The sequence below is a fragment of the Ciceribacter sichuanensis genome (assembly GCF_024055605.1).
In the GTDB taxonomy this organism is placed as follows: domain Bacteria; phylum Pseudomonadota; class Alphaproteobacteria; order Rhizobiales; family Rhizobiaceae; genus Allorhizobium; species Allorhizobium sichuanense.
This window is the reverse complement of sequence record NZ_JAMXLX010000004.1, coordinates 392,912-449,788: the sequence shown is the minus strand read 5'-3', so window position 1 is coordinate 449,788 and position 56,877 is coordinate 392,912. Positions and strand designations below refer to the sequence as shown.

51 protein-coding genes, 2 tRNA genes and 1 riboswitch (2 of these 54 only partly in view) are annotated in these 56,877 nt (G+C 61.3%); of the genes, 26 read left to right on the top strand and 27 right to left on the bottom strand.

Annotated elements, in window-relative coordinates:
• Positions 1-290 carry the 3' end of a bifunctional serine/threonine-protein kinase/universal stress protein gene (locus NBH21_RS15335; protein WP_250913854.1) on the top strand. The gene continues 1,123 nt to the left of window position 1, outside the view, so the window shows 290 of its 1,413 coding nt (coding positions 1,124-1,413); its start codon lies beyond the left edge, outside the window; the stop codon is at positions 288-290.
• A gap of 4 nt (positions 291-294) precedes the next feature.
• Here the strand turns inward: NBH21_RS15335 and NBH21_RS15330 are convergent, their stop codons facing one another.
• On the bottom strand, positions 295-2,019 hold the full coding sequence (locus NBH21_RS15330) for a GH32 C-terminal domain-containing protein (RefSeq protein ID WP_250913855.1): 1,725 nt from the start codon (positions 2,017-2,019) through the stop codon (positions 295-297).
• A gap of 144 nt (positions 2,020-2,163) precedes the next feature.
• Between NBH21_RS15330 and NBH21_RS15325 the strand changes: the two genes are divergently transcribed.
• Positions 2,164-3,195: a glycerophosphodiester phosphodiesterase family protein gene (locus NBH21_RS15325; protein WP_250913856.1), complete on the top strand. Its 1,032-nt coding sequence runs from the start codon at positions 2,164-2,166 to the stop codon at positions 3,193-3,195.
• 120 nt (positions 3,196-3,315) lie between these two features.
• On the top strand, positions 3,316-3,825 hold the full coding sequence (locus NBH21_RS15320) for a GNAT family N-acetyltransferase (protein WP_250913857.1): 510 nt from the start codon (positions 3,316-3,318) through the stop codon (positions 3,823-3,825).
• A 61-nt stretch (positions 3,826-3,886) separates the two neighbouring features.
• Here the strand turns inward: NBH21_RS15320 and NBH21_RS15315 are convergent, their stop codons facing one another.
• The 3 genes from NBH21_RS15315 to NBH21_RS15305 form a co-directional block, all read right to left on the bottom strand.
• Positions 3,887-6,100, bottom strand: a complete 2,214-nt coding sequence (locus NBH21_RS15315; protein WP_250913858.1) for a 3-hydroxyacyl-CoA dehydrogenase NAD-binding domain-containing protein — start codon at positions 6,098-6,100, stop codon at positions 3,887-3,889.
• Between the two features lie 16 nt (positions 6,101-6,116).
• Complete coding sequence (locus tag NBH21_RS15310) at positions 6,117-7,325, bottom strand: acetyl-CoA C-acetyltransferase (RefSeq protein ID WP_250913859.1); 1,209 nt, start codon at positions 7,323-7,325, stop codon at positions 6,117-6,119.
• A 185-nt stretch (positions 7,326-7,510) separates the two neighbouring features.
• Positions 7,511-9,304, bottom strand: a complete 1,794-nt coding sequence (locus NBH21_RS15305) for an acyl-CoA dehydrogenase C-terminal domain-containing protein (protein WP_250913860.1) — start codon at positions 9,302-9,304, stop codon at positions 7,511-7,513.
• Between the two features lie 387 nt (positions 9,305-9,691).
• Between NBH21_RS15305 and NBH21_RS15300 the strand changes: the two genes are divergently transcribed.
• From NBH21_RS15300 to NBH21_RS15290, 3 genes are all read left to right on the top strand, one after another.
• Positions 9,692-13,435 (top strand): peptidoglycan-binding protein, encoded by a 3,744-nt coding sequence (locus NBH21_RS15300; RefSeq protein WP_250913861.1) that lies wholly within the window; start codon positions 9,692-9,694, stop codon positions 13,433-13,435.
• A gap of 206 nt (positions 13,436-13,641) precedes the next feature.
• Entirely contained in the window at positions 13,642-14,559 is a 918-nt protein-coding gene (locus NBH21_RS15295) for a sulfite exporter TauE/SafE family protein (RefSeq protein WP_250913862.1), read from the top strand.
• 1 nt (position 14,560) lies between these two features.
• Positions 14,561-15,364: a TIGR02186 family protein gene (locus NBH21_RS15290; protein ID WP_250913863.1), complete on the top strand. Its 804-nt coding sequence runs from the start codon at positions 14,561-14,563 to the stop codon at positions 15,362-15,364.
• A gap of 19 nt (positions 15,365-15,383) precedes the next feature.
• Here NBH21_RS15290 and pdeM read toward each other — a convergent pair whose 3' ends face one another.
• Positions 15,384-16,076, bottom strand: coding sequence for a ligase-associated DNA damage response endonuclease PdeM (pdeM, locus tag NBH21_RS15285; RefSeq protein WP_425340433.1), 693 nt, complete (start codon positions 16,074-16,076; stop codon positions 15,384-15,386).
• 49 nt (positions 16,077-16,125) lie between these two features.
• The gene (locus NBH21_RS15280; RefSeq protein ID WP_280924935.1) at positions 16,126-18,609 is read right to left on the bottom strand and encodes a ligase-associated DNA damage response DEXH box helicase; all 2,484 of its coding nucleotides are present in this window, start codon (positions 18,607-18,609) and stop codon (positions 16,126-16,128) included.
• 118 nt (positions 18,610-18,727) lie between these two features.
• Between NBH21_RS15280 and NBH21_RS15275 the strand changes: the two genes are divergently transcribed.
• On the top strand, positions 18,728-19,240 hold the full coding sequence (locus NBH21_RS15275) for an RrF2 family transcriptional regulator (protein ID WP_250913865.1): 513 nt from the start codon (positions 18,728-18,730) through the stop codon (positions 19,238-19,240).
• Between the two features lie 13 nt (positions 19,241-19,253).
• Positions 19,254-19,715 carry a carboxymuconolactone decarboxylase family protein gene (locus NBH21_RS15270; RefSeq protein WP_250913866.1) on the top strand — a complete coding sequence of 154 codons (462 nt, stop codon included), beginning with the start codon at positions 19,254-19,256 and terminating at the stop codon, positions 19,713-19,715.
• Between the two features lie 32 nt (positions 19,716-19,747).
• Here NBH21_RS15270 and NBH21_RS15265 read toward each other — a convergent pair whose 3' ends face one another.
• From NBH21_RS15265 to NBH21_RS15255, 3 genes are all read right to left on the bottom strand, one after another.
• Positions 19,748-20,392: a YitT family protein gene (locus NBH21_RS15265; RefSeq protein WP_250913867.1), complete on the bottom strand. Its 645-nt coding sequence runs from the start codon at positions 20,390-20,392 to the stop codon at positions 19,748-19,750.
• Between the two features lie 81 nt (positions 20,393-20,473).
• The gene (locus tag NBH21_RS15260) at positions 20,474-21,112 is read right to left on the bottom strand and encodes a YitT family protein (RefSeq protein WP_099056563.1); all 639 of its coding nucleotides are present in this window, start codon (positions 21,110-21,112) and stop codon (positions 20,474-20,476) included.
• A 118-nt stretch (positions 21,113-21,230) separates the two neighbouring features.
• Positions 21,231-22,175: a class I SAM-dependent DNA methyltransferase gene (locus NBH21_RS15255; RefSeq protein WP_250913868.1), complete on the bottom strand. Its 945-nt coding sequence runs from the start codon at positions 22,173-22,175 to the stop codon at positions 21,231-21,233.
• A 144-nt stretch (positions 22,176-22,319) separates the two neighbouring features.
• On the opposite strand from NBH21_RS15255, the gene NBH21_RS15250 reads away from it, so the two are divergent.
• Genes NBH21_RS15250 through NBH21_RS15240 form a run of 3 tightly spaced genes read left to right on the top strand, consistent with a single transcriptional unit; the run spans position 22,320 to position 24,474 of the window.
• Complete coding sequence (locus tag NBH21_RS15250; protein ID WP_099056561.1) at positions 22,320-22,586, top strand: DUF6460 domain-containing protein; 267 nt, start codon at positions 22,320-22,322, stop codon at positions 22,584-22,586.
• A 1-nt stretch (position 22,587) separates the two neighbouring features.
• Complete coding sequence (locus NBH21_RS15245; protein WP_280924929.1) at positions 22,588-23,097, top strand: CAP domain-containing protein; 510 nt, start codon at positions 22,588-22,590, stop codon at positions 23,095-23,097.
• 33 nt (positions 23,098-23,130) lie between these two features.
• On the top strand, positions 23,131-24,474 hold the full coding sequence (locus tag NBH21_RS15240; RefSeq protein ID WP_250913869.1) for an MATE family efflux transporter: 1,344 nt from the start codon (positions 23,131-23,133) through the stop codon (positions 24,472-24,474).
• Here the strand turns inward: NBH21_RS15240 and NBH21_RS15235 are convergent.
• On the bottom strand, positions 24,450-25,538 hold the full coding sequence (locus NBH21_RS15235) for a quinone-dependent dihydroorotate dehydrogenase (RefSeq protein WP_250914246.1): 1,089 nt from the start codon (positions 25,536-25,538) through the stop codon (positions 24,450-24,452). The two genes, NBH21_RS15240 and NBH21_RS15235, sit on opposite strands and share 25 nt — an antisense overlap.
• The gene (locus NBH21_RS15230) at positions 25,538-25,918 is read right to left on the bottom strand and encodes a DUF952 domain-containing protein (protein WP_250913870.1); all 381 of its coding nucleotides are present in this window, start codon (positions 25,916-25,918) and stop codon (positions 25,538-25,540) included. The genes NBH21_RS15235 and NBH21_RS15230 overlap by 1 nt, the downstream gene beginning before the upstream one ends.
• Before the next feature lie 83 nt (positions 25,919-26,001).
• Between NBH21_RS15230 and NBH21_RS15225 the strand changes: the two genes are divergently transcribed.
• The 5 genes from NBH21_RS15225 (at position 26,002) to NBH21_RS15205 (ending at position 29,288) form a co-directional block, all read left to right on the top strand.
• Positions 26,002-26,433, top strand: coding sequence for a hypothetical protein (locus tag NBH21_RS15225; RefSeq protein ID WP_425340425.1), 432 nt, complete (start codon positions 26,002-26,004; stop codon positions 26,431-26,433).
• An 86-nt stretch (positions 26,434-26,519) separates the two neighbouring features.
• Complete coding sequence (locus NBH21_RS15220) at positions 26,520-27,167, top strand: response regulator (RefSeq protein ID WP_099056556.1); 648 nt, start codon at positions 26,520-26,522, stop codon at positions 27,165-27,167.
• Positions 27,168-27,306: 139 nt separating this feature from the next.
• Positions 27,307-27,963, top strand: a complete 657-nt coding sequence (locus NBH21_RS15215; protein WP_250913871.1) for a helix-turn-helix transcriptional regulator — start codon at positions 27,307-27,309, stop codon at positions 27,961-27,963.
• A 12-nt stretch (positions 27,964-27,975) separates the two neighbouring features.
• Positions 27,976-28,701: a thermonuclease family protein gene (locus NBH21_RS15210; RefSeq protein ID WP_250913872.1), complete on the top strand. Its 726-nt coding sequence runs from the start codon at positions 27,976-27,978 to the stop codon at positions 28,699-28,701.
• A gap of 173 nt (positions 28,702-28,874) precedes the next feature.
• On the top strand, positions 28,875-29,288 hold the full coding sequence (locus NBH21_RS15205) for a tellurite resistance TerB family protein (protein WP_250913873.1): 414 nt from the start codon (positions 28,875-28,877) through the stop codon (positions 29,286-29,288).
• Between the two features lie 28 nt (positions 29,289-29,316).
• Here the strand turns inward: NBH21_RS15205 and NBH21_RS15200 are convergent, their stop codons facing one another.
• The gene (locus NBH21_RS15200; protein WP_425340424.1) at positions 29,317-30,192 is read right to left on the bottom strand and encodes a transporter substrate-binding domain-containing protein; all 876 of its coding nucleotides are present in this window, start codon (positions 30,190-30,192) and stop codon (positions 29,317-29,319) included.
• Between the two features lie 58 nt (positions 30,193-30,250).
• Here NBH21_RS15200 and NBH21_RS15195 point away from each other — a divergent pair, with 58 nt between their 5' ends.
• Together NBH21_RS15195 and NBH21_RS15190 are read left to right on the top strand one after the other, a co-directional pair.
• On the top strand, positions 30,251-32,224 hold the full coding sequence (locus NBH21_RS15195; RefSeq protein ID WP_250913875.1) for a glycosyltransferase family 2 protein: 1,974 nt from the start codon (positions 30,251-30,253) through the stop codon (positions 32,222-32,224).
• Positions 32,225-32,311: 87 nt separating this feature from the next.
• Positions 32,312-33,532, top strand: a complete 1,221-nt coding sequence (locus tag NBH21_RS15190; RefSeq protein WP_250913876.1) for an MFS transporter — start codon at positions 32,312-32,314, stop codon at positions 33,530-33,532.
• Positions 33,533-33,536: 4 nt separating this feature from the next.
• Here the strand turns inward: NBH21_RS15190 and NBH21_RS15185 are convergent.
• Positions 33,537-33,610 (bottom strand) — tRNA-Gly (locus NBH21_RS15185).
• A gap of 167 nt (positions 33,611-33,777) precedes the next feature.
• On the bottom strand, positions 33,778-34,875 hold the full coding sequence (locus tag NBH21_RS15180; protein WP_250913877.1) for a 2'-deoxycytidine 5'-triphosphate deaminase: 1,098 nt from the start codon (positions 34,873-34,875) through the stop codon (positions 33,778-33,780).
• 73 nt (positions 34,876-34,948) lie between these two features.
• A riboswitch (SAM riboswitch) is annotated at positions 34,949-35,027 on the top strand.
• 45 nt (positions 35,028-35,072) lie between these two features.
• Here NBH21_RS15180 and NBH21_RS15175 point away from each other — a divergent pair.
• Positions 35,073-36,257, top strand: a complete 1,185-nt coding sequence (locus tag NBH21_RS15175; protein ID WP_250913878.1) for an O-succinylhomoserine sulfhydrylase — start codon at positions 35,073-35,075, stop codon at positions 36,255-36,257.
• A gap of 204 nt (positions 36,258-36,461) precedes the next feature.
• Complete coding sequence (apaG, locus tag NBH21_RS15170) at positions 36,462-36,854, top strand: Co2+/Mg2+ efflux protein ApaG (protein ID WP_250913879.1); 393 nt, start codon at positions 36,462-36,464, stop codon at positions 36,852-36,854.
• Positions 36,855-36,899: 45 nt separating this feature from the next.
• Here apaG and NBH21_RS15165 read toward each other — a convergent pair whose 3' ends face one another.
• The 3 genes from NBH21_RS15165 to NBH21_RS15155 all read right to left on the bottom strand — a co-directional run bounded on the left by NBH21_RS15165 (position 36,900) and on the right by NBH21_RS15155 (position 40,161).
• The gene (locus NBH21_RS15165) at positions 36,900-37,889 is read right to left on the bottom strand and encodes an Hsp33 family molecular chaperone (protein WP_250913880.1); all 990 of its coding nucleotides are present in this window, start codon (positions 37,887-37,889) and stop codon (positions 36,900-36,902) included.
• Between the two features lie 138 nt (positions 37,890-38,027).
• Entirely contained in the window at positions 38,028-38,945 is a 918-nt protein-coding gene (argF, locus tag NBH21_RS15160) for an ornithine carbamoyltransferase (RefSeq protein ID WP_250913881.1), read from the bottom strand.
• 4 nt (positions 38,946-38,949) lie between these two features.
• Positions 38,950-40,161 carry an aspartate aminotransferase family protein gene (locus NBH21_RS15155; protein WP_250913882.1) on the bottom strand — a complete coding sequence of 404 codons (1,212 nt, stop codon included), beginning with the start codon at positions 40,159-40,161 and terminating at the stop codon, positions 38,950-38,952.
• Here NBH21_RS15155 and NBH21_RS15150 point away from each other — a divergent pair.
• Together NBH21_RS15150 and NBH21_RS15145 are read left to right on the top strand one after the other, a co-directional pair.
• Positions 40,160-40,465, top strand: a complete 306-nt coding sequence (locus NBH21_RS15150) for a hypothetical protein (RefSeq protein WP_250913883.1) — start codon at positions 40,160-40,162, stop codon at positions 40,463-40,465. The two genes, NBH21_RS15155 and NBH21_RS15150, sit on opposite strands and share 2 nt — an antisense overlap.
• A 135-nt stretch (positions 40,466-40,600) precedes the next feature.
• A complete protein-coding gene (locus NBH21_RS15145) occupies positions 40,601-41,131 on the top strand; it encodes a GcrA family cell cycle regulator (protein WP_250913884.1) in 531 nt (176 codons plus the stop codon).
• 92 nt (positions 41,132-41,223) lie between these two features.
• Here NBH21_RS15145 and phoB read toward each other — a convergent pair whose 3' ends face one another.
• The 7 genes from phoB to phoR all read right to left on the bottom strand — a co-directional run bounded on the left by phoB (position 41,224) and on the right by phoR (position 49,016).
• A complete protein-coding gene (phoB, locus tag NBH21_RS15140; RefSeq protein WP_112827844.1) occupies positions 41,224-41,907 on the bottom strand; it encodes a phosphate regulon transcriptional regulator PhoB in 684 nt (227 codons plus the stop codon).
• Between the two features lie 33 nt (positions 41,908-41,940).
• On the bottom strand, positions 41,941-42,654 hold the full coding sequence (gene phoU, locus NBH21_RS15135; protein WP_250913885.1) for a phosphate signaling complex protein PhoU: 714 nt from the start codon (positions 42,652-42,654) through the stop codon (positions 41,941-41,943).
• Between the two features lie 47 nt (positions 42,655-42,701).
• Positions 42,702-43,517: a phosphate ABC transporter ATP-binding protein PstB gene (gene pstB, locus NBH21_RS15130; protein WP_250913886.1), complete on the bottom strand. Its 816-nt coding sequence runs from the start codon at positions 43,515-43,517 to the stop codon at positions 42,702-42,704.
• A gap of 13 nt (positions 43,518-43,530) precedes the next feature.
• Complete coding sequence (gene pstA, locus NBH21_RS15125; protein WP_250913887.1) at positions 43,531-44,859, bottom strand: phosphate ABC transporter permease PstA; 1,329 nt, start codon at positions 44,857-44,859, stop codon at positions 43,531-43,533.
• A complete protein-coding gene (gene pstC / locus NBH21_RS15120; protein ID WP_250913888.1) occupies positions 44,856-46,343 on the bottom strand; it encodes a phosphate ABC transporter permease subunit PstC in 1,488 nt (495 codons plus the stop codon). Before pstC ends, pstA begins: the two co-directional genes overlap by 4 nt.
• 172 nt (positions 46,344-46,515) lie before the next feature.
• A complete protein-coding gene (locus NBH21_RS15115) occupies positions 46,516-47,541 on the bottom strand; it encodes a substrate-binding domain-containing protein (RefSeq protein ID WP_250913889.1) in 1,026 nt (341 codons plus the stop codon).
• 248 nt (positions 47,542-47,789) lie between these two features.
• Entirely contained in the window at positions 47,790-49,016 is a 1,227-nt protein-coding gene (phoR, locus tag NBH21_RS15110) for a phosphate regulon sensor histidine kinase PhoR (protein ID WP_250914248.1), read from the bottom strand.
• A gap of 263 nt (positions 49,017-49,279) precedes the next feature.
• Here phoR and ppk2 point away from each other — a divergent pair, with 263 nt between their 5' ends.
• On the top strand, positions 49,280-50,167 hold the full coding sequence (gene ppk2, locus NBH21_RS15105; RefSeq protein ID WP_250913890.1) for a polyphosphate kinase 2: 888 nt from the start codon (positions 49,280-49,282) through the stop codon (positions 50,165-50,167).
• Positions 50,168-50,183: 16 nt separating this feature from the next.
• Here ppk2 and NBH21_RS15100 read toward each other — a convergent pair whose 3' ends face one another.
• Positions 50,184-51,398 carry a hypothetical protein gene (locus NBH21_RS15100; protein ID WP_250913891.1) on the bottom strand — a complete coding sequence of 405 codons (1,215 nt, stop codon included), beginning with the start codon at positions 51,396-51,398 and terminating at the stop codon, positions 50,184-50,186.
• A gap of 304 nt (positions 51,399-51,702) precedes the next feature.
• Between NBH21_RS15100 and NBH21_RS15095 the strand changes: the two genes are divergently transcribed.
• Positions 51,703-52,662, top strand: a complete 960-nt coding sequence (locus NBH21_RS15095; protein ID WP_250913892.1) for an NAD(P)H-dependent flavin oxidoreductase — start codon at positions 51,703-51,705, stop codon at positions 52,660-52,662.
• Between the two features lie 140 nt (positions 52,663-52,802).
• Positions 52,803-52,878, top strand: a tRNA-Thr gene (locus NBH21_RS15090).
• Positions 52,879-53,108: 230 nt separating this feature from the next.
• On the opposite strand, the gene NBH21_RS15085 is transcribed toward NBH21_RS15090, so the two are convergent.
• Positions 53,109-54,419 (bottom strand): UDP-glucose dehydrogenase family protein, encoded by a 1,311-nt coding sequence (locus tag NBH21_RS15085; protein WP_250913893.1) that lies wholly within the window; start codon positions 54,417-54,419, stop codon positions 53,109-53,111.
• A gap of 285 nt (positions 54,420-54,704) precedes the next feature.
• Positions 54,705-55,097 (bottom strand): PRC-barrel domain-containing protein, encoded by a 393-nt coding sequence (locus NBH21_RS15080; RefSeq protein ID WP_250913894.1) that lies wholly within the window; start codon positions 55,095-55,097, stop codon positions 54,705-54,707.
• 321 nt (positions 55,098-55,418) lie between these two features.
• Between NBH21_RS15080 and NBH21_RS15075 the strand changes: the two genes are divergently transcribed.
• Positions 55,419-56,877 carry the 5' portion of a long-chain fatty acid--CoA ligase gene (locus tag NBH21_RS15075; protein WP_250913895.1) on the top strand. 257 nt of this gene lie beyond the right edge of the window, so 1,459 of the gene's 1,716 nt are visible here — the first part of the coding sequence; its start codon is at positions 55,419-55,421; its stop codon lies off the right edge, out of view.

The window sequence follows — 56,877 nt, the reverse complement described above, 5'->3', positions numbered from 1 at the left end:
CACAGGGCAACAACAAGCACGTGGCCCGGCTGGTGCAGCTCAAACACTGGGCCGAACCATTGAAAGCGCCCGAGGGGACGGTCACCTACCATGTGATCGAGTCGGTCTCCCCGGCACAGGCCATTCTCGATTACGCGCGGGACAACATGGTCGATCATATCGTGATGGGAGCCCGGGCAAATTCGGCCATGCGCTCACTGCTCGGCAGCGTTTCGGGCGAAGTGGCCGCGACCGCCCCCTGCACGGTGACGGTGGTCAGGGTACGAGGGGCGTCCGAAGCGGCGGAATAGCCGCTTAAAGCCTGAGCGCCCATATCGTGGCGGAGATGATAGCACCGTCACCGGCAATGAGACGGGCAGAGCGAACCGGCTCGAAACCTTCGATGCGCTTGGTGCCGGCATAGCGCCCGCCGTCGGCGAAGACTTCGATGGAGCCATAGTCGAGAAAGATGCGAAGACGGCTGACACGCGCGCCCTCCGCCAGATAGCGCGGTGTTGCGGCCTCATCCCCGCCATAGCGGATGAAGAGCCCCGCCTCGCCCTGAGCGACGGCGAGGGGCACATCGGGATGATCGAGCGTGAGTTCGAAGGGTAGGCCGGCCTCCGCCAGATCGAACAGGATCTCGACCGCGCCGTTGAGAAAGGTGACGACGTTTCCGGCTGCCAGCCGGGTGCGGTCAAGGATATGGCTTCTCAGGCTTTCCGCCGTTCCGATGGGCGGGGTAAGCAACTGGCCGTTCTCCAGCCTCAACGTGCGTGGCAAGGTCATGGCGCTCGGGAAATCGACTGTCGGGCCTGTATCGACCCAATTGCCGAGCCAGCCGATACCCACCGGCACCTGGCCATCGGTGAAGGCCTGGAAGGCATAGTTGTCGGCGGCGAAATCGAGTTCCCGGCTGAATTCCCGGGAGAAGGTTTTCCCGTCGAACCAGCCGACATCGACCATGGTCAGGTTACGCCGGCCAGTTTTCTCATCCAGCGAATGCATCAGGCCATAGATCAGCGCCCAGCGCGTCTTCGGGTCCGTTGCCTCGCCATCGATCGGCAGCAAACAGGGGCATTCCAGCGCTGTCGTGCGATACCGGCTGTCGACCAGCAGCTTGCCACGATAAGTCCAGCCACTCGCGGCCTGCGGGTCATCGGTATCGTAGAGCAGGATGACGCCACCCTCCTCGCTCTGGCTGCCGAGCAGCATCTTCCAGAGACCATCGGGTCCTTTGAAGACGTATGGATCGCGGAAGTCAGGGCTTAGCCCCTCTCCTGCCGGCCTCTGTGCCAGAAGCACCGAGGCTTCGCCCGCGGTGAAGAGATCGGCTGATGTCGCCGTCATCTGTATCTCCTGCTCGGGGATGCGCCCGTTCACCTTCTCGGTGAAAAAGACGCGAATGCCCGGTCCGTTCGACAGCGGGATCGCCGAGCCCGAAAAGGCGCCACCACGCTTGTCCGGACGGGCTGTCAGATCCTCCGATGGAAATAGGAAGACCGGCATGTGACGCCAGCGCAGGTAATCCGACGATACCGCGTGACCCCAATGCATGTTGTTCCACATGCGGCCATGCGAATAGTGCTGGTAGAAAAGATGCGGCCGGCCGCCGAAGCGTCCGAAACCGTTGGGATCGTTCATCCAGCCGAAGGGCGGGCGGAAATGATAGCTGGCGGCGAGATCCGGCGGCTGGTTGGCAGGACTTGTGTGCAGGATCGTAATGCCGGTCTCCAGCACATCCGAGGCTGTAAACCAGTAGGCTACGGAAACGGTGGTGTCGCGGCTGTCGTAGCGCAATTCGATCGGACCGCCGCCAAACACCTGATAGATGCGGAAGGAATGTTCTTCGGCATTGATCGCCTGCACCTCGCCGAACTTGCCGTTGACGCTGTAGAGCGACAGCGAACCGGGTGTTTCGAGACTGACCGCCTTCAGCCACAGATGCAGCGTCGCGTTGACGGGCAGGTCCGCATGAATGACCCGTATCGTTTCCTCGGCCGCATTGTTCATCTGGTCCATGGCGATCACCCTTTCCATCGTTATCCTGTTTTGGGGAGGCAACGACCGCGACGGCCTACTGTTCCATGGCCTGCGTCATGCAAGCGTCACCAATCCTTCATCGCCCTGTGATCCGGCGGTTTTATCGCGACATCATGATCCATCCGGCCCCGGAGCTGTCCCATGCGTCTGATCGTCCCGTTTGTCGCCACGATCCTGTCCTTCGTTCCCGCCCTTCCTTCCGGTGCCTATATTCCCGAAGCCAGCCATGCCGGAATGATCCGCGAGCGATTGTCGGACGCCAACCGGTGGCGCGACCATGTGATGGTGGTTGCCCATCGCGCGGGCTGGAAGGAAAACGGCAAGGTCGTACGCGCTGAAAACTCCAGGGATGCGATCGATCATTCGGCATCGATCGGTGTCGAAATGGTCGAGCTTGACGTGCGACGGTCTCAGGACGGCGCGCTTGTGGTGATGCACGACGCGACGCTGGAGCGCACCACGACATGCAAGGGAGCCGTCGCGGAACAAAGCCTTGCCACATTGAAGACCTGCCGGCTCATGGTGGAAGGCAAAGGCATCGTGACCGACGAACCGGTTCCGACACTGGCGGAAATGCTGCTACATGCCAAGAGCCGCATCCTCGTCAACATCGATAACAAGCTGGAGCCGGAAGACCTGGTGGAGATCGTCGCGACCGCGCGCAGGCTCGGCATGGCCGACGGCATCCTGATCAAGACGGCGATCTGGAACGACGAGCGCCTGGAACGCGCCCGCTCCGTCATGACCGCAATTGGTCCGGACGTTGCCTTCATGCCGATCCTCGCCGATGATGCCGTGAAGGATACCGCGTTCGTGGCAAGGGTCGCGAGAGCGTTCAATGCCCCGGCCGCCGAAATGATCAACTGGCGCAGGGATGCGGCCGAACCTCTGACGGCATCGGGCGGACCGCTCTTCTCCCCGCGCGCCCGGGCAGCGGCAATCCGTGGCAATTTCCACATGTGGATCAATACCTACCCGATCACCGACCGGCCGGAAGGCATGGTGGCCGGTGGTCGCGGTGACGGACTGGCATGGTCACAGGGACAGACGGGCGCGGTCTACGGCTTCTGGATCGACAGGGGCGCCACAATCATCCAGACCGACGAGCCGAAAGCCGTGATCGGCTGGCTGGAAGGTCAGGGCTTGCGGCAATCCTATGCGATGCTGAACTGATTGGATCTCTGGCGATAGCCGAAGAGCGTAAAGCACCCGATGGCATGCACCGCCGCTTTGCTCAAGGTCGCAACGCCGCTATAGCACGGTCTCTTATTTGCAAAGCGAGGCCGAACTACCATGATCACAACCGAACGACTTGTTCTTCGACGTCCCGAACTTCGAGACTTCGAAGCCTATGCGACGATGTGGTCTCATCCAGAGGTTCTGCGCCACATCTCGACTGAACCGTTTTCCGAAGAAATGATCTGGGGCCGGTTTCTACGACAGGCCGGAGGCTGGCTGTATATGGGCTTCGGCTATTTCGTCATGGAAGAGAAGGAAAGCGGACAGTTCGTCGGCCAGATCGGCTTTCAGGACCTGCATCGCGACCTGACGCCATCGCTTATCGGCACGATGGAGGCCGGCTGGACGCTGCATCCGACGGCGCATGGAAAGGGTTATGCCAGCGAGGCCGCTGCGGCCGTGTTCCAGTGGGCGGAAGAGAATTTTTCCGGCCAGCGGATAACCTGCATCATCGCTCCGGAAAACATCCCCTCACTGAAGATCGCGGCGAAGATGCGGATGCACGAGTTTGCCCGCAGCACCTACCACGGAAAACCCGTCATCATGATGGAACGCCATCTTTGAAAAGTCCGGGCGAACCGGAAATCCTTCTCCCCGCGAACGGGGAGAAGGGCTAGCGGCATGATCAGGCCGCCTTCTTTTCTTCACCGTAAGGATTGAACCGTCGGTAGAAGGTCTCGCCCTTGGCCGCCATGTCGATGAGCAGCGGCGTCGGCTTGAAGTGGGCACCGTAGTCCTTCGCCAGACGCTCCAGAAGCTCGACGAAGGTCTTCACGCCCATGCCATCGATGTAGCTCAGCGCACCGCCGGTGTAGGGCGCAAAGCCGAAACCGAGGATCGAGCCGACATCGGCTTCGCGCGGGTCGATAACGATGCCTTCCTCGACGGTGCGGGCGGCTTCCAGCGCAATCGTTGCGAGGAAGCGTTCCTGCAGCGTCTTCATATCGACGTCTTCGGCCTTCTTCTGCGGGTAGAAGTCCTTCAGGCCCGGCCACAGGAACTTCTTGGCGGGCTTTGCCGGATATTCATAGAAGCCCTTGCCGTTCTTGCGGCCGAAGCGGCCTTCCTTCTCGACCATGCGGGAAACAAGTTCCATATGGCGCGGATCGATGGCCTTTTCGCCGAGATCGGCGACAGTCGCCTTGAGAATCTTGAGCGAGAGATCGATCGCCACCTCGTCGTTGAGCGACAGTGGGCCGACCGGCATGCCGGCGAACTTCGCGGCATTCTCGATCATGACCGGGGGCACGCCCTCGATCAGCATGTTGTAGCTTTCCGACATGTAGCGGAGCACGCAGCGATTGACGAAGAAGCCACGCGTATCGTTGACGACGATCGGAGTCTTCTTGATCGCGGCGACGTAATCGAGCGCGACGGCCAGCGCCTTGTCCCCCGTTTCCTTGCCGAGAATGACTTCGGTCAGCATCATCTTCTCGACCGGCGAGAAGAAGTGAATGCCGATGAAATCGACCGGACGCTTCGAGTTCTTCGCAAGGCCGGTGATCGGCAAGGTGGAAGTATTGGAGGCGAAGATCGCGCCTTCCGGCAGAACGGCCTCGACCTTCTCGATGACGGCCTTCTTGACGTCGCGGTCTTCGAAAACGGCCTCGATAACAAGGTCGGCATCCTTCAGCGAACCGTAGTCATCCGTCGGCGTGATCAGCGAAAGCAGCGCCTCGCCTTCGTCCTTGCTCATCCGGCCCTTGCCGACTGTACCGGCCACCAGGCCTTCGCAAACCGCCTTGCCCTTGGCGGCAGCCTCCATGTCGCGGTCGATCAGCACAACCGGAATGCCGGCAGCAGCTGTCACATAGGCGATGGAAGCACCCATGAAGCCTGCGCCGACGACGCCGATCTTCTTCAGCTCGGTCTTGCCGACACCTGCCGGGCGACGGGCGCCCTTGCCCAGTTCCTGCATGGAAACGAACAGCGAGCGGATCATCGAGAAGGCTTCGGTCGTCTGGACGATCTGGGTGAAATACCGCTGCTCGATCTTCAGGCCGGTATCGAAGGGAACCTGCAGGCCTTCATAGACGCATTTCAGGATGGCCAGAGCGGCGGGATAATTGCCGGAGGTTTCGCGGCGCAGGATTGCGGGAGCAGCCGGCCAGAGCTGGGCTGCAGCAGGCGTCCAGATACCGCCGCCCGGAGCCTTAAAGCCCTTTTCGTCCCATGGGGCGACCGGCTTCAGACCATCCTTGATCATCTGCTTCGCGGCCGGGATCAGCTGATCCGGCTCGACCACCTGATGCACGAGATTCATGGCCTTGGCGCGCGATGCAGTCAGGCTCGACCCCGTGGTCATCATCTGCAGGGCATCCTGCGTGTTGGCAAGACGCGACACGCGCTGGGTGCCACCGGCACCCGGAAAAATGCCGACCTTGACCTCGGGCAGAGCGAGCTTCACCGACTTGGAATTCGAGGCGACGCGGCCATGGCAGGCAAGCGAAAGCTCGAAAGCGCCGCCCATGCAGGTGCCGTTGATCGCGGCGACCCACGGCTTGCCGCAGGTCTCGATCTTGCGCCACAGCCAAGTCATGCGACCGGCAGCGTCGAACAGCTTCTTCACAGCCCCGGCCGGATCCTTCGCCTTTTCCTCCTCGAGCATGGAGAACATGCCCTTGATCATGGTGAGGTCGGCGCCGCCGGAGAAAGTCTTCTTGCCGGAGGTGAAGACCACGCCCTTGACGGTGGCATCGGCCACCGTCTGGTCGACGATCTTCTCGATCTCGTCCATGACTTCGACGGTAAAGACGTTCATCGACTTGTCGGGCATGTCCCAGATTACAAGGGCGATGCCGTCTGCGTCGGTCTCGATGGTGAAGTTCTTGTAGGTCATTGCTTCCTCCCAGAAATCAGACGCGTTCGATGACGGTTGCCGTGCCCATGCCAGCGCCGATGCAGAGCGTGACGAGCGCCGTGTTCAGGTCGCGGCGCTCCAGTTCGTCGAGCACAGTGCCGAGGATCATCGCGCCGGTTGCGCCGAGCGGATGGCCCATGGCGATCGCACCGCCATTGACGTTCATCTTCGAGTGGTCGACCTCGAAAGCCTGCATGAAGCGAAGGACGACGGCGGCGAAGGCTTCGTTGAGTTCGAACAGGTCGATATCCGAAATCTTCATGCCGGTCTTGGCGAGGAGCTTCTCGGTGACGTCGACCGGGCCGGTCAGCATCAGCGCGGGGTCCGAGCCGATATTGGCGAAAGCCCTGATGCGGGCGCGGGGCTTGATGCCCATGGTCTCGCCGCCGGCCCTGGAGCCGATCAGCACGGCGGCCGAGCCATCGACAATGCCCGACGAGTTGCCGGCGTGATGGACATAGTTGATGCGTTCGATTTCGGGATGGGCCTGGATGCCGACGGCTTCGAAGCCGCCCATTTCACCCGGCATCTGGAACGAAGGCTGCAACTGTGCCAGAGCCTGCATGTCAGTGCCCGGCCGCATGTGCTCGTCCTTGTCGAGGATGGTCAGGCCGTTGATGTCCTTCACCGGAATGACGGACTTCGAGAAATAACCGCTTTCCCAGGCGTGGGCAGCGCGCCTCTGGCTTTCGACCGCATAGGCGTCGACATCATCGCGGCTGAAGCCGTATTTGGTGGCAATCAGGTCGGCGGAGACGCCCTGCGGCATGAAATAGGCCGGGAAGTTGACCGACGGGTCCATGTACCAGGAGCCGCCCGACATGCCCATGCCGACGCGGGACATGCTCTCGACGCCGCCTGCGATGACGATATCGTCCGAGCCCGCCTTGACCTTGCCGGCCGCGAGGTTCACGGCGTCGAGAGCGGAGGCGCAGAAGCGCGAGATCTGCATGCCCGGAGCCTTGCTCGAATAGCCTGCTTCGAAGGCGGCCGCCTTCGGGATCACGGCGCCGGCGTCCATGACCGGATCGACGCAGCCCATGATGATGTCGTCGACGGTCGCGGTATCAAGACCGTTGCGGTCACGGATCGCTTCCAGCGACTTGGCTGCCAGACGGACGGACGGCACTTCGTGCAGCGAACCGTCCTTCTTGCCGCGCCCGCGCGGCGTGCGCACGTGGTCGTAAATGAAGACTTCTGTCATCGTTCTCTCTCCCTTTGGCGCTTGAGCGCCTTGAAACCCTGCTTATTCAGCACCCTGCAACACTTCACCCCTCATCCGCCTGCCGGCACCTTCTCCCCGTGAACGGGGAGAAGGGACGTTTGGGGCGCCCTGTCGCTCCCTCGCGCCCCGCTTGCGGGGAGAGGCATAGCGTAAGGGGCAAATCCTCAGAATGCTTCCGCTGCCATCTCCATCAGGCTGTCGCTGCCAGCCTCAATGCGGGTCTTGCGAAGTGCCGTTTCCGGCATGATCTTCTCCATGTAGAAGCGGCCGGTCAGAAGCTTGTTCTTGTAATAGTCGGCATCGCCATTGCCGGCGGCAAGAGCCTCGTTGGCGGATTTCGCCATCTTCGCCCACATGTAACCGAGGACGACGAGACCGAAGAGATGCATGTAGTCGGTGGAACCGGCACCGGCATTGTCCGGCTTGGCCATGGCGTTCTGCATGAACCACATGGTCGCGGCCTGCAGGTCGTTCAGGCCCTTCTTCAAGCCCTTGGTGTAGAGGACAAGATTTTCATCGGCGCGGTTTTCCTCGCAGAAAGCACCGATCTCGTTGAACAACGCCATCACGGCGCGGCCACCGTTCATGCCGAGCTTGCGACCGACCAGATCGAGCGCCTGGATGCCGTTTGCGCCCTCATAGATCATGGCGATACGGGCATCGCGAACATACTGGCTCATGCCGTGTTCTTCGATATAGCCGTGACCGCCGAAGACCTGCTGCGCCATGACGGCGTGATCGAAGCCCTTGTCCGTCAGCACACCTTTCAGGATAGGCGTCATCAGGCCGAGCAGATCGTCGGCCGCCTGCTTTTCCTTCTCGTCGCCGGAGCGGTGAGCGATATCGGACTGCAATGCGGTCCAGAGCGTGAAGGCGCGGCCGGCCTCGGTGAAGGCCTTGATGGTCAGGAGCGAACGGCGGATATCCGGATGCACGATGATCGGATCGGCCTTCTTGTCCGGTGCCTTGACGCCGGAAAGCGAACGACCCTGAATGCGCTCGCGGGCATAATTGGCAGCGTTCTGATAGGCGACTTCAGCGATGGAAAGGCCCTGCAGGCCAACGCCGAGGCGGGCCTCGTTCATCATGACGAACATGGCGGAAAGGCCCTTGTTTTCCTGACCGATCAGGAAGCCGGTGGCCTCGTCATAATTCATGACGCAGGTGGCGTTGCCGTGAATACCCATCTTGTGCTCGATGGCGCCGCAGGAGACGCCATTGCGCGCGCCGAGCGAGCCATCCTCATTGACGAGATACTTCGGCACGACGAAGAGCGAGATGCCCTTGGTTCCCTCGGGCGCGCCCTCGATACGGGCGATCACCAGATGGATGATGTTGTCGGTCATGCCGTGTTCACCGGCGGAGATGAAGATCTTCTGACCGGAAATCCTGTAGCTGCCGTCGCCGTTTGGAACGGCCTTGGTACGCAGCAGGCCGAGATCGGTGCCGCAATGGGGCTCCGTCAGGTTCATGGTGCCGGACCAGGTGCCTTCGACCATCTTCGGCAGATAGGTCTTTTTCTGCTCGTCCGAACCGTGAACGAGGATCGCGGCAATCGCGCCCTGGGTCAGGCCGGGATACATCATCAGTGCCATGTTGGCGGACGACATGTATTCGCCGACGGCAGCATGAAGGGTGTAAGGCAGGCCCTGTCCGCCGAATTCCTGCGGCACGGCCAGACCGATCCAGCCGCCCTGGCAATAGGCGTCATAGGCCTCCTTGAAGCCCTTCGGCACGGTGACGCTCGCATCGTCGTGACGTTTGCAGCCTTCCTGATCGCCGGAAAGATTGAGCGGGAAAAGCTGTTCCTCTGCCAGCTTCGCGGCCTCCCCGACGATCGCCTCGACCATGTCCGGCGTCGCATCCTCGAACCCGGGCAGGTTGTGGTAGCGCTCAAGGCCAAGGACGTTGTTCAGAACGAAAAGCGTGTCGTTTACGGGAGCCTTATACACAGGCATGGATCATCTTCCTCCGAGACGTGAAACCGGGCGGGCCGGACTGGTTCATGCTTATACAAATAATTGACGTGCGCGTAAACGTCAAAATCTGGATACGGCCTCATTTTTGCAGCAGTAACGCTCCCCCACGCCTCGCCAGCGCCTCACCCAAAGGAGCTAATCCGCCGCCTATCCTTCGGATCGTACTGCGCAAACGTTAAAAAATTTTCAGGCAGGTTAACGGCTTATTTACCACGTTTCATGAATTGTGGCCGGTGAAGGTGATGATCCGCAACCCGTGATCGCCATTGAGTCGGCAATGCAGCCGAAACAGGTGAAAATGCGCATCATCGACCCACTAATCCGCCTTCAGCCCGGCCGAAGGTGCTTTTCGAAGCGAGCAGAACCATGAACGGATCGCGATCACCCTCTTCCCGTCCCGGCGGATCTTCGTCGCTCGATGCGCTGAGCCGCACCATCGAGGGACTGGAAGCGAGGATCGAGGGCCTGATGGGAACCACCTCGCCGCGCGCTCGTCCCGCCGAGGAAATGCCGCGTGAGGCCTATCGCGACCGCGTTGCGGACCGCTATCAGCGGCCGGCGCGCGAAGCCGCGATGGACCCACTCAGCGAAATCCGCCAGCGCCAGCGCGCGCTCGAAGACAGCCGCCAGCGTCCGTCAGAGCGGTCGTCCGGATATGGCCGCTCCTATGAACCGCAGGAAGAACGCCCGCGGCAGGCCCCGCTTCGTCAGAACCCGCCGCTCTCCCATGACGTGACTTCCACGGCTCCGGCTCCCGAAACGATGACCCGCGAGATCACTCAAGCCCTGCTCGGACTGAGGCAGGAACTGAAGCAGGATATTTCCGAGAGCCTTTCGCGCGAGGTCAGCACGCTGCGTGCCGAGATGCGCACCATCCGCTCGCTCGCCGAGGAACAGCGCCCCTCCGAAACGCTGCGCAACGACATTGCTCGACTGGCGGAAAGCATCCAGCATCTCGGCGTTGCCCGCGCACCGGGTGCCGATGGATTGCGGGAGGAATTCGAAGAGCTTCGTTCCCTGATGGATGGGCTTGCCCGCGAGGATTCCGTGCGCCGCATGGACAATCGCTGGAGCCACATCGAGGAAAAGATCGGCGACGTCGATCCGGCCGCGATGCGCGAGGAACTGGTACGCCTTGCCGACCGCCTCGACGATATCAAGAGCTATCTCGGCCGCGTCGGTGACAATCGCTCCATTCAGGCGCTTGAAGAAAAGCTGATGACGGTCGCAACCGCGCTCGAGCAGATCGGTTCGCATATCGACCCCAGCGAACGGATGATGAGCGAACAATTCGCGGGCATAGACATGCGGCTGGACGAGATCAGCCGCGCGATCGTCGCCGGCTCGCGCAATTCCGGCAGCCCTGACAACAGCCTCTTCCAGCGTCTCGAAGACCGGATTGCGGGTCTCGCCCACCAGATCGAGGCCTTTGGCGACCGCCGGGTCAGCGAGGAACGGCCGAACTCCGATCTCGCTCGCCGCATCGAACAGCTGACGGACCGCATCGAGCTTCTGTCCGAGGAGCGCTCGGCAAGCCGTCTCGAAGAACGGCTGGACATGCTTTCGCATGTGCTGGAACGCAATACACAGGCCCCGGTAGCGCAACCCGAACTCACGGGCTATCTCGCCGACATCTCCCGCAAGATCGACGCTTTGGACCACGGCGCAGTCAATGATCGGCTGGCCGACAGGCTGGAACTTCTTGCCCGCCGCATCGAAGGCCTGGAAGTACCGCAGCCGGCTGCCGTGGCGCGGATCGATGACAGCATGCTGCGCGGTCTTGAGGATCGCCTGAACGCCGTCGTCGACCGGATCGAGGAAAATGCCGGCGTTCCGGCTGGCGAAAGCGCCAGCCTGCGTGGGCTTGAAGAACAGATCGCCCATCTCTCCGCACTGATCGCCCGCCCCTCGACGGGCGGCATCGACGACGCCGTGGCAGACCGCATTTCCGCGCTCGAAGACTATATGGCGACGAGCGACGAGTACATCATCGAGGCGGCCCGTCAGGCTGCCGAAACCGTGATGGAAAGCTATGCACAGCGGATGCCTTCGCAAGGTGCGGCCGGATCCGCCGACATCGCCGCGCTCTCGGCGCTCTCCGACCACCTGAGAAACCTTGAGGATTTCAGCCGGAATTCCGAGGAGCGCACCCACCGCACGTTCGAGGCCCTGCACGATACTCTCGTTCAGATCGCAAGCCGGCTCGACCAGATCGACGACCGCACGGCGCATTTCGAGGAGCCGCCGGCTTCTGCTCCGTACCGCGAACCTGCCCATGCGGAAGCACCGGCCCCGGCCTATGCCGTTCAGGAAGAAGAGCCGTTCCGCCCTCCCTTCGCTTCTCCAGCCATGCAGGCGGAGGAAGACGATCGCGAGCACACCCCGCTTTTCGGCTCTCCGGCAATCGAAACGACGATGACCGCCCTGCCAGTCATCGAGGCAACACGTCCCGGCAAGAAACCGGGCAAGCCCAGTCTCCTGGCCGGCCTTGGCAAGCGCTTTCTGCCCGGCCAGAAGAAAAACGCCGAGGAGCAGCCGGTCGGTCGACAGGTAATCGATCCGGCTCCGTCGATCGATCCTTCCGACATGCTGCCACCGGAACAGGCAAACGAACTGCTGGAACCCGGCTCCGGCGCGCCCGACGTGCGGAAGATCCTCGAGCGCGTGCGTGCCTCCCAGGCGAACCAAAAGGGTAACGCCGGAAATACGTCCGCCGACGGCGACCGCACCGACTATATTGCCGCCGCGCGCAGAGCCGCACAGGCTGCCGCGCAGGAGATGGATCTTGCACAGCAGGGCGCCCGCAACGCAAAGCCCGGCATTTCCGCCCTCAGCGGATTTGCTCGCTATCGCCGCCCGATCCTGATGGCGGTCGGCGCGATCCTGCTGGCTGCGATGGCCATGCCGCTCGTCACGACACTCATCCGCGGAGAGAAGGCACCGCCGGTCATCATCGAGACGACAAAGCCGCAGGAAAGCGGCATGGCACCGGCAGCGGTCGAAAGCCAGCCTGAAGCCAAGGTTGCCGCTGTCGCACCGTCTGTGACGGAAGAAGGTACGGACGCAATATCGCAGGCGGCACCGGTCGCAAGCGTCGAGCAGGCACCGCTCGATGGCGGCGATTCCCTCTCGACGCTGCAGTCCGCCGCCGAGGACAGCCCTCAGGATAGCGCCGCCTTTGCGCCGCCTGCCAGTCAGGCGGAGCCCGCAGGCAGTGCAGCGACCCAGCCCGTGCAGGCGGAAGCTGCCCCGGCCATCATCGTGCCGGAAGCAATCTCTCCGCCGTCGCTCGTCATTGCCGCGAAGGAAGGCGATCCGGTGGCGCTGTTCGAAATCGGCGCGCGCTATACCGATGGCCGCGGTGTCGCCAGCGACTTTGCCGAGGCCGCAAAGTGGTATCAGCTTGCAGCCGATCGCGGCTTTGCACCGGCGCAGTACCGGCTGGCCAACCTTTACGAAAAGGGAACCGGCGTTCCGCGTGACATCGCGGCGGCGAAACGCCTCTATCAGCAGGCAGCGGATGCCGGCAATGCCAGCGCCATGCACAATCTCGCGGTGCTTTTCGCATCCGGCGCGGACGGCGGCCAGGATTATGCAAAGGCGGTCGAGTGGTTCTCCAAGGCCGCCGACTATGGCGTCTCCGACAGTCAGTTCAACCTCGCCATCCTCTATGCCCGCGGCAATGGCGTGCAGCAGGATCTGGAAACCTCCTACAAGTGGTTTGCGATTGCGGCGAAGGATGGAGACAAGGACGCCGCCCAGAAGCGCGACGAAGTTGCGAACGCCATGCGCCCGGAACAGCTCGAACGTGCCCGTGCTGCGGTTGACCTCTGGAAGCCCAAGCCGCTCGATCCGGATGCCAACACGGCCAACACGCCGGACGAATGGGCCGGCAAGGGACTGAAGACCGCCAGCGTCGACATGAAGAAGGCGATCGGCAACATTCAGGCGATCCTGAACAAGAACGGCTTCGATGCCGGCAGCCCCGATGGCGTGATGGGCGCCAAGACGGTCGCAGCAATCAAGGCGTTCCAGACCTCGATCGGCGAACAGCCAACGGGTCAGGTTACGGACAAGCTGGTGAATGCGCTGCTGGAACGCAACAAATAGTCGCGAACGGTCATAAAATTCGGAAAATGCTGGCGTATGGCTTGAGCGCGAATTGACTCGACCGGTCTGCGAGCGCAAGAGAAATGACGGGGATCAAGTCCGGCAAGGACTTGAGCCCATTTAGCTTTTGCCTGAGACCGGCCGCATTTCCGAACCCGTTTTGTACCAACCCGCTCCGGCGGGCAGACGCATTCAGAGGCCCGAGCGTGACAATCTACCTGCCGATAGCAGAATTGTCGGTGAACATCTTCATCATTCTCGGGATGGGTGCAGCCGTCGGTTTCCTTTCCGGCATGTTCGGCGTCGGCGGCGGCTTCCTGATCACCCCGCTCCTGATCTTCTACAATATCCCGCCGGTGGTTGCCGTTGCGACCGGCGCGAACCAGGTGGTGGCCTCCTCGGTTTCCGGCGCTATCACCCATTTCCGGCGCGGGACGCTGGACGTCAAGCTTGGCACGGTGCTGCTGATCGGAGGTCTGGCCGGCGCCTCGGTCGGTGTTGTCATCTTCTCCTGGCTCAGGCGTCTCGGCCAGCTCGATCTCGTCATCTCGCTGCTCTACGTGATCTTCCTCGGCACCGTCGGCGCGCTCATGCTGATGGAAAGCCTGAACGCCATGAGGCGGGCCGCGAAGAACCAGCCGGTCAGCCTCAAGCGACCCGGACAGCACAACTGGGTGCACCGGCTTCCGTTCAAGATGCGCTTCAAGAAATCGAAGATCTATCTGAGCGTCCTGCCGGTGCTCGCTCTGGGTTTCGCCATCGGCATCCTGACATCCGTGATGGGCGTCGGCGGCGGCTTCATCATGGTGCCTGCGATGATCTACCTCCTGCGCATTCCAACCAGCGTGGTTGTCGGCACGTCGCTTTTCCAGATCATCTTCACCACCGCCTTCACCACCGTGATGCAGGCCGCGACCAACTTCTCCGTCGATATCGTGCTCGCCTTCATCCTGATGCTAGCCGGCGTGATCGGCGCGCAATACGGTGTTCGCGTCGGCCAGAAGCTGCGCGGCGAACAACTTCGCGCGCTGCTCGGCCTGCTGGTCCTTGCCGTCGGCCTGAGGCTTGCGATCGAGCTGGTGGTGACGCCGGAAGATCTCTATTCGATCGCGATCGGGGGCTGACATGAGCAGGCTTCTTTCAGCGCTCACCATTGCGGCAGTCCTTTTCTCCTCCTCCCACATCTTCGCCCAGATCCCGCTTGCCGGCGACATGATGGGCAAGGAAGGCCTCGATATCGGGACATCGACCAGCGAAATCGCCATTACCTCGGATTTTCGCGGCGCTGACCTGACGATCTTCGGGGCGCTGACCAATGCCGACCAGCTGCTGCTGGCCATCGGCCAGTACGACGTCGTGGTGACATTGGAGGGGCCGCGCGACGAAACGACGGTACGCCGCAAGGACCGGCTGTTCGGCATATGGATGAACCGAACCTCGATGACCTTCGAGCGGATGCCGATCTCCTATTCGCTGGCCAGCACCCGACCAGTGGAACAGATCGCGCCGGCCCAGACGCTGACGGGTCTCGGCATAGGCATCGACCATCTGGCGCTGACGCCGACCGGCTATATCAGCTACGACGCCAACATCACCGAATTTCGCGACGCCTTCCGCCGCATCAAGCAGTCGCACGGGCTCTACCAGCGCGACACCAACGGCGTCCGCTTTGTCAGTTCGAGCCTGTTCAAGGCAACGCTGCGATTGCCGGCCAACATTCCCGATGGCGTACACATCGTGCATGCCTATCTGTTCAAGACCGGCGAATTCATCGGCGAGAAGGAATTGCCGCTGCGGGTCATCAAGACCGGCATCGAGGATTCGATTTCACGAGCCGCGCACGAAAATCCGCTCGCCTATGGCATGCTCTCGGTGCTTCTGGCGCTGATCACGGGCTGGGGTGCGAGCCTGATGTTCCGCAAGGACTGACGACGGAAAGCTATCTCGATCATCCCAGCAGGTTGGCAAAACGCACCGAATAGACACGGTCGCGGCCAAGCAGGTGAGCAACGAGTTCAGTCCGGTCGAACAGCCCAGTAAAGGCCCGGTGGCGCAGATCGAGCCCGCCTGTCATCACCCCGAAAGCCGGCATCAGCAAGCGCTGCCCATCGGTCGCGAAACAGGGACGGCGTACAGATTTTTCCCTCCGCCGCACGGTGGCGCAGGGATGGAGATGGCCAGAAATCTCGCCCTTGCCGGCAATCAGACTCGGCTCATGGCGAAACGTCAGGCCGCCGAAGACGATTTCATCGGCAGAGATCCCCGGCAGATCGGAAATGCCATCGGGATCGTGATTGCCATGGATCCAGATCCATTCCCGCCCCCGCGCCATGGCGGCGATCCTGTCGCGGAACGGCGCCGGCAGCAGGGCGGAGCCGACGCTGTCGTGGAAATTGTCGCCGAGACTGACGACGATCTTCGGATCATGCCGATCGATCGCGGCTTCAAGGATGCGAAGCGTCGCCAGCGTATCGTAGGGAGGCAGCAACTGGCCACGGCGAGCGAAGGCGGCTCCCTTTTCCAGATGGAGGTCCGACACCACGAGCATGCCAAGCTCGGGCAACACGAGCACACCGCAGGGATCGGCAATCGCCTCCACCCCGTTCAGCACGAAACGGGCCGAGCAATCGGGGTCGTCCATGGCCGGGGCCTTGAGTTGCGCCAGGCGGTTCATGCAGTGTTCTTTTCCTTCACGCCATGGCCTCGGCGATCAGATCGTCCGCGGCTTCGGCAAGCACATGTTCCTGGGCCTCGCCCGCGACCGGCTCGCGGCCGATCTCCAGCATCACCGGCACGGCGAGCGGCGAAATATGATCCAGCCGCTTGTGGGTGATGTGCCCTTTGATTCTCTTTAGCATATCGCCGAGCCGGGCAATATCGAGAAGGCCCGTGGCGGCATCCTGTCGCGTCGCTTCCAAAAGGATATGATCCGGTTCGTGGCTGCGCAGCACGTCATAGATCAGATCCGCCGACACCGTCACCTGCCGTCCGCTCTTTTCCTTGCCGGGATGCCGCTTTTCGATCAGGCCGGCGATGACGGCGCAGGTGCGGAAGGTTCGCTTCAGCATCCAGGATTCGTCGAGCCATGTCTCGAGATCGTCGCCCAGCATATCCTCGTCGAACAGGTCGGCGAGGCGCAGCCGGCCCGAGGCAACCATGGTGCCCATGTCCTCCAGCCCCCAGATGGCCAGCGAATAATCGGTCGCGACGAACCCGAGAGGTTTGGCGCCCATTCGCTCCAGCCGGCGGGTCAGCAGCATGCCGAGCGTCTGGTGGGCCAGCCGTCCCTCGAAGGGATAGGCGACCAGAAAGAAGCGGTTGGCACGGGGAAAGGTCTCGATCAGCAACTCGCCACGCTTCGGCAGGATCGACTTTTCCCGCTGTATCTCCAGCCAGTCCCTCACCTGATCCGGCAGGCCGGCCCGGCGGGCTGGATCGTCAAGCATCGCGCGGACCTGTTCGGCCAGATAGGTGGAAAGCGGAAACCTGCCGCCGGCATAGGCCGGGATCTTCGGGTCCTGTGAAAACGCATTGGAGGCGAGGCATTCATTGTCCCGGATACCTTCGAAGCGGAGCACCTTGCCCGAAAACAGGAAGGTGTCCCCTTGGCTGAGTTGCTCCAGGAAATACTCCTCGACCTTACCGAGCGACATGCCGCCCCGACCGATGGAGCCCAGATGGTTACGCTTGACGAGCCGGATGTTGAGCATCGGCATTTCTACGATGGTGCCGAGGTTCAGCCGGTATTGCTGCGCGACCTGCGGATTGGAAACCCGCCAGCGCCCCTCCTTGTTCAGGCGGATGCGGGCATAGCGTTCATAGGTTCTCAGCGCATAACCACCGGTGGCGACGAAATCGACGATACGGTCGAAGGTGTCTCGCGGCAGCAGCGCATAGGGTGAAGCGCTCGTCACTTCCTCATACAGGTCATCGGCGAGGAAGGGTGCCGCGCAGGCCATGCCGAGCACATGCTGCGCCAGAACGTCGAGCGAACCGTCGCCGATGGGCGGCGTATCCTGCGCGCCCACATAATTCGCATCCAGCGCCGCCTGACATTCCATCACCTCGAAGCGGTTGGCCGGCACGAGGATCGCCCGGCTCGGCTCGTCCATGCGGTGATTGGCGCGACCGATGCGTTGGGCAAGCCTTGAGGCCCCTTTCGGCGCGCCGACGTGAACCACGAGATCGACATCGCCCCAGTCGATGCCGAGATCGAGGGTTGAGGTGGCGACGACGGCGCGGAGCCGGTTGTCGGCCATGGCCGCCTCGACCTTGCGACGCTGGCCGACATCGAGCGAACCGTGATGGAGCGCAATGGGCAGATTGTCGTCGTTGATCGTCCAGAGTTCCTGAAACAGCAATTCGGCCTGCGAGCGGGTGTTGACGAAGATCAGCGTCGTCCTGAATTCCTTCAGCACTTGATAGAGTTCCGGCATGGCGTAACGGGCCGAATGGCCGGACCAGGGAACACGTTCCTCAGTCTTCAGGATGGTGATGTCCGGCCTTGCGCCGCCCGTGACCGTAATCAGTCCAGCATGGCGCTCCTCCTGCGGGGACTGCCCGACCAGCCAGCGCTGCAATTCCATGGGTTCCGCCACCGTGGCCGAGAGACCGATGGCGCGCAGATCGGGAGCGAGGCGACGAAGGCGCGCAAGCCCGAGCGACAGCAGATGACCGCGCTTGGAGGTTACCAGCGAGTGCAATTCATCGAAGACCACATAACGCAGATCCCCGAAAAAGCGCTCGGCATCTGAATGGGAGAGCAACAGTGCCAATTGCTCCGGTGTGGTCAGCAGGATGTCCGGCGGGTTGAGCTTCTGGCGCTGGCGCTTTCCCTGCGGTGTATCGCCCGTGCGGTTTTCGATCGTGATCGGCAAAGCCATTTCCGATACCGGCTTCATGAGATTGCGCTCGATATCGACAGCAAGCGCCTTCAGCGGCGAGATGTAGAGCGTGTGGACGCCGGTGAACGGCGCGCCGGGCGGAAGACGGCCGCGTTCGGCAAGTTCCGTGAGCGACGGCAGGAAGCCGGCGAGCGTCTTGCCGGCGCCGGTCGGCGCGATCAGCAGGAGGCTCTCCCCTGCTCGCGCTTTTTGCAGAAGCTCCAGCTGGTGGGCACGCGGCTGCCAGCCCTTTTCCGCGAACCAGCGGATGAAGGGAGCGGGCAACAGCATATCGGCGGCCTGATTCACGAACACAGCGTCAACCTAGTGCATGTCGCGCGAAAGAGAAGCGTCATTGACAGCAACCTAAATCACGGATGATTATTATCCATGATTTGGAGGTGACGATATGAAACTCGGCGACGGCGTCGAACAGGCCATTCACAGCATGACCATGCTGGCTTCGCTTTCCGGGGATGGCGTCCTGTCGGCGGCGGCGCTTGCGGAGTTTCATGGCGTCTCCCCCAGCTATCTTCTGAAACACCTGCAGGCGCTTTCCGCCGCGGATCTGGTGACGACCGTTCCCGGCCCCAAGGGAGGATATCGCCTCGCACGCAAACCCGACGAGATCACCCTGCTCGACATCGTGATCGCGGTGGAAGGCCCGCAGCCGGCCTTTCGCTGTCAGGAAATCCGTCAACGGGGACCCAATCCCCTTCCCGGACGGTATTTCGAAAGACCCTGCGGGATTGCCGCTGCGATGCTGGCGGCCGAGCGCGTCTACCGGGCGGAGCTCAAGAAGACGAGCATCGCGGATCTGATTTCGGATCTGAAGGCCACCGATGACGGAGGGATCGCCGCCCGCGGCTGCGCCTTCCTTGAACTCAACGAACGTAAATCCGCCCGCCAGGGGCAGGAATGAAAGGAAGAAAGCCATGCATCCGCGTCTCGATCTCCAGAAGGCATCCCCGGCCGCGTTCAAGGCCGTCTATGCGCTCGAACTCTTCGTACAGAACAGCGGTCTCAGCCGCTCCGAAATCCACCTGATCAAGCTTCGCGCATCGATCATCAACGGCTGCGCCTATTGCGTCGACATGCATGTGAAGGAATCCCGCCATGACGGGCTTTCGGAACAGTGGATCAACCTGATGAGCGTATGGCGGGAATCGCCCATCTACACACCGCGCGAACGTGCCCTGCTGGGCTGGGTCGATGCCGTCACCAATATTGCCGGCACCGGTGCACCGGACGCCGAGTTCCAGGCGCTGAGAGAACATTTCAGCGAAGCGGAAATCTCCAACATCACCGTGGCGATCGGGACCATCAATGTCTGGAACCGCCTTGCCGTCGGGTTCCGCTCCCAGCATCCAATCGACCAGCCGTCTATTGCGGCCTGATAACAGCCGGCTTGAGGCCAGCCGAAAGACCGTTACATCGCGATGTAGCGGTCTTTCCGATGATTGATGGCAAGCGTCAGATTGAGTACGACAGCGCCCATGACCGAGCAGAAGATGATGAAGGGCGTGGCGACGAAGAAGGAAAAGATCAGCACGAGGCCATCGAAGCCGAGCTGTACCAGTCCGGCCCGCCAGCCGAAGCGATCCTGCAGATAAAGCGCGAGGATGCCGAACCCGCCAAGGCTTGCCCGATGGCGAAACAGCGCCAGCATGCCTGTCCCTACCAGCAGTCCGCCGAAGACGCCGGCGATCAGGGGATCGAGCGAGGAAAAGGATATGAAGCGCGGCAGCGTCGCCGTCAGGAATGACGTCAGAGCCACGGCGGAAAAGGTCTTGATGGTGAAGGCCGCGCCGAGCTGCCGGTAGGCGAAGTAATAGAACGGCAGGTTGATGACGAAGAAGATGGGGCCGAAGCCGATCTCCGTCACATAGTGCAGCAGGAAGGCGACGCCCGCAGTTCCGCCTGAAAGCAGCTTTCCACCCGACAGCAGCAGGACGCCGAGAGCAGCCAGCATGCTGCCGGCGAGAACACCTTGGACGTCATCGACGAGCGAGTGCCTTTCGGCCGAAGACGCCAGTATGCCCTTGAACCGCGTCTTCATCTCACCCTTCGCCATGCACTACCCCTGCCAATTAGAAGCCTTCAAGCCTCGGTATCGTGCCAAGGGCGATTGCTCAAGGGGCAGAACGCATATGGTTCAGCGAAGAGCGATGTAGCGATCCGAACGGTGATTGATCGTCAGGAAGAGATTGAGCACCACGGCACCGACGACCGAGTAGACGACCACCATGGGCGAAAGCACTGCAAAGGCCAGCGCCATGATGCAGAGGTCGAAGGCAAGCTGGACGAGGCCGGCGCGAACGCCGAAACGATCCTGAACATAGACCGCAAGAATGCCAAGGCCACCAAGGCTTGCACGATGGCGATAGAGCGCCAGAAGGCCGAAGCCCAGAAGCAGGCCGCCAAGAACCGCAGCCCAGAAGGGCGCGACCGTCTCGATGACGAGGAAGCGGCTTTCGATTTCGACAAGGAAGGAGGTCAGGCCGACGGCCACGAAGGTCTTCAGGGTGAAATCGACCCCGACGCGACGCAGGGAAAGCCAATAGAACGGCAGGTTGAGCAGGAAGAAGAGAAGACCGAAGCTCACGCCGCTCCAGTAGTGAAGGACAAAAGCGAGGCCAGCCATGCCGCCGGTCAGCAATCCCACCTTCGCCAGAAGATAGAGGCCGAGCGCGGAAATCATGGCCCCGGCCAGAATCCCCTGCACGTCTTCCACGGGTGTATGACGGGACGGGTTCGTGTTCCAGATACCCAACATGCTGCTCATCTGCGCCATGCCAACATCTCCACGGAACCGGGCTTAGATGCTCTCAGGGTAGCGCAGATTCAGGCGTTCGCAAGCGCAATACGTAAGCCATACTGACCTATCGCAAACTTCGCAATTTTCAGTCGGTTCAGCCCTTTCGCACCGCAATAAACAAAATGCCGGAGACCGGTTTTCCGCCATCCATGCGAATGACCGTTCGCTCCAGATCGGCCACCTCGAAGCCTGCCGCGGCAAGCCTTGTGCGGACATGGGTTTCGGAATGGGCATAGCGAAGCGACGGCGCCAGATGGAAGCCGTCATCGCTGCCCGCATCCTCGACGGAAAATGCGAAGTACGCACCCGGATCGGAAAGCTTAGATACGAGAGAAAAGGGTGCCTCCAGATCGCCCAGATACATCAGTACGTCGGCCGCCGTCAGAAGGTCGGCGCGATGGGGCAAGAGGCCGTCGACGAAAAGACCCGAACCTTCAGCGTCGAGCGAGAGGTCCGCGCGTGCGAGAAAATCGTAGACGCCCTTCTCTTCCGCCTTGGCCAGCATGTTGACCGAGAGATCGAAGCCTTCAAGGCGTTCCACGAGCAAACGGATCTCGACGCCGAAAAGACCTGTCCCGCAGCCGAGATCGATGGCCAGCCGAAAAGGCCCGCCCTCTCCACGATATCGCTTCAGCAGCGCCGAGAGCTTCTCCGGCACGCTGTAGTCGAGCCGCTCCACGAGTGCAGTTTCAAAACGGTCGGCATAATCGTCGAACAGCGCCTCGACATAACGGCTCGGAGGCTGGTCCGGTACGTCGATGGCGCCCAGCAGTGCCAGTTTCAGCCGCGCGCCGAAAATCTCTTCGTGATCGAGTTCCTGCACCTTGCGCAGCGCGGTTATCGCACCGTCGCCATTGCCGGCCTTTTCCAGATATTCGGCAAACCGCAGCCAGCCGGCGGCCCATCCGGGCGCGAGTTCCAGCGCCTGCTCCATCAATTCGGCTGCTGCCGCAGGATCGCCACTTTCGGCAAGCATGCGGGCATAATCGGCACGGCGGTCGGCGATGACGTCGCCGGACGAGAACTGGGTCGGCTGCATGGTGAAACCTCTGGCGGCGCGCGGTCTTGACCGATACGCGAGAAAAACACAAGAGCTATTTGACGCGTGGCGAAGCGCTGTACTTCATGGCTCGCTTGCGCAAGGGAATGCGTCGTCCTATCTCAGGCGAAACAGGAGATTTGCATGTCGGATCGAGTGAACAGATTTCTGGGCGATACTCCGGGCCGGACGCTGGTGAAGCTTTTGGTCGTATCGCTGATCGTCGGCTTCATCATGACCGTGTTCGGCATCTATCCGCTCGACATCGTCGATGGCATCCGCCACTTCTTCCTCGAGCTCTGGTACAGGGGCTTCTCCGCACTCGGCCGGGTCGGCGACTATCTGCTGCTCGGTGCGACGGTGGTCATTCCCATTTTCATCGTTCTCCGTCTCTTCGGCAGCCGCAACTGACATGACGCATTCCGTGTTCGCCCAGCCCTTGCCACGTCGCGGCCTCCTGATCCTTGTCGGCAGCGGGCTGGCGCTTTCGCTCGCCAGCTGCCGCAGCACGGAAGTGCTAACCGTTTCGGACGATACGGCCAAGCCGGAGACGGATGCCGCACTGCCCCTCGTCAACGCATTGCGGACGAGGAACGAGCTTTCCACGCTCTCCAAGAGCCCGGCGGCGGAAACGGCGGCGATCTTCCAGGCGCGGCGCATGGCTCGGGCCGACAAGATGTCCCATGTCATCGGCTTCAACGACAGTTTCTTCAGCCGCATGAAAGCCGGCGAGGTACCGCTGCCCGCCGCCGAAAACATTGCGACCGGGCAGGACACAGTCGAGCGCGCCGTCCAGGCGTGGATCGACTCGAAGAAGCATCTCGAAAACATGCTCGGCCGATATAACGGGCTCGGCGTTGCTGTCGCCCGCGCGCCCTCTTCCGCCAACAGACCTTTCTGGGCCATGGTGCTGTCGGCCTGAGCGATTCCCGCCCGGCCGGAAAAGAGCGGTGGCATGGATCAGGCCGGCAGACAGCAGAATTCCTTCGCAGTGACGCATCGACTGGTGTTGTCGATCGCTGTTCCCATGACGCTCGGCTTCGTCACAACGCCACTTCTTGGTCTCACGGGAACGGCGGTGGTGGGACGCACCGGTTCGGCGGAAGCACTTGCGGGGCTCGCAATCGCCGCCGTGCTTTTCGACCTTATCTATGCCGGTTTCGGCTTCGTGCGCGCCTCGACCACGGCGCTGACGGCACAGGCGCTCGGCAGGGGCGACAAGGCTGAGCAGCAGGCCGTGTTCTACCGTTCCTTCCTGCTGTCGCTCTGTCTTGGCATCATCATTCTTGCACTGTCCCCGCTGATCCTGAAAACCGGCGTCGCGCTGATGGGGGCAACAGGACCGGTCGCCGAGGCGACATCGACCTATTTCGCCATCCGTGTGCTCGGAGCGCCGCTGTCGCTCGGCAATTTCACCCTGCTCGGATCGGTGCTCGGCATGGGACGCGGTTCGGTCGGACTGGCTCTGCAGATCCTGCTCAACGGCGTCAACATCGTCATGTCGATCTGGTTGGGGTTGTGGCTCGATTTCGGCATTGCCGGCGTCGCCTGGGGAACGCTTGCGGGCGAAGCTGTCGCCTTCATCGCCGGGCTCGGCTACATGCTGTTTGCCTTTCGCGGAACCCTGCGCCCCAAACTGGCTGCCGTGCTTTCACGAGAGAAGCTGAAGGCGCTGTTTGCAATCAACCGCGATATCATGATCCGTTCGCTGGCGCTGGTGGCCGCCTTCACGCTGCAGACCCGGGTCGGAACGCTTTTCGGGCCGGAACTGCTGGCGGCCAATGCACTGCTGATGAATTTCTTCCTGATCGCGAGCTTCTTCCTCGACGGCATGGCCAACGCCGCCGAACAGATCACCGGCCGGGCGATCGGCGCCCGCTTCCGCCCCGGCTTCGAACGGGCAATCAAGCTGACGGCAATCTGGTCGTTCGGTCTTGCGGCCGCATGCGCCCTGTTCTTCCTGCTGCTCGGCGGTACGCTGATCGACGTCATGACCACCTCGGAGCCTGTCCGGGCGCTGGCGCGCGATTTCCTGCCCTGGGCAGCGCTCACCGCTCTGACCGGAGCGCTGGCTTTCCAGATGGACGGCGTCTTTATCGGGGCAACATGGTCGCGCGAGATGCGCAACATGATGCTGCTGGCGCTCGCCGGTTATTGCGCCGCGCTGGCGCTATTTGCCCCGACACTCGGCAATCATGGCCTCTGGCTGGCGCTCAACATCTTTCTGGCGTTACGCGGCCTAACGCTTGCCGTGATCCTGCCGCGCAAGCTCGCTCAGACCTTTGCCGCCAGCCAGTGATCGAGCCTGCTGTCGCGCAGGTCCGAAATCGAGTTCACCTTCTCCCGGTCCATAAGAGCTGAGAGACCGCGGACGATGCTGCCGGGAAGACCCGGGCCTTCGTAAACCATGCAGGAATAGAGCTGCACCAGGTCGGCGCCGGCGCGGATCTTTTCCAGCGCCGTCTCGGCGGATGAAACACCGCCAACGCCGATGATGGGGAGCGTGGCCCCGACCCGCTTGCGCATGCGCGCCAGAACAGCCGTCGACTTTTCGAACAGCGGCCGACCGGACAAGCCACCCGCCTCACCAGCCAGACGGGGATCGACAAGCCTATCGCGCGACAGGGTAGTATTGGAAACGATCAGGCCATCGAGATCATGGGCCAGTGCTTCCGCCGCAATGTCGTCCATGCCCTCTTCGGTCAGATCCGGCGCGATCTTCAGGAAGACCGGGCGTCGCTTGCCGGTTGCCGTTGCTCCCTCGTCCCTGGCAGCAAGAACGGCAGAAAGGAGAGCCGCCAGACTCTCGCGCGCCTGCAGGTCGCGCAGGCCCGGCGTGTTCGGCGATGAAATATTGACGGTGAAATAATCCGCAACCAACTGGAAGCGCCTGATGCCGAGGACATAATCGCCAATGCGATCCGCACTGTCCTTGTTGGCGCCGATGTTGACGCCGACCAAGCCGGACGGTCGGCGCGCGGTCAGTCGAGCGAAGGCAGCCTCATGTCCTTCATTGTTAAAACCCAGGCGATTGATGACTGCCATGTCCCGTTCCAGACGGAAGATACGCGGCTTCGGATTGCCCGATTGCGGCTTGGGCGTCAGCGTGCCGACTTCGGCGAAACCGAAACCGAGGCGCAGAAGCGCATCCGGCACCTCGGCATTCTTGTCGTATCCGGCAGCCATGCCAAGCGGATTGGGAAAACGGAGGCCCGCCACCGTCACGGCCAGACGCGGATCAGAAGACGGGCGGCAGGCCGGCAGAATGCCTGATTTCAGCGCGGCGATCGACATGCCATGCGCGGTCTCCGCATCGAAGAGGAAAAGGCCGCGGCGGGCAAAGGTCTTGAACGCGTCGATCATCATGCCATCTCCGGAAATTCGTGGGAGCCATCCGCCTTCAGCGGCAGCGGCTTTTCCCAAAGCACCGCGCCCATCGGCAGGTTCGCATAGAGATGCGGGAAGAGATCCCCGCCCCGGGACGGCTCGTAGCGCAAAGCATCGCCAAGCGCGGCCGTCTCGACGGCAACCAGCAGCAACCCGGAGAGGCCAGCGAAGTAACGTCGCGCGGTCTCCACGGCCTGCGTGGCCGTCGAAAAATGGATGTAACCGTCCTGCAGATCGATGGAAGCCCCGCGAAATAAACCCTCGGCGCGCGCCTCATGCCATAATTCCTGCGGCACGATCTTGTATATGATGCGTTCCAAGGGCGCGTCCTTCCGTCTCCGATGCGATTGATGCATGCGGTTTGCCGGAAAGTGCCGGGATTGTCCACGCCCATCGCCGGTTCATCCTCCGGCGGAGGGGCATTTCGGGAGAGACATGCATGAAACCCGTAACTCTGATGGCGGCCTCGTTGGTGAGCGTGATGGCCTGCAGCGCCATTCCAACCCTTGCCCAGGACGCAGATGCGAACCGGTTCTCGCTCGAAAAGACGGATTCGGGCTTTATCCGGCTCGACCGCAGGAACGGTGCACTGACCCTCTGTCAAGAAAAAGACGGCACGCTGACCTGCCGAATGGCCGCCGACGAACGCGCGGCCTATGAGGAGGAACTGGATCGCCTGGAAAAGCGGGTCGCAGCGCTCGAGAAGAAGCAGGGAGAAGGTCAACCGCTTGCAAGATCAGGCGAAAACCTGCCATCCGACGAGGAGGTCGAACGCTCGATCGGCATCATGGAACGCTTCATGCGCTCCTTCTTCGGGTTGGTCGAGGAGTTCAAACAACGGGAAGAGAATAGTCCGCCGAACAAAACATAGACCATTGTATATATTCACAGCAGCGGCTAAAAGAAACACATCCGCCCGCGCGGCTGAAGGACTTTGCTCTTGGGAGGGGGCTCGGCATGACAGCATCCACTTTCATCATTGCAGACGACCATCCGCTCTTCCGCGGTGCCCTTCGGCAGGCCGTCAGCGGCTTTGACGGCGAACAGGCCATCATCGAGGCCGGTGACTTCGAGGCCGCCCGCAAGGCTGCGTCCGCTCACCCCGAAGCCGACCTCCTGCTGCTCGATCTGGCCATGCCCGGCGTCTCCGGCTTTTCCGGCCTGATGGCGTTGCGTGCCGAATTCGCCAGCCTGCCGATCGTCATCGTATCTGCCTCCGACGACCCGACCACCATCCGCCGCGCGCTGGAACTCGGGGCCTCCGGCTTCATTTCGAAATCCTCGGGCATCGACGACATCCGCGCCGCGATCCAGGCCGTTCTGGAAGGCGACATCTGGACACCGAAATTCTATCATGGCGGGCAGGAGCAGGATCCTGATGTCGCCGATCTCATCAATCGCCTGCGCACGCTGACCCCGCAGCAGAGCCGCGTTCTGGGCATGCTCGGCGAGGGCCTGCTCAACAAGCAGATCGCCTATGAACTCGGCGTTTCGGAAGCCACCATCAAGGCCCATGTCTCCGCGATCCTCCTGAAGCTCAAGGTCGACAGCCGCACGCAGGCGGTCATCCAGCTTGGCAAGATCAACATGGCGATGGTCGCCTGATAAGGCATCACATAGCCAGAGAGGATTTTATTCCTCTTTTAATCTTTACTCCCGGAACAGGCTCCGCTAGAGTCGCCGCCAGCGCCCGGGTCAGAAGGATCTTTCAAGGATCACCGCCGGGCTTGGAGCATGGGCGACAATGCTTTCGCACGACAGGATCTGGGCCGCGATCGACCGGCTTGCCGAACGCCATCAGCTGACACCTTCCGGACTGGCGCGCCGCGCCGGGCTTGATCCCACGTCGTTCAACAAGTCCAAACGGATTGCGTCTGATGGACGCATGCGCTGGCCTTCGACGGAATCGATCTCCAAGGTGCTCGACGCCACCGGTTCCAGCATCGATCAGTTCATGAGCTATATCCAGGGTGACAGCAGCGTTCCGAACGGATCGTTCCCGCCACAGGCCGGATCGATCCCCCTGCTGGGCTTTGCCCAAGCAGGCTCCGGCGGCTTTTTCGACGACGGCGGGTTTCCGGCCGGTCAGGGCTGGGATCTGGTTGAGTTCCCCGCCACTCCGGGCCTGAAATCCGGTGTCTACGCGCTCGAGGTACAGGGCGATAGCATGAAGCCGCTCTACCGGGATGGCGACGTGCTGATCGTCGAGCCGGGCGCTCAGGTGCGCCGCGGCGACCGGGTGGTGGTGAAGACGCGCGAGGGTGAGGTGATGGCCAAGGTGCTTGCCCGCCAGAGCGCAAAAGCGATCGAACTCGTCTCGCTCAACCCCGAGCACCCGAACCGCAATCTCGACATGGCAGACGTCGAGTGGATCGCCCGCATCATCTGGGCCAGTCAATAGGAATTACGACCTATGCGATCAGCGTCCACGCTCGTTATCGGCATTGCAGGTCTCGCAATCTGGGGAATTGCGGTGGTGGCGGGCGCCCGCAGCGTCAGCACCGGCGAAGAGACGGCCGCCGACTTCGACCCCTCGACCATGGAAACCATCGATATCACCGAGGTTCCGCCGGCCGCGACGCCGGAGGTTTCGGCGGAAGAGCCGGACCTGTCCGCGCCGGCAGATGTCGACGACGAACAGCCGTCATCAAGCCAGCCTGCAGAGACTGCGGCAGAAACGACCGGCGAGACCATCATCGCGCAGGCGGCCCCACAGCAGCCGGCCACGGCACAGACGCAACCGCCCGACGGCGGTCGCGAGGGCATAGACCTGCCCCGGCCGCAGACCTCGGGCGCCGGCATCCTGACCTTCGGGGAAAAGACCGTGAAACTTGCCGATATCGAACCCACGGATCCCGCCCGTACATGCACCGGCGCCGGCGGCACCCAATGGCCCTGCGGAATGCTTGCCCGGACCCAGCAGCGGCTGTTCATCAGAAACCGTACGGTCAACTGCGACATCGACAGCGCGGAGTGGCAGGGAACGCTTGAAGCCCATTGCCGGCTTGGAGAGATTGACCTTTCCTCCTGGCTTGCGGAAAATGGCTGGGTCGATACGCCGGAGGGTTCCCCGCTCCGGCCGCTCACGGAAAAAGCGCGCTCCTCGCGCCTCGGCCTGTTTGGCGGAGACCCGCGCTGACCATAGCGCGCGCTTCGATCCGATTGAAACAGGTCGGCGCTTTAAAGCTTTCTTTTTGAAGCATAATCTTATCGATCCTCGTTTCACTTCGGTCGGATTACGCTCTAAGACGAACTTGAAAGCGTCGCCCGCACTTCCTACTCTCGGTCAAAACAACGAGGATCTCCAAGCAGATGACAAATCGCGTAACGCCCCATGACGCCCTTATCTTCGTCATGGTGATGGCTTCAGCCGTCGACAATTCGATGAACGAGAAGGAGTTGCGCCGGATCGGCCAGTTGATCGACATCCTTCCGGTGTTCGAGGGTTTCGACAAGGAACGGCTGATCGAGGTTTCGCGGCACTGCGCGGAAATCCTCTCGGGGCAGGAAGGTCTCGATATCGCGCTTGAAACCATCAAGGACGCGCTGCCCCCGCAGACCTACCGCGCTGCCTACGCGCTCGCCGTCGAAATCATGGCCGTCGACCTTGCCGTCAAGCCGGAAGAGATCCGTCTTCTTCAATTGCTCAGGGACCGGTTCCACCTGGACAAGCTGACGTGCGCGGCAATCGAGCACTCCGCCGTTATTCGCTATCGTCCGCTCTGAACGCATTGCGATCGAGCGCGGCTCTGTCTCAGAACAGGCCGTAAGGGAAATATCGCAGATAGATCTCTTCCAGCCGACCGTCATGGGACAGGGCGGAAAGCGCGCTGTCGATCGCCTGAACCAGAGTGGCATCGTCCTTCTTGACCATGATGGTCAGGCCTTCTCCGAGGAAGCGCTCGGACAGATAGGGGCCATCGAAGATAGCGCAACAACCGGCCGATGCTTCACCCGAGGCCCAGAAGGAAAGCTGGAGACCGTCGGCGAATACGGCGTCGACCTTCTTCTGCTTCAGGTCCTCCAGCATGGCGGCCCTGTCGGCAAAACCGACGGCGCGGATGTCAGGGAAGAAGGATTTCAGCATGGCCTCATAGGCCGTACCGGTGAGAACTCCCACTGGACGGCCGAAGAGGGCGCGGGCATCGTCGCCGGCAAGCTCCGCCTGCTTGTTACGGACGAACCGCGCCGGCAGCATCATGTAAGGGCGCGAGAAAGCAAAGCGCTGACGCACCCGGTCCGTGACTGCAACACCGGCAATCACCGCTTCACCCTGATCACCCGCCAGCGCGGTCTCAAGCTCCGCATAGGGCAAGGCCTGGATCTGGCACCTGTTCTCGATACCGAGTTCGACGCAGATGGCGCGGGCAAGCTCCACATGGAAGCCGGCCAGCCGACCGGTCTGGTCGGTGAAATTGAAGGGTGGGAAATCCGTCGTCGTGAGAAAGCGCAGCCGCAGCAATGTCGAGAGATCCGGGCGAACGAGCCTCTCCCGCACATCGAACATGACGGGCATATCATCGGCCCGGGGCGAAGCCGGCACGCAAAACACGGAAAGAAACGCCAGAACACACGAAAAGGCGAAGCGGAACCCCCTGAAATCCGGGGATGAAAACGTAACGTGTTTCATTATCATGCCGATCCAGGGGAATGTGGGGCGTCATCACGTATGACGATGTAACAGAGTCATGCAGATCGGGGAATACGGCAGTCCGGAGCACACGGCCGCCAAAGCGGCGTTGCGTGAAAAATCCGAAAACCTTGCAACGACGGATGGCGGCGCCGGAGGCTTGTCCTCACTGCAGGCAGAGGCGCTCATCCTGAAATCACTGGGCTTCGCGAAGCCGTTGATTGCGCGAATGGGCCGCGCAGCCCTTGCGAACGCCACGACGATCGAACGGGAATTGCTGACCAGCGGCCATGTGCGCGAGGAGGCCTATTACGAAGCCCTGGCCCGGCTGCTCGGGCTGCCCTTCGTCGAGACCATTCCCGAAACAGCGGTCGTCGATCATCGCGGTCTCGACAGCCAGCTGAAGCGCCCCTGCACGATCCGCCTGCACGATGCGAGCCGACCGCCGGTGACGCTGATTGCTCCTGAAGCCAAACGCGTGGACCACCTGATCGAGCGCCTCCAACGCTTTCCGACACTGCGAAACGCGCTGGCGATCGCCACACCATCGGCGATCCGGGCGGCCGCTTGGAAAGCCGGTTCGGAACGGCGGGTGGAGAGAACCGTCAATCACCTCTTCGAAGAACAGCCCCGGCATTCGGCCCGCATCGTCATGACGGGACGGCAGGGCTTTTTCGCCGGAACCCTGCTCAGCCTCGCCATTGCGTTCTTCCTGCTTCTGCCGGAAGAGGCCGTACTGACAACCCATATCGTCCTGTCCCTGCTCTATCTTGCGGCGTTGCAGCTTCGTCTTGCGGCTCTGGTCCATGGCAACAGTCGGAAGAGCCATCTGCCCGCCAACCAGTCGGATGGCGAATTGCCCGTCTATACGGTGCTCGTCGCGCTCTACAGGGAGCAGGACGTCGTGCCGCAACTTCTCGCGGCGTTAGATCGCCTCGATTGGCCGCGGTCCCGGCTGGACATCAAGCTGGTGTGCGAAGCCGATGACGAAGCGACGATATCGGCCATCCGGGCGTTTGCACCCGGTCCGCATATCGAGATCGTCGAAGTGCCGCCCATGGCGCCGCGCACCAAGCCGAAGGCACTCACCTATGCGCTTGCCGGCGCGCGGGGTTCCTATGTCGCGGTTTACGACGCGGAAGACCGGCCGCATCCCGGCCAATTGCGGGAAGCCCACGCCAGATTTCTCGCGGCACCGCCGGAAGTCGCCTGCCTGCAGGCTCCGCTCATCATTACCAACATTGAACAATCCTATACGAGCGCACTGTTTGCGCTCGAATATTCGGCACTCTTCCGGCGATTGCTGCCCGTTCTCTCCCATTACCGGATGCCGCTGCCGCTCGGCGGCACATCGAACCATTTCCGTACCGGCCCGCTTATCGAAGTCGGCGCCTGGGATCCGTTCAACGTCACGGAAGATGCCGACCTCGGCATGCGGCTCTACCGGCAGGGTTATCGTTCGGAAACCATGCGCCGCCAGACCTTGGAGGATGCGCCGACCACCACGCGTATCTGGCTCGGCCAGCGGACTCGCTGGTTCAAGGGCTGGCTGCAGACATGGCTGGTGCTGATGCGCGAGCCCGTGAAAACGGCCCGTGAGATGGGTGTCGTGGCCTTCTTTGTCGTCCAGTTGATGGTTGGCGGAATGCTGATCTCGTCGCTCGCTCACCCCGCCATCATCATCTTTCTCGCTTCGTCGGCCATTGCCATGATGCAAAGCCCGGCAGAAAATATAGGCCTGCTACAGGCCGTGCTCTTCTCGATCGACTTCATCAACATCTTCGGCAGCTACGCGGCCTTCCTCGCACTTGGAGCCGCTGCAATGACCGAGCATGAGAAGAAGCTGATCGGCCGGCGCTGGGCCGGCGTCCCGTTTTACTGGGTCATGACGTCCGTCGCTGCATGGCGCGCGGTGTTCGAGCTCCGCTCCCGCCCTTTCTTCTGGAACAAGACCCCGCACAAGCCTGCCGCACTCTCGTTGTTACCGGCAACAACTTTACCTGCTGCGAACACACACCCTCAGACCGCTTGACGATAGCGGGCGAATCCCGAACATCTGCGAGGCCTTCGCCATCGATGCAGCGGGTATCGATGCAGGGATGAGCAGGAGCCTCTGGGGATGGGAGACAAGGGCACGGCAATCGCTGCATGGCGCAGGGTGCCACGCAGCATCTGGGCCATCGGCTTCGTCTCCTTCTTCATGGACATCTCCTCGGAAATGATCCATGCGCTACTGCCGCTTTACATGGTCGGCGTTCTCGGCACATCGACACTCGCGGTCGGCATTATCGAAGGCATCGCAGAAGCGACCGCCGCCATCACCAAGGTCTTCTCCGGCGCCCTGAGCGACTGGCTTGGCAAGCGCAAGATGCTTATGGCGCTGGGCTACGGGGTCGCGGCCCTGACCAAGCCGATCTTTCCGCTCGCGCCTCATGTCGGCTTTCTCGTAGCAGCCCGCTTCGTCGACCGCATGGGCAAGGGTATTCGTGGGGCGCCGCGCGATGCCCTGATTACCGACATAACTCCACCCGACCTGCGCGGTGCAGCCTTCGGCCTCCGGCAATCGCTTGACACGGCCGGAGCATTGCTCGGCCCCCTGCTTGCTATCCTTTTCATGGCGCTGTTCTCCGAGAACTTCACGCTTGTTTTCTGGATCGCCGTGGTTCCGGCCTTTCTTTCCGCAGGGCTGGCGATCTTTGCGGTCGAAGACCCGAAGCACGATGGTGACCAACACAAGGTTCGTACTCCACTCAGCCGCAAGGAACTCGCCAAGCTCGGAGCGACCTACTGGTGGGTGGTGATCGTCGGATCGGCCTTCACGCTGGCGCGATTCAGCGAGGCCTTCCTCGTGCTCAAGGCGCAAGATATCGGCCTTTCGATCGCGCTTGTGCCATCGATCATGGTGGTCATGAACGTCGCCTACTTCCTGTCCGCCTATCCCGTCGGCGCGCTTTCCGACAGGATGAACCGGCTGTCGCTGCTCATAACAGGCCTCCTTCTCTTGCTTGCAGCCGATCTGGTGCTTGCTTTTGCTTCCGGCCTCGTCGGCCTAGTCATAGGGGCCACGCTCTGGGGCCTGCACATGGGGTTCACGCAGGGACTGCTCGCAACGCTGGTCGCGGACACCGCACCGCCAACATTGCGGGGCACGGCTTTCGGCATGTTCAATCTGGTGACCGGGGTAGCGCTTCTCATCGCCAGCGTGATCGCCGGAGCCTTATGGGACAGCATCGGCCCCACCAGCACCTTCATCGGCGGTGCCATTTTCACGTTGCTGACGCTTCTCGGCCTGCTGCCGCTCCGGCACAGGATCGGCATGACCCACAAAAACAGGAAATGAAAGCTGGAGCGGGTGAAGGGAATCGAACCCTCGTATTCAGCTTGGGAAGCTGCTGCTCTACCATTGAGCTACACCCGCGACGGCCCGCACAGTTCCAACAGTTGCCGCGTCATGTCAAGAGTGAAACCCGCGGGGGCACTAACTCGCAGGCGCCACAGGACAAGGTGACTGAAGAGCAACGGCAGATTGCCGACGGTTTGCTAGCATTTCGCCGAGAAGCGGCCATCATGCGCTCCCAGGGACGCTCAGCCCCGGCGGAAGTGCTTGGATAGCTTGAGGCCCTGGGCCTGATAGTTGGAGCCGACGCCTGCACCATAAAGTCCCTGCGGGTACTCCTGCATATGCTCATACACAAGGCGGCCGATCACCTGACCGTGCTCGAGAATGAAGGGCACTTCATGGCTGCGCACCTCGAGCACCGCCCGGCTGCCGGAACCACCTGCCGCCGCATGGCCGAAGCCGGGATCGAAGAAACCTGCGTAATGCACGCGGAATTCACCGACCAGCGGGTCATAGGGCGTCATCTCGGCCGCATAGAGCGGCGGGACGTGAACCGCCTCGTTCGAAACGAGGATGTAGAATTCATCCGGATCCAGGATCAGTTCGTTGCCGCCGCGGCTATAGAGCGGTTCCCAGAAATCCAGGATGTCATGGGCATCCTTGCGATCGACATCGATGACGGCGGTGTGATGCTTGCCGCGATAACCGATCAGGCCGTCGCTGCCCGAACCCTTGAGATCGATGGAAAGCGCGATGCCGCCGCCGGAAACGTTGGGGGCATCGCTCGCGACCAGGGTTTCAGCGGCGTGCAGGCTGAGAAGATCCGTCTCGTTGAGCAACGCATGGCCGGTGCGGAAACGGATCTGCGACAGGCGCGAGCCGCGCCGAACGATGATGGGGAACGTCCTGGGGCTGATCTCCAGATAGAGCTGCCCCCGGTAGCCCGTGGGCACCTTGTCGAACTCCTGGGCATGGTCAACCATCACGCGGGTAAAGATATCGAGCCGGCCGGTCGAGCTCTTCGGGTTCGCCGACGCCGAAATCTCTTCCGGAAGATCGAGGCTCTCCATCAGGGGCACTATGTAGACGCAGCCCGTCTCGAGAACCGCCCCTTCCCGCAGGTCGATTTCGTGGAGGGTCAGCCGCTCGAGCTTTTCGGCGACCGTATGGGCGCGGCCCGGCATGAAGCTCGCGCGCACGCGCATGGCCTTGGAGCCGAGACGCAGATCGAGGCTCGCCGGCTGGATCTGGTCCCCGTCAAGCGCGACCTCGCTTTTCAGCCGACCTTCCGCGAACAATGCGCCGATGGCGCGATCCGCCAAAATCCCCGATTTCCTATCCATTCTACCCATCCTTTTCGGAGCCGACAAAAGCAAACCCAAGGAATTGACGCAAGCCCGAGATAGGCGTAATGCAGCCTTATCCCGTGGTGATTTGGCCGGTCGGCTTGCAGCCACGTTAAACAAGTGGCTAAAGAGACCGGGGTGAAACCGGTCTGCTTATCGCGGCCGGTTTTTTTGTTTTTGAAAGGCGCAATGGCATGAGCAAGAACTGGCGTCCGGCAACCCAGCTGGTACATGGCGGCACCCTCCGTTCACAGTTCGGCGAAACCTCAGAGGCGATCTATCTCACCCAGGGCTTCGTCTACGAAACGGCGGAATCGGCGGAAGCCCGCTTCAAGGGCGAGACCGACGGCTTCATCTACGCCCGATACGGCAGCCCGACCAACGACATGTTCGAAAGGCGCATGTGCCTGCTCGAAGGCGCCGAAGAAGCCCGCGCCACCGCCTCCGGCATGGCCGCCGTCGCTGGCGCCATCCTCTGCCAGCTCAAGTCCGGCGACCACATCGTTGCAGCCCGCGCCCTGTTCGGCTCCTGCCGCTGGGTCATAGAAACGCTTGCCCCCAAATACGGCATCGAATGCACGCTGGTCGACGGGCGCTTCTTGGAAAACTGGGAAAAAGCGATTCGTCCCAACACCAAGGTCATGTTCCTCGAAAGCCCGACCAACCCAACACTCGAAGTGGTCGACATCGCCGGCGTGGCAAAGCTTGCCAACCAGATCGGCGCCAAGGTCGTGGTCGACAATGTGTTCGCAACGCCGCTCTTCCAGAAGCCGCTCGAACTCGGCGCTCACGTCGTCGTCTATTCGGCAACCAAGCATATCGACGGACAGGGGCGCTGCCTCGGCGGCGTGGTGCTTTCGAGCAAGGAATGGATCGAGGAGAACTTCCAGGACTATTTCCGCCACACCGGCCCGTCGATGTCGCCGTTCAACGCCTGGACGCTGCTGAAGGCTGTCGAGACGCTGCCGCTGCGCATCAACCAGCAGGCCCGCAACGCCGCCCGCATCGCCGACTTCCTGGCGGAGCAGAAGCAGATCGCCAAGGTCATCTATCCGGGCCGGGCCGACCACCCGCAGGCCGATATTGTCGCCAAGCAGATGAAGGGCGGCTCGACACTGGTTGCGCTTGAACTCAAGGGCGGCAAGGCCGCTGCCTTTGCTCTGCAGAATGCACTCGACGTCGTGAAGATCTCCAACAATCTGGGCGACGCCAAGAGCCTGATCACGCATCCGGCTACCACCACTCACAAGAACCTGACCGACGAGGCCCGTGCCGAACTCGGAATTTCGGGTGGAACGCTGCGTCTTTCCTGCGGCATTGAGGATACCGACGATCTTCTCGAAGACTTCGCACAAGCGCTGAAGTCGGTGCCGGCCTGAGCATTATCTCCGGCGGCTGACACAGCGCCAACGAGATATTTCCGGGCGGTTCCTGTGTATCCGCCCGGAACGGTTTCATGGCGCTACCGTTAGCCTTAATGGCGACACTTACGACAGCCGGTAACCTTTCCGGCATTATTGAATTCCAGAGCCGGGCCGCATGCTGTAAGCTATGGTAAGTGAGGCATTAAGAAGGTCTGGTGCATGTATCGCGCCCTGACACGAGATATAGAGGTCTGCGTGGAGCCGTATTATCTGGAGGAGCAATCCGATCCGGACGATAGCCGCTATGTCTGGGGCTATCGGATCGTGATCGCCAACCATTCCAAGATGTCAGTCCGCCTCACCCATCGCTACTGGCACATCACCGACCAGAACGGCCAAGTCGACGAGGTCAGCGGGCCGGGCGTCATCGGCGAACAACCCCGCCTTCGTCCCGGCGATACCTATGAATATTCCTCGGGCTGCCCGCTCGACACCCCGTCAGGTATGATGTTCGGTCATTACCGGATGGAGACGGATGACGGCGACGAATTCGACGTCGCCATCCCCGCGTTTTCTCTCGATGCGCCGGGCATGCAGCGCATCCTCAACTGAACCATACTTACCGCGACAGGCCGGCCCCGGAGGGCCTGACCGTTCTCAAACGTCGCGGACTTCTTCTGCCTCGTAGCGGTAAACTGTCGAGCAGAACTCGCAGGTGACGGTGATCTTACCGTCTTCCGTGCTGGCGGCGATGTCGTCGTCGGAGAACCCCTTCAGAACGCCCTTCACCTTTTCGCGCGAGCAGCTGCAGCGATCATAGACCGCCTGCGGATCGTAAACCCGGACACCCCGCTCGTGGAACAGGCGGAACAGGAGCCGTTCGATGCCGATCTGCGGGTCGGTGAGTTCGTCCGCATCGATCGTATCGACCAGCATGCGGGCTTCCGACCACGTATCGTCCTCGGCAAAGGTCTGCTCGCCATCGTCACCATCGCCTCCGTGCAGGTCGGGATGGCGCATGCGCTCCGGCGCATCGGGCAGGAACTGGGCGATCACACCACCGGCCCGCCAGCCGCGCCGCGGCCGACCTTCCTCGTCACGATCGAAAAGCTCGGCCACGCCGAGGCGAACGCGGGTCGGGATCTGCTCCGACTGGCGGAAATAGACGCCGGCAATGTCCTCAAGCGAGGCGCCGTCCAGCGGCACAATGCCCTGATAGGGCTGCATGAAGTTGCCCTGGTCGATGGTGAAGGCCAGAATGCCGTTGCCGAGAAGCTCCTGCGGCGAAGTACGCCCGGCGGCTACGGCTTCCGCAAGCGCTTCTTCGTCGAACCGGGCATAGGCACGCAGGTTCTCCGGCGTCGAAAAATCAGCAACCAGAAGATCGACAGGACCATCGCCCTTTGTCTGGACGACGAACTTGCCTTCAAATTTCAGCGAAGTCCCGATCAGGACCGTGAGCACGATCGCCTCTGCAAGCAGGCGCGCCACCGGCTGCGGATAGTCATGTCGTCCGAGAATGGTATCGAGCAACGGACCGAGCTGGACGGCTCGGCCGCGCACATCGAGCCCCTCCACCTGGAAGGGGACAACACAATCGTCTCCGGCGAAACCGAATTCGCCGAGTTCGGCAGGCCTGCTTTGCATGTCATGAACTCCTGGCGCCGAAGCGCATAAAGATGCAGGGCGAACGCCCCATTTTCCGCACAAATGGGGTCGTTCTGCAACAAGGTCAAGCGAATGCCGGGACAATCGCCGCTGGCGGCGATCCGACACGGGATGCGATCAGATGGCGCCGAGGCACCAGGCAAGGATTGCTTTCTGGGCATGAAGACGGTTTTCCGCCTCATCGAACACCACGGATTGCGGGCCGTCGATCACGTCGTCGGTCACTTCCTCGCCGCGATGGGCCGGCAGGCAATGCATGAACAGAGCATCGGCCGAGGCGCGCTTCATCAGAGGACCATTGACCTGGAAAGGCTGGAAGACATTGTGCCCCCGCGCCTTGTGCTCCTGGTTCATGGAAATCCAGGTGTCGGTGATGACGGCATCGGCGCCATCGACGGCACGCTCCGCGTCATGGCACAGCATGACTTCGCCACCATTGTTGCGAGCCCAGTTCATGAACCTGTCGTCCGGCTCGGAACCGAGCGGAACCGCCATGTTCATGCGGTAGCCGAAGCGGGCGGAACCCTCTACGAGAGAGTGGAGCACGTTGTTGCCGTCACCCGTCCAGGCCAGCGTCTTGCCCTTGATCGGTCCGCGATGCTCCTCAAAGGTCATCACGTCAGCCATGATCTGGCAGGGATGCGTGCTGTCCGTCAGCGCATTGATGACCGGGACGGTTGCATGCTCCGCCATTTCCAGGAGTCGCGAATGGTCAGTCGTGCGGATCATGATCGCGTCGACATAGCGCGAGAGAACCTTGGCCGTATCGCCAATGGTTTCGGCGCGGCCGAGCTGCATTTCGGTGCCGGACAGGAAAAGCGTCTCGCCGCCAAGCTGACGCATGCCCACGTCGAAGGACACGCGCGTACGCGTCGACGGCTTTTCGAAAATCATCGCCAGCATCTTGCCGGCCAGCGGCTTGTCGGCGGTGCCTGCCTTCGTCGCCTGCTTGCGAGACTTCGCGTCCTCCATGATGAGACGCAGATCGGACGAACTGACCGCCGAGAGATCTAGGAAATGTTTTGGGGATGCCATGCTGTTACCTGCTTTCATTCCGGGCGGAAGTGTCGAGCGTTGCCTGAACCTTTTCGGCTGCAAGGCCGACACGGTTCAGACCTTCCCGGGCTTCCTCTGCCGTGGTGACCAGCGGCGGCAGGAGGCGAATGACGTTGTCGCCGGCTGGAACGCCGAGGATGTGTTCGTCGCGCATCGCCTGCAGCAATTCGCCGGAGGGTACCTTGGCCTTGATGCCAAGCATCAGGCCTTCGCCACGGATCTCCTCAATGACATCGGGGAACCGGTCCTTGAGTTCGGCAAGGCCCTGGCGGAAGACGAGCGCCACATCGCGCACATGCTCGAGGAAGCCATCGGCAAGGATGACATCGAGCACGGCATTGCCAACCGCCATGGCAAGCGGGTTGCCGCCGTAGGTGGAGCCATGGGTGCCGGCCTTCATGCCGGAGGCTGCTTCCTCGGTCGCAAGGCAGGCACCGAGCGGGAAGCCACCGCCGATGCCCTTGGCCACGGCCATGATATCGGGCGTGATGCCAGACCATTCATAGGCAAACAGCTTGCCGGTACGACCGACGCCGCACTGGACCTCGTCGAAAATCAGCAGGAGGCCGTTATCGTCGCACAGCTTGCGCAATTCCTTGAGAAAGCCCGAAGGCGTCGGGCGAATGCCGCCCTCGCCCTGAACCGGCTCGATGAGGATGGCCGCCGTCTCCTCGGTGATCGCGGCCTTTACAGCATCCAGATCGCCGAAGGGCATCTGATCGAAACCCGGGGCCTTGGGACCGAAGCCTTCGAGATACTTGGCCTGACCGCCGGCGGCGATCGTTGCAAGCGTACGGCCGTGAAAGGCACCCTCGAACGTGATGATATGGAACCGTTCGCCATGCCCCTTCGAGAACTGGTAGCGGCGCGCCGTCTTGATGGCGCATTCGAGCGCTTCTGCACCTGAATTTGTGAAGAACACGCGATCAGCGAAGGTTGCCTCAGTGAGACGCTTGCCCAGCTTTTCCTGACCGGGGATCTCGTAGAGGTTCGACAGGTGCCAGACCTTGTCCGCCTGCTCGCGCAACGCACCAACCAGATGGGGATGCGCATGTCCGAGCGAATTCACGGCAACACCGGCCGCAAAATCGAGATATCGCTCTCCATTTTCCGTGATCAGCCACACGCCCTCGCCTCGCTCGAAACGCAGCGGCGCGCGCATGTATGTCTGATAGAGCGGAGAGGCCTCGGCCATGGCGGAAATCTCCTTTCGAAAGAGCATCTGTCTGTCTGGTGGGAGCCGGCTGCAAACTCGCACAGCCAAGCCCGAAAAATCAAAAATGCCGCCTTGCGGCGGCGGTGGCACTATCGACATTTCACCCATGCCTGTCAACGAAACACCGCAGAAAAGCGGAATTTTCGGCATGTCGGGAGACATCGGAGGCTTGCGCGGAACCATCGGGGAGATGAAACGCGCCGAGGTAGCAAGTTGGGGAAAACTCGGAAATCGATTCCCGATGATTCCGCCGACTCTTGTCACGGAGTCAGCCTCACACTAGGTTAACGTCAAATAAAGAAATTGCATGCGGCAGAAATAGTCACCGACAGTATCGAGGCGAATTTGTTTTGGAGTTTTCCGAAGCAACGGTGAGCGATTCTGCCAGCGCGAAATGATACCGGCGGAGAATAATGGCATGAACTGGACAGACGAGCGAGTGGAAAAGCTGAAACGGCTTTGGGCCGAAGGCTTGAGCGCGAGCCAGATTGCCGCGCAACTTGGCGGAGTGAGCCGCAACGCTGTTATCGGCAAGGTTCACCGTCTCAGCCTTCCGGGCCGAGCGAAGGCCGGCGGAAACGCCACGACCGCACGCACCGCCAAGCGCGCCCCGACTGCACCCCGGGCTCCGGCCTACGCACCGCGCGTCGCAACTCGCACGGTCACCCGGCCTGTCGGCGCCAACATGCTGAAGGAAGAGATCGAGATCGAAGGCATCGAGGAGATGGAAATCGCTCCGTCGACGTCGCGCAACGTGATCGTTCCGATCTCGCGTCGGCTGGCCCTGACGGAACTCACCGAGCGCACCTGCAAGTGGCCGATCGGCGATCCGATGAAGGACGACTTTCATTTCTGCGGTTGCGAGTCTTCCGACAGCTCTCCGTATTGCAGCTACCACGCAAAGCTGGCCTATCAGCCGGTTAGCGATCGGCGCAAGGCTGCCCGTTAAGGGCGGGCCATCTGCAGGCAGACACAGGAAATGCAAAACGGGCCTTTCGGCCCGTTTTTCGTTACCGACAGTGCTGTTTTCGAGACGAGCCGTCAGGCTTCCATGGAGTAGCCAGCGCCGCGAACGGTGCGGATGACATCCTGCATGTTAGAGAAGTTGAGTGCCTTGCGTAGGCGACCGACATGCACATCGACGGTACGCTCGTCCACGTAGATATCGTGGCCCCAGACGCCATCCAGAAGCTGGGAGCGCGAGAACACGCGACCAGGCGAGGCCATCAGGAATTCCAGCAGGCGGAATTCGGTCGGCCCGAGCCGGACTTCGCGGCTCTTGCGATGGACACGATGGGTCTCGCGATCCAGCTCGATGTCACCGCAACGCAGAACACTGGACAGGACCTCGGGACGCGCGCGGCGGAGCATGGCCTTGACGCGGGCCATGAGTTCCGGTGTGGAGAAGGGCTTGACGACATAGTCGTCAGCGCCCGTCGCCAGCCCGCGTACGCGCTCGCTTTCCTCACCACGTGCCGTCAGCATGATGATCGGCAGACGCTCGGTCTCCGGTCGCATGCGCAGCCTACGGCACAGCTCGATGCCGGAGACGCCGGGCAGCATCCAGTCGAGGATCAGCAGGTCGGGGACCCGTTCCTGCAGTCTCAGTTCAGCCTCGTCGCCACGAAGGATGGTCTCCACTTCGTAGCCTTCCGCCTCGAGATTGTAACGAAGAAGCACGCTCAGTGCTTCTTCATCTTCAACGACAGCAATCTTGGGCAACATCGACTTCGATTACCTCTCACAATGCCTTACGGTTCATTCGGCGATAGCGCCGACGGTAGACGTCAGGTCTTCCTTCGGGCGCTCGCCTTCCGGCTGGGCACCGGTCGCCATGTAGTAGATCGTTTCGGCGATGTTGGTGGCGTGGTCACCGATGCGCTCGATGTTCTTGGCGCAGAACAGGAGATGCGTGCAGCTGGTGATGTTGCGCGGATCTTCCATCATGTAGGTGAGAAGCTCGCGGAAGAGCGAGGTGTAGATGGCGTCGATTTCCTCGTCGCGATCGCGGATCGACTTGGCCTTTTCGGCCGAGCGCGTCGTGTAGACGTCGAGCACTTCCTTGAGCTGCACCAGGGCAAGCTCGGACAGGTGCTCGATGCCACGGGCGAGCTTGCGCGGCACGCCGGTGGCCTGCACGGCCATGACGCGCTTGGCATTGCTCTTGCCGAGGTCGCCGACGCGCTCCAGGTCGTTGGCGATGCGCAGTGCACCGATGATCTCGCGAAGGTCGGCTGCAACCGGCTGGCGGCGGGCAATCGTGACGATCGCCTTGTCGCCGATCTCGCGTTCGGCGGCATCCATGATGACGTCGTCGGAGATGACCTTCTGGGCAAGGGCGCCATCGGAATTGACGAGCGCACGGACGCTGTCGCCGACCATCTGTTCGGCAAGGCCGCCCATCTCGGAGATGCGGCGCATCAGGTACTTCAGTTCCTCGTCATAAGCCGAGTAGATATGCGATGAAGACATGTTCTTTGTATCCTTGAATTGGAAAATCGATCACCGGCGCGGTGACATCAGCCGAAACGGCCCATGATGTAGTCCTGCGTGCGCTGATCGTCCGGATTGGTGAACATCTTGTCGGTGTCGTTCTCCTCGACCAGAAGGCCGAGGTGGAACATGGCCGTGCGCTGGGAAACGCGAGCAGCCTGCTGCATGGAGTGCGTCACGATGACGATCGTGAAGTTGGACCGCAGCTCGTGGATCAGTTCCTCGACCTTGGCGGTGGCGATCGGGTCGAGCGCAGAACACGGTTCGTCCATCAGGATGACTTCCGGGCTGACGGCAACCGCGCGCGCGATGCACAGACGCTGCTGCTGACCGCCGGAGAGACCGGTGCCGGATTCCTGCAGGCGGTCCTTCACTTCGTTCCACAGGCCTGCCTTCTGAAGGCTGGTCTCGACGATCTGGTCGAGATCCGCCTTCGACTTGGCAAGGCCGTGGATGCGCGGGCCGTAGGAGATGTTCTCGTAGATCGACTTCGGGAACGGGTTCGGCTTCTGGAAAACCATACCGACGCGGGCGCGCAGCTCGACCACGTCAATGGACGGATCGTAGATATCCATCTCGTCGAGCGTGATCTTGCCGGTGACCCGGCAGCCGTCGATCGTGTCGTTCATGCGGTTAAGCGTCCTGAGAAAGGTCGACTTGCCGCAACCCGAGGGACCGATGAGCGCGGTCACCGTGTTCTCGCGAACGTTGAGGTTCACGTCGAAAAGCGCACGCTTCTCGCCGTAGTAGACCGACACGTCCTTGCCAATCATCTTGTAGTTCACATCGCTCATTTTCTGATCCAGCGCCTTTTCAACTGCTGATTCCGACATCATGTTCATGCCAATTCTCCCTCTACCAGCGCCGTTCGAAGCGCCGGCGCAACAGGATTGCGCCCACATTCATTACCAGAAGGAACAGGAGCAGGATGATGATCGCTCCCGAAGTACGTTCCACGAAAGCGCGTTCGGCCTCATTCGCCCACTGGTAGATCTGCACCGGCAGGGCGGTCGAAGGTTCGAGCGGGGTGCCCGGGTAGTTGGCAACGAAGGCCACCATGCCGATCAGCAGGAGCGGCGCCGTTTCGCCAAGAGCGTGCGCCAGACCGATGATCGTACCCGTCAGAATGCCGGGCATGGCGAGCGGCAGCACGTGATGGAAAACCGTCTGCATCTTCGAAGCACCGAGACCGAGGGCAGCAGCGCGGATCGACGGCGGCACGGCCTTGAGAGCAGCACGGGTGGCGATGATGATTGTCGGCAAGGTCATCAGCGTCAGGACGAGACCGCCGACGATCGAAGCCGAGCGTGGAAGACCCATGAAGTTGATGAACACCGCGAGACCGAGAAGACCGAACACGATCGAGGGAACGGCAGCAAGGTTGTTGATGTTCACTTCGATCAGGTCGGTGAAGCGGTTCTTCGGGGCGAACTCCTCGAGATAGATCGAGGCGGCGACACCGATCGGCAGTGCAAGCACCAGCACGATCAGCATCATGTAGGCGGAGCCGATGAGAGCAACGCCGACGCCGGCGGCTTCCGGACGGCTCGATGCACCATTGACGAAGATGCCGGTGTTGAAGTGGCCGGCAAGAGCGCCGCCTTCGGCGAGCTGGTTCATCCAGGCAACCTGCTGGTCGGAGACCTTGCGGTTCTGCTCGCCGACCGAGAGATCGATCTGCCCCTTATAGGCGGAGTCGATGCTGGCGCTGGCGAGCATCGTCACCGGAACGGTCTTTCCGATGATCGAGGGATCGGCGAGAACCATGTCACGCAGGGTTACGCGGACACCGTCGGACAGCATGTCCTGAACCGCGCGAGCCATGGCACGGTCACTTGTGTCGACACCGAGAGCCTTGGCTACCGCATCCCGGGCGAGAACCGGATAGTTCGCCATCTGCAGCACGTTTTGGTTCTCGGCCCGCTTGTTGTTCGGGTCGATGACCTTTTCCGAAAACTCGATCGGAACGGTGATCATCGTCTGTTCAAAGGCCGTGTAGCCCTTGGAAATGACCGAGAACAGCAGAAGGAACAGGAACAGCAGACCGAAGGCGATGGCGGCAATGCCATAGGCCCGGAACCGACGTTCTGCGGCATAGCGGCGCTTGATGCCGATGTCGCGGCGATTGTTGGCACCGGAAGCGCCGGCGACCGTCGTCGAAGCGGAGGTTACGACCTGGCTCATTCGTACTGCTCCCTGTATTTGCGCACAATGTAGAGCGCATAGATGTTGAGGCAAAGCGTAATCGCGAAGAGCGTGATGCCGAGCGCGAAGGCCACCAGCGTCTGCGGCGAGGTAAACTCAAGGTCGCCGGTGAGCTGGTTGACGATCTTGACGGTCACGGTGGTCATCGGCTCGAAAGGATTGAGTTGCATGCGGGCGGCAACGCCGGCTGCAAGCACTACAATCATGGTTTCGCCAATCGCGCGGGACGCCGTCATCAGCAAAGCACCGACGATGCCCGGCAGGGCGGCCGGCAGAATGACACGCTTTACCGTTTCGGAACGCGTGGCACCAAGGCCGAGCGAACCATCGCGCAGCGCGCGCGGTACTGCGGTGATGATATCGTCCGACAGCGAGGAAACGTAGGGGATCAGCATGATGCCCATGACGAAACCGGCGGTCAGAACGCTCTGCGCCTGGATGAAGTTCACGTAATTGCCCGTCGACAACCCGGCGAGTTGCGCCGAGATATCGCGCAGGAACGGACCGACGGTGGTCATGGCGAAGAAGCCGTAGACGATGGTCGGAATGCCCGCCAGCACTTCAAGCAGCGGCTTGACCACCGCGCGAACCGTCGGCGTGGCGTATTCGGCCATGTAGATCGCCGAAAACAGGCCGACCGGTACGGCAAACAACATGGCGACAAAGCCGATGTAAAGCGTGCCGAGAAGAAGCGGCAGCAGGCCGAACTGGCCGGACGAGTCCGTCGAGCCTGCAGCGGCGAAACGCGGATCCCAGACCGTTCCGAAGAAGAACTGCCAGGCCGGCACCATCCTGAAGAAGTGGATGGCCTCGGTCAGCATGGAAAGGACGATACCGACAGTCGTGAGGATCGCGATCGACGATGCGATGATCAGGCCTACGAGCATCATCTGCTCGACGCGGTTACGCGCCCGGAAGCGGGGAGCAATGAACCTCTGAGCCACAATCGCGCCGATCACGGAAACCGCCACCACCACGATGACCATGGCAAGGCGGTTGGTTCCTGCGAAGTCGACCATCGTGTCAGCCGCCGCCAGCATGTAGGGCTGGGGATCGTCGGCAATAGCGACGCCACGCTCTGCCAGCAATGCGCGGATCTCGGAGGGAGACGCAGTCTCGACCGCCGCACGACCGGCTTCGTCGAGTTGACGCAGACCATTGGCAATCGAGGAAATCATGCCGTAGTTGAGGTTGCGCGTTGCCTCGGGCAACGCCTGAACCTCTTCCGGATAGGTCGCGATGACGCGACTCTGGACCATCGCCGGCGTCACTGCGGACCAGACGGCCATCACCAGGAGCGCGGGCAAGATGGCCACAAGCGCAGCGAACGCGCCGTGATATCCATAACGGGAATGGAGGCTGTAGGGCTTGCCTGCAGCGAGACTTGAAGCTCTCGAAGAGCCGATCACATAGGCGATAATCCCTATGACGATCACTATCAGCAGCAGAAGAGATGTACTCATCGTCACTTCCCCGGACCTGCAGGCCTGGCCTGCCATGCATCCGTTGCTCGAAGTTTCACCTGATCACGACTTAAGAAATGGGGCTAAAAGCCAGGGCCGGAGCATTAGCGGGACGGCCGCAATATTCATGCAGGAAACCGGCGCGACGAAATCGTCGCGCCGGTAACATTGATTACTTGCCTTCGGCGAACTTGGCGCGAGCGGCGTCGCGCTCTGCATCCGGAGCCGGAACGAGGCCGTAGGCAGCCAGCGGGCCTTCCGGGCCAACCATCTGGTCGTCGAGGAAGAATTCGACGTATTCCTTCAGGCCCGGGATCACGCCAAGGTGAGCCTTCTTGACGTAGAAGTACAGCGGACGGGAAACCGGATATTCGCCGGAAGCCACGGTTTCAACGCTCGGCTTGATGCCGCTGATGGTGGCAACCTTCAGCTTGTCGGCGTTGTTTTCGTAGAAGGACAGGCCGAACACGCCGATAGCGGTCTTGTTGGCGTCGATGCGAGCGAGCGTTTCAGTGTAGTCGCCGTCGATATCCACAGCCTTGCCGTCCTTGCGAACTGCAACGCACTTCTTCGGAGCGGTCTTCTCGTCAACCAAGGTCTTGATGACGTCGAGGGCCTTGGTGTCCTTGCAGCCGTGGGTCATGATCTTCTCTTCGAAGACTTCACGGGTGCCGTGCTTTTCGCCCGGGATGAAAGCAGCGATTTCAGCGTCCGGCAGGTCCTTGTTGATTTCCGACCACTTCTTGTAGGGGTTGGCAACCAGCTTGCCGTCGACGACGACTTCAGCAGCCAGAGCCTGATACAGGTCGGACGGGGTCAGGGCGAGGTCCTTGTTGGAAGCATCGACAGCGAAGACGATACCGTCATAGCCAAACTTGACTTCCTGGAAGTCGGTTACGCCAGCAGCCTTACAAGCGGCAGCTTCGTCATCCTTGATCTTGCGCGAAGCGTTGGCGATATCGATGGTCTCAGGGCCGACGCCCTTGCAGAATTCCTTCAGACCAGCGCCGGTGCCGCCGGATTCGACGACCGGGGTCTTGAAGTTGGAGAAGGTCTCGCCGAAGGTTTCAGCGACGATCTTTGCGTACGGCAGAACGGTCGAGGAGCCGGCGATCTGGACCTGGTCGCGGGCAGCAGCGGCGCCAGCAAAGGCGACGGAGGCAACCAGAGCTGCAACCGAAAGCTTGAGGATGTTCATACAAAATCTCCCGTCAGTGGGCTTGTGTGTCGATGCGACCGCCAACGGCACTCATTGTCGTCGTGATCGGCAGGCCCTTATTAGCCCCTGTTCACTCACCCTTTTATGTCAGTTCGGTGAAACATTTATGACACACCAAATAATTGAAATTTAACAGAATTTTCCGACGACAGCAGCCATATGTGCAGGTTTTGTTACAAACACTGCAACATTTCAGCCGCCAGGAGAGGCCGGCGGCCAGAAACCCGTCAGAAGCGAACGGTGAACTCGGTCCCGACGCCTACGGCGGACTTGACGATCAGTCGCGCGCGATGCCGCGTCAGGATGTGCTTGACGATCGCAAGGCCCAGGCCGGTTCCCTTCTTGGAACGGCTGTCCGCCACGCTGACGCGATAGAACCTTTCCGTCAGTCGCGGGACGTGTTCGGCGGGAATGCCGGGGCCGAAATCCAGCACGCTGACCTCCACGGGGCCACCCGGCGGATTGCGGACATAGACATCGACGACGCCTCCCTCCTGTCCGTACTTGCAGGCGTTTTCGATGAGGTTCTCGAAAACCTGGACGAGTTCGTCGCGGTCGCCCAGAACCTCCGCCTTCTCCTCCGGCAGATGGAGGCAGATATCCACCTCAAGATCCTTGGCCAAGGGAGCGAGGGAATCCCGCACATGCCCGATCACCGGCACAAGGTCGACCTTCTGGTCGGGAGCGAGATGCGCCTTCAGTTCAAGCCGGGACAGCGACAGGAGGTCGTCCACGAGACGGCTCATCCGGTTGGCCTGATCGAGCATGATGGCGAGAAAGCGCTCCTGCGCTTTCGGATCGCCGCGTGCCGGCCCCTGCATCGTCTCGATGAACCCCCGCAGAGAAGCAAGCGGCGTGCGCAGCTCGTGGCTGGCATTGGCGACGAAGTCGCTACGCATGCGGTCCAGTCGCCTCAATTCGGAGATATCCCTGAACGACAGGAGAAAGAGAGCCTCGTCGCCTCTCTCTTCCAAAAGCGGCACAGGCGCGATGCGGACGATATAGACCCGTTCGGATGGTAGCCGTTCGGAATGCTCGATCTGGTTCGGCTCATCCGTGGCGATCGTCTCGCGCACCATGTCGAGAATGCTGGGAGAACGCCAACGCGCGGAAATATGCTGCCCCGGCGAAAGCTCGCCGAAAGCCTTTTGCGCCGAACGGTTCTGACCGCGCAGCATGCCGTCCCGGCCAATGACGAAGACCGGCAGGTCCAGCGCCTGCAGCGTTGACAGGATGGCGGGAAAGATCGGCTCTTGAGCCCGATCCGCAACCGGTTCCTGCGGGGCGACCGTCGGCGGCCCCGACTGTTCGTCGCTCTGCTGAACCAGAATGGCCAGAACGCACAAAACAAGGAGAATGACAGCGAATACGGGGTCGGCACCGGAGAGAAAAGCGGCCACGGAAATCAGAACCGCCGCCAGCAGATATGCCACGCCGGACCGAATCCGCCGCAGGAGCCTACGCCACTCGAATGAACCCTCTGCCACAAGAACCTCGCCTGATGGATGACTGACCGATCGTCAAACAGCCGTGATATCGCCGATTCATGACAGATCTATGCGAGGCTTGCCATCATTGCCCCCGGTTATCCCCATGCCTGACGGCGGCATGGGGCAACGCCGCGCATATTTCAGCAAGACCTTGAAACAGCGCGGCAAATATGCCCCCTTTGCAGGATTGAAAACGCTATCGTCGCAGAACCGGGAGTGGAAAGAACATGGAAACGGGACAGGAAAGCCGCGCCGTCACGCTCGTCATCGACGGGCAGAGCCGCATCTTCGACATCGACGACCCCAAACTACCCAAGTGGATCGATGATGAATCCCTCGCGTCCGGTGATTTTCCCTATGACAAGAAAATGGACGAAGAGCAGTACGAGGACGAACTGGAGAAGGTTCAGATCGAGTTGGTAAAGCTGCAGTTCTGGCAGCAGAAGACCGGCAAGCGGGTTATGGCCTTGCTTGAGGGGCGCGACGCCGCCGGCAAAGGTGGCACGATCCATGCCACGCTCGCCTATATGAACCCCCGTTCCGCCCGGGTCGTCGCCCTGACGAAACCGACCGAGACCGAGCGCGGCCAGTGGTATTTCCAGCGCTATGTCTCGCATTTCCCGACGAGCGGGGAATTCGTAATGTTCGACCGCTCCTGGTATAACCGGGCGGGCGTAGAACCCGTCATGGGCTTCTGCACCAAGGAACAGTACGAGGACTTCCTGAAACAGGCTCCGCGCGTCGAGAAACTGATCGAGCAGGACGGCATTCACTTCTTCAAGTTCTGGCTGAACATCGGCCGCAAGATGCAGCTCGAACGCTTTCACGACCGCCGGCATGATCCGCTGAAGCTCTGGAAGCTTTCCCCGATGGATATCGCCGCCCTCAACAAGTGGGACGACTACACCGAAAAGCGCGATCGCATGCTCAAGGAAACCCACACCGACTATGCGCCCTGGACCGTCGTCAAGGCAAACGACAAGCGCCGGGCTCGCCTCAACGTCATTCGTCACATCCTTCTGTCGATCGACTACGAGGGCAAGGATGAAGGCAAGATCGGCAAGATCGACCGCAAGATCATAGACTCCGGCCCGGACTTCCTGACGAAGAAGTAGCCCCGAGCGAGCGGCATCACTCTCCCGGCAGCACACGCACCGAGTAGAGATTGATGCCGCGCCCCGTACCGGCCAGATCGCCGTTCAGGACGAGACGGCCGGGAGTGCCGGGTGCCATGGCGCGCTCGAACGACACCCGGAACAGGGCGTCCGTTTTTTCGGGATTGGCCGTGAACCGATGACGGGCACAATCTCCCATCCGATCGAAATCACAGGATACCGAGATCTGGACCTGCTTATCGTCGGCCGACTGCAGGGTGAGCGCAATGGTCGAGGTGCGCCCCGCCATTTCCCTCAAAACCTCGGGCGGCACGGTGATTTCCACGCTGCCATCCGCGTCGCCGCTGCGCGACACCACGCGTACCGCAGTACCGTCGCTGGCGTTGACGACATCGACCAGAGCGTTGCTACGAGGGCGGATTGCGGAAATCTGCTTCGGCTCGAAAACCTCGATCCAGTCATCGGAGAAACCGCTGCGGGCATCGAGCGCCCTCGGCTCCTGGGTCTTCTGAGGCTCATCGAAATCCTCGGCTTCCGCATGGGGCGGAGGATTCGGTACGCTGGTATCCCGCTCGGCGGCAGTCATCAGGACACCTGAGGTGTAAATCCACCAGACTCCCATGCCGAGGAACGCAAGCAAGGTGAGAGAAATGAAGAGCCGAGAGTAGAAGCCGCGCCGCGGACGGCGGCGAACGACGGCTTCCGGGCGCACATCGAGCTTGAGGCCGTTGTCACGCCCCGACACTTCGCCGGCCCTGATTTCCGGTTCGGGCTCGATCCGATCGGACGGATCGTCGAGCCACGGATCGGCTTCCCGCGAAGGCGCTTCCACATCGAAGGAAGGCTCCGTGACAGTCCGCTCCTCCGTATGACGCGTTGCTGCGACATGAGACTCGGAGAAACTCGGCTCTTCACGCATGCCTCCGCGAGATGCCGGGGATATGGGCGCGGGCGAAGCCTGCACCGGCGCTGCCACCGGAACGGCAGGAGCCGGAACCGGCGGCGCAACCTGCATATCGATGCGGGCGCGCTCCTCAAGTTCGATGGCGTGAATGACCGTCTCCAGACGATGACGCTGGAAGGCAACGGTTTCCGGGTCGGTGACGTTCTGCTTGCGCAGTCCGCTTTCGAGCGCCTGGCGCGCCGATTGATAGATGCGGGCACGGGTTTCCGCATTGGTGCGATCCGACCGCTCGAGAGCGTTTCTGATGGCCGTTTCCAATCCGTTCACTGGCTATTCTGCTCCTTGAGGCGGTACGATGCCGCCAAGACCCGTTCTTAACGATTCGGTAACGGCTGCTTGACCGATCTGCAAGCCCTGCCCCTTCGCTTCCCACCGATACCTGGCAGAATTGGCGGACCAGAGAGCGTGGATAAAGAGAACAGAAGCCCTTTAACAATTATGCCACCCGCTCGCTTCAAGGATGACACGTCGTTGCGACGAATGCGCCTGTCGACTGCAGATGCCCTTTTCCTCACCGCCCGTCTCTGATAGAAAATTGACGTTTCCGTAAACGTCATATTGGGAGGTAACCATGGCGCTTCCGCCAGTTCTGTCCGAAAATCTGAGGCTTCCGGTGGTCGCCTCGCCGCTCTTCATCATTTCCCATCCGGACCTGACGCTTGCGCAATGCAAGGCCGGCATTGTCGGTGCCTTCCCGGCGCTGAACGCCCGGCCGGAAGCCCAACTCGACGAATGGCTGGCACAGATTACCGAAGAGCTTGCCTCCCATAATGCACAGAACCCGGATCGCCCCGCAGCACCTTTCGCGGTCAACCAGATCGTACACACCTCCAACAAGCGGCTTGAGCACGACCTGATGCTCTGCGTGAAATACAAGGTGCCGATCGTCATCTCCTCGCTCGGCGCCGTGCCGGAAGTGAATGCGGCCGTGCACTCCTATGGTGGGATCGTTCTGCATGACGTCATCAACAACCGCCACGCCAATTCGGCAATCCGCAAGGGCGCTGACGGACTGATCGCGGTTGCGACCGGCGCAGGAGGCCATGCCGGCACGCTTTCACCTTTCGCACTGGTGCAGGAAATCCGCGAATGGTTCGACGGTCCGCTGTTGCTGGCCGGCGCGATCTCCACCGGTGGGGGTATTCTGGCGGCCCAGGCGATGGGCGCGGACATGGCCTATATCGGCTCGCCCTTCATCGCCACCACGGAGGCCCGCGCCAGCGACGCCTACAAGCAGGCGATCGTGGACGCCCATGCCAGCGACATCATCTACTCCAACTATTTCACCGGCATACACGGAAACTACCTGAAGCCCTCGATCATCGCCGCCGGCATGGATCCGGACAACCTGCCGGAAGCCGACCCGTCCAAGATGGATTTCGACAAGGCCACGACCGGCGCCAAGGCCTGGAAGGATATCTGGGGCTGCGGCCAGGGCATCGGCGCCGTCAAGGCCGTGGAACCAGTCGCAAAGGTCGTCGACCGACTCGAGGACGAATACAAGGCGGCCCGCGCCCGCCTTTCACTCTGATACTCACCACCCGAAACGGCGAGTGTTGCGGCGGTCGCAAGGAAAACCGCAACACTGCCGATTTACCCGCTTGAAATTCCGGCGCGATGCCTGTATCAGCGCCGACATGCCGCAACCGCAGACCTGCCGGTTGCGGACGGGCCGCTTTAGCTCAGTTGGTAGAGCACGTCATTCGTAATGACGGGGTCACGTGTTCGAGTCACGTAAGCGGCACCATTTCTTCTCAAATCAGCAAAAATTCATACCGAACGGCAGCATCAGTCGATGGCGCCTGCGCGTTCCGCCTCCCGGCCGGATCGACTGCGGACGCCTTGATAGCCGGAGATGGCATTGCCTGCCTCGGCGAATGAAAAAAGGGGCGCCGGCATATGCGGCACCCCTCCTCGTGGTTTTTCGACAGGTATCAGGCTGGATGCTTGAAGCTCCGGCCGGTAGGCCCGGCGTCATCAATAATCCGCACGACCAACGCTGTCGTAGACGAAGCCGTGGCTCAGCGGTTGGGACGGTACGTAGACGTTGCGCAGGTCGATCAGGACCGGCTGCTTCATCAGGGACTTCAGCTTGTCGAAGTCGAGCGCACGGAAATGCTTCCACTCGGTGATGATAACCAGGGCGTCCGCATCCTTGGCCACTTCGTCTACGCCGTCGCGATAGCTAATTTCCGGCATCATGCCGCGCGCGGCGGGCATGCCTTCCGGGTCATAGGCCTGCAGAACGGCACCCTTGTCCAGAAGCGCCTGGACGATGGCGAGCGCAGGCGATTCGCGGATGTCGTCGGTATCGGGCTTGAAGGTCAGGCCGAGGATACCGATGGTCTTGCCGCGAATGTCGCCTTCAAGCGCACGCTCGATCTTGCGGGCCATGGCGCGCTTGCGGGTTTCGTTGATGCCGACAATAGTCTCGATGAGACGGATCGGGCTGTTATGATCCTGTGCGGTCTTGACGAGAGCGAGCGTGTCCTTCGGGAAGCACGAACCGCCATAACCGGGACCGGCATTGAGGAACTTCTGGCCGATACGGCTGTCGAGGCCCATGCCCTTCGACACGTCCTGAACGTTCGCGCCGACCTGTTCGCAGAGATCGGCGATCTCGTTGATGTAGGCAAGCTTCAGCGCCAGGAAGGCGTTGGCGGCGTACTTGGTCAGTTCCGCAGTGCGCCGCGAGGTGAAGAGCACCGGATGCTTCTGCGGATCGAGGGCCGCATAGACCTTGGCCATGATGTCCCTGGCGCGATCGTCGTTCATGCCAACGACAACGCGGTCGGGAGCCATGAAGTCCTCGATTGCCGCACCTTCGCGGAGGAATTCCGGGTTGGACACGACGGCGACGTCAGCATCCGGATTTTCCTCGGCAATGATGCGCTCGAGCTGGTCGCCTGTTCCAACCGGCACCGTCGACTTTGTGACGACGACCGTAAAGCCCTTCACGGACCGGGCGATTTCACGCGCGGCGGCGAAGACATAGGCCAGATCGGCATGGCCGTCGCTCTTACGCGACGGCGTACCAACGGCGAGGAAGACGACATCTGCGTCACCAACCGGACCTGCAAGATCCGTGGTGAAGCTCAGGCGTCCCGCAGCAACGTTTTTCTGGATGAGTTCTTCAAGACCCGGCTCGAAAATCGGCACCTTGCCGCTATTGAGCATCGAGATTTTTTCTTCGACCTTGTCGATACAGACAACATCATGGCCGAAATCAGAAAGGCAGACGCCCGAGACCAGACCGACATAACCGGTACCAATAATCGCTATGCGCACAACAGACTCCACTCGATTTTTTGTGGGGAACAGTCAGCTCGCCTGCCCGTTGCGCCGACTTGGGAGACCCGGCAAACGGACTTGCGAAGAACAGGCCATTCCGCTGACCGATACTCAGAAATGTTAATCGCCGGTTAACACTTACCGCATTGCGAAACGTAAACCAAGCTCCTCCTGCGCGAAGCGTTGTGGTTACTTTCTTAACCTTAACAAAACTGCAATTTCATTGTGTGCAACCCATACAAAAAGCCCCGCTTCCGCGGGGCTTTCCGAGGCAAGGCGACCTTACATCCAGTAAGGCGGCACACCATAATATTCGTAAACGGAACGACCGTTTTCACGATACCAGTCGCGTTCGTCTTCACGAAAACGGGGGGCGCCCTCGATCTGATTCTTCGTCAGATCAACACGGTATCCGTCCAGATTCTCGTCGTAGGAGAGCTTCTCCCACGGCAACGGGTAGTACTCGTCGCCAATTCCGAGAAAACCGCCGAAGCTCAGGACGGCATAGGCGACGCGACCGCCGCGTTTCTCCAGAATGATTCGCTGGATGGAGCCGATGCGCTTGCCGTCAGAGCCGTAGACAGCCGTGCCATCCACCTTGTCGCTGGCAATCAGCGTCGGCGTATCCTTCACATAAGGATCACGATCTGTGGATTGTGCGTTCTGATGCAACATGGTGCACCTCCTTGGTTCTTACGGTTCCTCGATACTTGCCGAGGTCAACGTCAGAGTCAGGGCAAGGTTCCGACCGAAAAGTCCCTCGCATAGGAAGCCAGGCAGGCCAGACGTCGAGCAATTTCCGTAAGGCACTGAAATAGAACCTCCTAAAAGAGGAGAGGCTTGGGGGAGATTTATTGACGCTTACGTCAAGGTTATATAGAGCTATTGAGGCTTGAACCGGCTTGCCAAAGGCATAAGCTCGGTTTGCGCGTCGAGGAGGGGGCATGCCGGCCACGGGAGGGCGGGCATGGAGGAAACTTTGACCGGGAGGTAATTATGTCTGATCTCGTCAGCCGCCATAGCGGCCGGGCAGCGGAAAAAATCTGGCTTTCATCTTATCCGGCAATGGTGCCGGCGGACATTCCTCCTCTGGAACATGCCTCGCTTGGCGCCCTGTTCGAAAGCAGCTGCGCCAAGTATGCGGACCGCCTGGCCTTTTCCAGCATGGGTCGCGGCATGACGTTCCGCGAACTTGAAGTGCAGTCGCGCAAGATCGGCGCCTGGCTTCAGGCGCAGGGATTGCAGCAGGGCGAGCGCGTCGCGGTGATGACACCCAACATCCTGCAGAACCCTGTTACCGTTTACGGCATCCTTCGAGCCGGCTTCACGGTGGTCAACGTCAATCCACTCTACACTCCACGCGAGCTCGAGCACCAATTGAAGGACAGTGGTGCCAAGGTCATTTTCGTGCTGGAGAACTTCGCCCACACCGTCGAGCAGGTCGTCGCCCACACCGCAATCAAGCATGTGGTCGTCGCCACCATGGGCGACATGCTCGGCATCAAGGGCCACATCGTCAATTTCGTGGTGCGCAAGGTCAAGAAGCTTGTGCCGGCATGGTCCATACCCGGTCACAAGAGCTTCAACCGCGTACTTTCCGAAGGCGCCCGGCTGCAGTTGAAGCCTGCCAACGTCAAGGGCAGCGACGTCGCCTTCCTGCAATATACCGGGGGCACGACCGGCGTCTCAAAGGGAGCAACGCTCACCCACGCCAACCTGCTCGCCAACAAGACGCAGATCGCGCTGTGGCTGGAAGCCGTGTACGCCGCCAAGGGTCGTCCTGATGTGATGACCTTCATCTGCGCGCTGCCGCTTTACCACATCTTCGCGCTGACGGTGAATTCGCTGATGGGTGTGGCAACGGGCAGCCACAATGTGCTGATCGCCAATCCGCGTGACATTCCAGCCTTCGTCAAGGAATTGCAGCAGCACAAGGCGCATATCTTTCCGGGGCTGAACACCCTGTTCAACGCCCTGATGAACAACCCGGATTTCAAGGCGCTCGATTTTTCGTCCCTGCTTCTCGTGCTCGGTGGCGGCATGGCGGTGCAGCGACCGGTAGCGGAGCGCTGGTTCCAGATGACCGGCTGCCCGATCACCGAAGGATACGGCCTTTCGGAAACCTCGCCTGTCGCCACCGTCAACCGGCTCGACAGCAACGAGTTCTCCGGGATGATCGGGCTTCCCCTGCCCTCGACCGACATCGAGATCCGCGACGAGGACGGCAATACGCTTCCGATCGGCGACGTCGGCGAAATCTGCATTCGTGGCCCGCAGGTCATGGCCGGCTACTGGCAGCGGCCCGAGGAAACCGCCAAGGTGATGACGTCTGACGGCTTCTTCCGTTCCGGCGACATGGGGATGATGGACGAGCGGGGCTATGTAAAGATCGTCGACCGCAAGAAGGACATGATCCTGGTTTCCGGCTTCAATGTCTATCCGAACGAGATCGAGG

Excerpts from the sequence above, each read along its gene's own strand:
- NBH21_RS15305 (WP_250913860.1), bottom strand. The coding sequence starts at position 9,304 with ATGCCTGTGTATAAGGCTCCCGTAAACGACACGCTTTTCGTTCTGAAC.
- NBH21_RS15150 (WP_250913883.1), top strand. The coding sequence starts at position 40,160 with ATGGCGGAAATCTCCTTTCGAAAGAGCATCTGTCTGTCTGGTGGGAGC.
- phoB (WP_112827844.1), bottom strand. The coding sequence starts at position 41,907 with ATGTTGCCCAAGATTGCTGTCGTTGAAGATGAAGAAGCACTGAGCGTG.
- pstA (WP_250913887.1), bottom strand. The coding sequence starts at position 44,859 with ATGAGCCAGGTCGTAACCTCCGCTTCGACGACGGTCGCCGGCGCTTCC.
- NBH21_RS15330 (WP_250913855.1), bottom strand. The coding sequence starts at position 2,019 with ATGGAAAGGGTGATCGCCATGGACCAGATGAACAATGCGGCCGAGGAA.
- apaG (WP_250913879.1), top strand. The coding sequence starts at position 36,462 with ATGTATCGCGCCCTGACACGAGATATAGAGGTCTGCGTGGAGCCGTAT.
- NBH21_RS15230 (WP_250913870.1), bottom strand. The coding sequence starts at position 25,918 with ATGCATCAATCGCATCGGAGACGGAAGGACGCGCCCTTGGAACGCATC.
- NBH21_RS15220 (WP_099056556.1), top strand. The coding sequence starts at position 26,520 with ATGACAGCATCCACTTTCATCATTGCAGACGACCATCCGCTCTTCCGC.
- NBH21_RS15200 (WP_425340424.1), bottom strand. The coding sequence starts at position 30,192 with ATGAAACACGTTACGTTTTCATCCCCGGATTTCAGGGGGTTCCGCTTC.
- NBH21_RS15215 (WP_250913871.1), top strand. The coding sequence starts at position 27,307 with ATGCTTTCGCACGACAGGATCTGGGCCGCGATCGACCGGCTTGCCGAA.
- NBH21_RS15145 (WP_250913884.1), top strand. The coding sequence starts at position 40,601 with ATGAACTGGACAGACGAGCGAGTGGAAAAGCTGAAACGGCTTTGGGCC.
- NBH21_RS15300 (WP_250913861.1), top strand. The coding sequence starts at position 9,692 with ATGAACGGATCGCGATCACCCTCTTCCCGTCCCGGCGGATCTTCGTCG.
- argF (WP_250913881.1), bottom strand. The coding sequence starts at position 38,945 with ATGGCATCCCCAAAACATTTCCTAGATCTCTCGGCGGTCAGTTCGTCC.
- NBH21_RS15210 (WP_250913872.1), top strand. The coding sequence starts at position 27,976 with ATGCGATCAGCGTCCACGCTCGTTATCGGCATTGCAGGTCTCGCAATC.
- pstB (WP_250913886.1), bottom strand. The coding sequence starts at position 43,517 with ATGAACATGATGTCGGAATCAGCAGTTGAAAAGGCGCTGGATCAGAAA.
- NBH21_RS15325 (WP_250913856.1), top strand. The coding sequence starts at position 2,164 with ATGCGTCTGATCGTCCCGTTTGTCGCCACGATCCTGTCCTTCGTTCCC.
- NBH21_RS15235 (WP_250914246.1), bottom strand. The coding sequence starts at position 25,538 with ATGATCGACGCGTTCAAGACCTTTGCCCGCCGCGGCCTTTTCCTCTTC.
- NBH21_RS15225 (WP_425340425.1), top strand. The coding sequence starts at position 26,002 with ATGAAACCCGTAACTCTGATGGCGGCCTCGTTGGTGAGCGTGATGGCC.
- NBH21_RS15265 (WP_250913867.1), bottom strand. The coding sequence starts at position 20,392 with ATGGCGAAGGGTGAGATGAAGACGCGGTTCAAGGGCATACTGGCGTCT.
- NBH21_RS15260 (WP_099056563.1), bottom strand. The coding sequence starts at position 21,112 with ATGGCGCAGATGAGCAGCATGTTGGGTATCTGGAACACGAACCCGTCC.
- ppk2 (WP_250913890.1), top strand. The coding sequence starts at position 49,280 with ATGGAAACGGGACAGGAAAGCCGCGCCGTCACGCTCGTCATCGACGGG.
- pstC (WP_250913888.1), bottom strand. The coding sequence starts at position 46,343 with ATGAGTACATCTCTTCTGCTGCTGATAGTGATCGTCATAGGGATTATC.
- NBH21_RS15310 (WP_250913859.1), bottom strand. The coding sequence starts at position 7,325 with ATGACAGAAGTCTTCATTTACGACCACGTGCGCACGCCGCGCGGGCGC.
- NBH21_RS15115 (WP_250913889.1), bottom strand. The coding sequence starts at position 47,541 with ATGAACATCCTCAAGCTTTCGGTTGCAGCTCTGGTTGCCTCCGTCGCC.
- NBH21_RS15240 (WP_250913869.1), top strand. The coding sequence starts at position 23,131 with ATGGATCAGGCCGGCAGACAGCAGAATTCCTTCGCAGTGACGCATCGA.
- phoU (WP_250913885.1), bottom strand. The coding sequence starts at position 42,654 with ATGTCTTCATCGCATATCTACTCGGCTTATGACGAGGAACTGAAGTAC.
- NBH21_RS15255 (WP_250913868.1), bottom strand. The coding sequence starts at position 22,175 with ATGCAGCCGACCCAGTTCTCGTCCGGCGACGTCATCGCCGACCGCCGT.
- NBH21_RS15275 (WP_250913865.1), top strand. The coding sequence starts at position 18,728 with ATGAAACTCGGCGACGGCGTCGAACAGGCCATTCACAGCATGACCATG.
- NBH21_RS15165 (WP_250913880.1), bottom strand. The coding sequence starts at position 37,889 with ATGCAAAGCAGGCCTGCCGAACTCGGCGAATTCGGTTTCGCCGGAGAC.
- NBH21_RS15190 (WP_250913876.1), top strand. The coding sequence starts at position 32,312 with ATGGGAGACAAGGGCACGGCAATCGCTGCATGGCGCAGGGTGCCACGC.
- NBH21_RS15155 (WP_250913882.1), bottom strand. The coding sequence starts at position 40,161 with ATGGCCGAGGCCTCTCCGCTCTATCAGACATACATGCGCGCGCCGCTG.
- NBH21_RS15245 (WP_280924929.1), top strand. The coding sequence starts at position 22,588 with ATGACGCATTCCGTGTTCGCCCAGCCCTTGCCACGTCGCGGCCTCCTG.
- NBH21_RS15320 (WP_250913857.1), top strand. The coding sequence starts at position 3,316 with ATGATCACAACCGAACGACTTGTTCTTCGACGTCCCGAACTTCGAGAC.
- NBH21_RS15080 (WP_250913894.1), bottom strand. The coding sequence starts at position 55,097 with ATGTTGCATCAGAACGCACAATCCACAGATCGTGATCCTTATGTGAAG.
- NBH21_RS15205 (WP_250913873.1), top strand. The coding sequence starts at position 28,875 with ATGACAAATCGCGTAACGCCCCATGACGCCCTTATCTTCGTCATGGTG.
- pdeM (WP_425340433.1), bottom strand. The coding sequence starts at position 16,076 with ATGGACGACCCCGATTGCTCGGCCCGTTTCGTGCTGAACGGGGTGGAG.
- NBH21_RS15315 (WP_250913858.1), bottom strand. The coding sequence starts at position 6,100 with ATGACCTACAAGAACTTCACCATCGAGACCGACGCAGACGGCATCGCC.
- NBH21_RS15270 (WP_250913866.1), top strand. The coding sequence starts at position 19,254 with ATGCATCCGCGTCTCGATCTCCAGAAGGCATCCCCGGCCGCGTTCAAG.
- NBH21_RS15180 (WP_250913877.1), bottom strand. The coding sequence starts at position 34,875 with ATGGATAGGAAATCGGGGATTTTGGCGGATCGCGCCATCGGCGCATTG.
- NBH21_RS15250 (WP_099056561.1), top strand. The coding sequence starts at position 22,320 with ATGTCGGATCGAGTGAACAGATTTCTGGGCGATACTCCGGGCCGGACG.
- NBH21_RS15280 (WP_280924935.1), bottom strand. The coding sequence starts at position 18,609 with ATGCTGTTGCCCGCTCCCTTCATCCGCTGGTTCGCGGAAAAGGGCTGG.
- NBH21_RS15175 (WP_250913878.1), top strand. The coding sequence starts at position 35,073 with ATGAGCAAGAACTGGCGTCCGGCAACCCAGCTGGTACATGGCGGCACC.
- NBH21_RS15095 (WP_250913892.1), top strand. The coding sequence starts at position 51,703 with ATGGCGCTTCCGCCAGTTCTGTCCGAAAATCTGAGGCTTCCGGTGGTC.
- NBH21_RS15195 (WP_250913875.1), top strand. The coding sequence starts at position 30,251 with ATGCAGATCGGGGAATACGGCAGTCCGGAGCACACGGCCGCCAAAGCG.
- NBH21_RS15290 (WP_250913863.1), top strand. The coding sequence starts at position 14,561 with ATGAGCAGGCTTCTTTCAGCGCTCACCATTGCGGCAGTCCTTTTCTCC.